At 64.4% G+C, this 57,671-nt stretch carries 51 protein-coding genes (1 of these 51 running past the window's edge); 39 read left to right on the forward strand and 12 right to left on the reverse strand.

What is annotated here, in order from left to right; genetic code table 11:
* Positions 1-318 precede the first annotated feature (318 nt).
* The 6 genes from H618_RS21635 to H618_RS0111790 form a co-directional block, all read right to left on the reverse strand.
* A complete protein-coding gene (locus H618_RS21635; protein ID WP_050577296.1) occupies positions 319-2,358 on the reverse strand; it encodes an HET-C-related protein in 2,040 nt (679 codons plus the stop codon).
* A 186-nt stretch (positions 2,359-2,544) separates the two neighbouring features.
* Positions 2,545-4,599 carry a PhoX family protein gene (locus H618_RS0111770; RefSeq protein WP_028695260.1) on the reverse strand — a complete coding sequence of 685 codons (2,055 nt, stop codon included), beginning with the start codon at positions 4,597-4,599 and terminating at the stop codon, positions 2,545-2,547.
* Between the two features lie 156 nt (positions 4,600-4,755).
* Positions 4,756-9,294, reverse strand: coding sequence for a hemagglutinin repeat-containing protein (locus H618_RS0111775; protein WP_028695261.1), 4,539 nt, complete (start codon positions 9,292-9,294; stop codon positions 4,756-4,758).
* A 25-nt stretch (positions 9,295-9,319) separates the two neighbouring features.
* Positions 9,320-10,966, reverse strand: coding sequence for a ShlB/FhaC/HecB family hemolysin secretion/activation protein (locus H618_RS0111780; RefSeq protein ID WP_161628448.1), 1,647 nt, complete (start codon positions 10,964-10,966; stop codon positions 9,320-9,322).
* Between the two features lie 241 nt (positions 10,967-11,207).
* Complete coding sequence (locus H618_RS0111785; protein WP_028695263.1) at positions 11,208-11,771, reverse strand: L,D-transpeptidase family protein; 564 nt, start codon at positions 11,769-11,771, stop codon at positions 11,208-11,210.
* A gap of 6 nt (positions 11,772-11,777) precedes the next feature.
* Positions 11,778-12,344 (reverse strand): NUDIX hydrolase, encoded by a 567-nt coding sequence (locus H618_RS0111790; RefSeq protein ID WP_028695264.1) that lies wholly within the window; start codon positions 12,342-12,344, stop codon positions 11,778-11,780.
* Between the two features lie 136 nt (positions 12,345-12,480).
* Between H618_RS0111790 and H618_RS0111795 the strand changes: the two genes are divergently transcribed.
* The 6 genes from H618_RS0111795 to H618_RS0111820 all read left to right on the forward strand — a co-directional run bounded on the left by H618_RS0111795 (position 12,481) and on the right by H618_RS0111820 (position 16,330).
* Positions 12,481-13,080, forward strand: coding sequence for a CoA pyrophosphatase (locus H618_RS0111795; RefSeq protein WP_028695265.1), 600 nt, complete (start codon positions 12,481-12,483; stop codon positions 13,078-13,080).
* A 43-nt stretch (positions 13,081-13,123) separates the two neighbouring features.
* Positions 13,124-13,648, forward strand: coding sequence for a gamma carbonic anhydrase family protein (locus H618_RS0111800; RefSeq protein WP_028695266.1), 525 nt, complete (start codon positions 13,124-13,126; stop codon positions 13,646-13,648).
* Positions 13,641-13,841 (forward strand): DUF1289 domain-containing protein, encoded by a 201-nt coding sequence (locus H618_RS0111805; RefSeq protein ID WP_028695267.1) that lies wholly within the window; start codon positions 13,641-13,643, stop codon positions 13,839-13,841. Before H618_RS0111800 ends, H618_RS0111805 begins: the two co-directional genes overlap by 8 nt.
* Positions 13,842-13,914: 73 nt before the next feature.
* A complete protein-coding gene (locus H618_RS0111810; RefSeq protein ID WP_028695268.1) occupies positions 13,915-14,382 on the forward strand; it encodes a VUT family protein in 468 nt (155 codons plus the stop codon).
* An 88-nt stretch (positions 14,383-14,470) separates the two neighbouring features.
* Positions 14,471-15,652: a formate-dependent phosphoribosylglycinamide formyltransferase gene (gene purT, locus H618_RS0111815; protein ID WP_028695269.1), complete on the forward strand. Its 1,182-nt coding sequence runs from the start codon at positions 14,471-14,473 to the stop codon at positions 15,650-15,652.
* 90 nt (positions 15,653-15,742) lie between these two features.
* On the forward strand, positions 15,743-16,330 hold the full coding sequence (locus H618_RS0111820) for a hypothetical protein (RefSeq protein ID WP_028695270.1): 588 nt from the start codon (positions 15,743-15,745) through the stop codon (positions 16,328-16,330).
* On the opposite strand, the gene H618_RS0111825 is transcribed toward H618_RS0111820, so the two are convergent.
* Together H618_RS0111825 and H618_RS0111830 are read right to left on the reverse strand one after the other, a co-directional pair.
* Positions 16,313-17,527: a transporter associated domain-containing protein gene (locus tag H618_RS0111825; RefSeq protein WP_028695271.1), complete on the reverse strand. Its 1,215-nt coding sequence runs from the start codon at positions 17,525-17,527 to the stop codon at positions 16,313-16,315. The two genes, H618_RS0111820 and H618_RS0111825, sit on opposite strands and share 18 nt — an antisense overlap.
* A gap of 9 nt (positions 17,528-17,536) precedes the next feature.
* Entirely contained in the window at positions 17,537-18,346 is an 810-nt protein-coding gene (locus tag H618_RS0111830; RefSeq protein ID WP_028695272.1) for a cytochrome C assembly family protein, read from the reverse strand.
* Positions 18,347-18,590: 244 nt separating this feature from the next.
* Between H618_RS0111830 and ffh the strand changes: the two genes are divergently transcribed.
* The 30 genes from ffh to H618_RS0111980 all read left to right on the forward strand — a co-directional run bounded on the left by ffh (position 18,591) and on the right by H618_RS0111980 (position 48,529).
* Positions 18,591-19,967, forward strand: coding sequence for a signal recognition particle protein (gene ffh / locus H618_RS0111835; protein WP_028695273.1), 1,377 nt, complete (start codon positions 18,591-18,593; stop codon positions 19,965-19,967).
* Positions 19,968-20,198: 231 nt separating this feature from the next.
* Positions 20,199-20,450 (forward strand): 30S ribosomal protein S16, encoded by a 252-nt coding sequence (gene rpsP / locus H618_RS0111840; RefSeq protein ID WP_028695274.1) that lies wholly within the window; start codon positions 20,199-20,201, stop codon positions 20,448-20,450.
* Between the two features lie 5 nt (positions 20,451-20,455).
* Positions 20,456-20,992, forward strand: coding sequence for a ribosome maturation factor RimM (gene rimM, locus H618_RS0111845; RefSeq protein WP_028695275.1), 537 nt, complete (start codon positions 20,456-20,458; stop codon positions 20,990-20,992).
* 3 nt (positions 20,993-20,995) lie between these two features.
* Complete coding sequence (trmD, locus tag H618_RS0111850; RefSeq protein WP_028695276.1) at positions 20,996-21,748, forward strand: tRNA (guanosine(37)-N1)-methyltransferase TrmD; 753 nt, start codon at positions 20,996-20,998, stop codon at positions 21,746-21,748.
* Positions 21,749-21,790: 42 nt separating this feature from the next.
* Positions 21,791-22,141 (forward strand): 50S ribosomal protein L19, encoded by a 351-nt coding sequence (gene rplS, locus H618_RS0111855; RefSeq protein WP_003252148.1) that lies wholly within the window; start codon positions 21,791-21,793, stop codon positions 22,139-22,141.
* A gap of 130 nt (positions 22,142-22,271) precedes the next feature.
* A complete protein-coding gene (locus H618_RS21640; protein WP_050577298.1) occupies positions 22,272-22,709 on the forward strand; it encodes an acyl-CoA thioesterase in 438 nt (145 codons plus the stop codon).
* Between the two features lie 27 nt (positions 22,710-22,736).
* Entirely contained in the window at positions 22,737-23,633 is an 897-nt protein-coding gene (xerD, locus tag H618_RS0111865) for a site-specific tyrosine recombinase XerD (RefSeq protein WP_028695277.1), read from the forward strand.
* Positions 23,634-23,786: 153 nt separating this feature from the next.
* On the forward strand, positions 23,787-24,530 hold the full coding sequence (locus tag H618_RS0111870; protein ID WP_028695278.1) for a DsbC family protein: 744 nt from the start codon (positions 23,787-23,789) through the stop codon (positions 24,528-24,530).
* A gap of 85 nt (positions 24,531-24,615) precedes the next feature.
* Positions 24,616-25,920 (forward strand): homoserine dehydrogenase, encoded by a 1,305-nt coding sequence (locus tag H618_RS0111875; RefSeq protein ID WP_028695279.1) that lies wholly within the window; start codon positions 24,616-24,618, stop codon positions 25,918-25,920.
* A gap of 168 nt (positions 25,921-26,088) precedes the next feature.
* Positions 26,089-27,498, forward strand: coding sequence for a threonine synthase (gene thrC, locus H618_RS0111880; RefSeq protein WP_028695280.1), 1,410 nt, complete (start codon positions 26,089-26,091; stop codon positions 27,496-27,498).
* Between the two features lie 202 nt (positions 27,499-27,700).
* Positions 27,701-28,135, forward strand: a complete 435-nt coding sequence (locus H618_RS21645; RefSeq protein ID WP_050577299.1) for an ANTAR domain-containing protein — start codon at positions 27,701-27,703, stop codon at positions 28,133-28,135.
* A 78-nt stretch (positions 28,136-28,213) separates the two neighbouring features.
* Positions 28,214-28,495, forward strand: coding sequence for a DUF3509 domain-containing protein (locus H618_RS0111890; RefSeq protein WP_028695281.1), 282 nt, complete (start codon positions 28,214-28,216; stop codon positions 28,493-28,495).
* A gap of 255 nt (positions 28,496-28,750) precedes the next feature.
* Positions 28,751-29,293, forward strand: coding sequence for a YaeQ family protein (locus H618_RS0111895; protein WP_028695282.1), 543 nt, complete (start codon positions 28,751-28,753; stop codon positions 29,291-29,293).
* A 31-nt stretch (positions 29,294-29,324) separates the two neighbouring features.
* Positions 29,325-31,034: a single-stranded-DNA-specific exonuclease RecJ gene (recJ, locus tag H618_RS0111900; protein WP_028695283.1), complete on the forward strand. Its 1,710-nt coding sequence runs from the start codon at positions 29,325-29,327 to the stop codon at positions 31,032-31,034.
* 165 nt (positions 31,035-31,199) lie between these two features.
* Positions 31,200-32,306: an NADH:flavin oxidoreductase/NADH oxidase gene (locus tag H618_RS0111905; protein ID WP_028695284.1), complete on the forward strand. Its 1,107-nt coding sequence runs from the start codon at positions 31,200-31,202 to the stop codon at positions 32,304-32,306.
* Positions 32,307-32,476: 170 nt separating this feature from the next.
* Positions 32,477-33,163: a tellurite resistance TerB family protein gene (locus H618_RS0111910; protein WP_028695285.1), complete on the forward strand. Its 687-nt coding sequence runs from the start codon at positions 32,477-32,479 to the stop codon at positions 33,161-33,163.
* A 209-nt stretch (positions 33,164-33,372) separates the two neighbouring features.
* Positions 33,373-34,935: a methyl-accepting chemotaxis protein gene (locus tag H618_RS0111915; protein ID WP_425414187.1), complete on the forward strand. Its 1,563-nt coding sequence runs from the start codon at positions 33,373-33,375 to the stop codon at positions 34,933-34,935.
* A gap of 7 nt (positions 34,936-34,942) precedes the next feature.
* Entirely contained in the window at positions 34,943-35,464 is a 522-nt protein-coding gene (locus H618_RS0111920) for a chemotaxis protein CheW (RefSeq protein ID WP_028695287.1), read from the forward strand.
* Positions 35,457-36,740, forward strand: coding sequence for a CheR family methyltransferase (locus H618_RS0111925; protein ID WP_028695288.1), 1,284 nt, complete (start codon positions 35,457-35,459; stop codon positions 36,738-36,740). The genes H618_RS0111920 and H618_RS0111925 overlap by 8 nt, the downstream gene beginning before the upstream one ends.
* The gene (locus H618_RS0111930) at positions 36,740-37,402 is read left to right on the forward strand and encodes a chemotaxis protein CheW (protein ID WP_028695289.1); all 663 of its coding nucleotides are present in this window, start codon (positions 36,740-36,742) and stop codon (positions 37,400-37,402) included. Before H618_RS0111925 ends, H618_RS0111930 begins: the two co-directional genes overlap by 1 nt.
* Positions 37,399-39,693: a hybrid sensor histidine kinase/response regulator gene (locus H618_RS0111935; RefSeq protein WP_028695290.1), complete on the forward strand. Its 2,295-nt coding sequence runs from the start codon at positions 37,399-37,401 to the stop codon at positions 39,691-39,693. The genes H618_RS0111930 and H618_RS0111935 overlap by 4 nt, the downstream gene beginning before the upstream one ends.
* A complete protein-coding gene (cheB, locus tag H618_RS0111940; RefSeq protein ID WP_028695291.1) occupies positions 39,690-40,703 on the forward strand; it encodes a chemotaxis response regulator protein-glutamate methylesterase in 1,014 nt (337 codons plus the stop codon). Before H618_RS0111935 ends, cheB begins: the two co-directional genes overlap by 4 nt.
* A gap of 48 nt (positions 40,704-40,751) precedes the next feature.
* Complete coding sequence (locus H618_RS0111945) at positions 40,752-41,756, forward strand: response regulator (RefSeq protein ID WP_028695292.1); 1,005 nt, start codon at positions 40,752-40,754, stop codon at positions 41,754-41,756.
* 132 nt (positions 41,757-41,888) lie between these two features.
* A protein-coding gene (gene prfB, locus H618_RS22770) for a peptide chain release factor 2 (protein ID WP_154660653.1) occupies positions 41,889-42,984 on the forward strand; the annotation gives its coding sequence in 2 pieces (ribosomal slippage) (positions 41,889-41,960 and positions 41,962-42,984; 1,095 coding nt in all).
* A gap of 92 nt (positions 42,985-43,076) precedes the next feature.
* Positions 43,077-44,579 carry a lysine--tRNA ligase gene (lysS, locus tag H618_RS0111955; protein WP_028695294.1) on the forward strand — a complete coding sequence of 501 codons (1,503 nt, stop codon included), beginning with the start codon at positions 43,077-43,079 and terminating at the stop codon, positions 44,577-44,579.
* A gap of 154 nt (positions 44,580-44,733) precedes the next feature.
* Entirely contained in the window at positions 44,734-45,450 is a 717-nt protein-coding gene (locus H618_RS0111960; protein ID WP_028695295.1) for a TetR/AcrR family transcriptional regulator, read from the forward strand.
* Positions 45,451-45,478: 28 nt separating this feature from the next.
* Complete coding sequence (locus H618_RS0111965; RefSeq protein WP_028695296.1) at positions 45,479-46,024, forward strand: hypothetical protein; 546 nt, start codon at positions 45,479-45,481, stop codon at positions 46,022-46,024.
* Positions 46,025-46,048: 24 nt separating this feature from the next.
* Positions 46,049-47,326 (forward strand): flavohemoglobin expression-modulating QEGLA motif protein, encoded by a 1,278-nt coding sequence (locus tag H618_RS0111970; RefSeq protein ID WP_028695297.1) that lies wholly within the window; start codon positions 46,049-46,051, stop codon positions 47,324-47,326.
* The gene (locus H618_RS0111975) at positions 47,298-48,221 is read left to right on the forward strand and encodes an alpha/beta hydrolase (protein ID WP_028695298.1); all 924 of its coding nucleotides are present in this window, start codon (positions 47,298-47,300) and stop codon (positions 48,219-48,221) included. Before H618_RS0111970 ends, H618_RS0111975 begins: the two co-directional genes overlap by 29 nt.
* Positions 48,218-48,529, forward strand: coding sequence for a PA3694 family proteiin (locus H618_RS0111980; RefSeq protein WP_028695299.1), 312 nt, complete (start codon positions 48,218-48,220; stop codon positions 48,527-48,529). The genes H618_RS0111975 and H618_RS0111980 overlap by 4 nt, the downstream gene beginning before the upstream one ends.
* A gap of 57 nt (positions 48,530-48,586) precedes the next feature.
* On the opposite strand, the gene H618_RS0111985 is transcribed toward H618_RS0111980, so the two are convergent.
* From H618_RS0111985 to H618_RS0112000, 4 genes are all read right to left on the reverse strand, one after another.
* Positions 48,587-51,763: a dermonecrotic toxin domain-containing protein gene (locus tag H618_RS0111985; protein WP_081673767.1), complete on the reverse strand. Its 3,177-nt coding sequence runs from the start codon at positions 51,761-51,763 to the stop codon at positions 48,587-48,589.
* Positions 51,764-51,925: 162 nt separating this feature from the next.
* A complete protein-coding gene (gene lptF, locus H618_RS0111990) occupies positions 51,926-52,708 on the reverse strand; it encodes a lipotoxin F family OmpA-related lipoprotein LptF (protein ID WP_028695301.1) in 783 nt (260 codons plus the stop codon).
* A gap of 50 nt (positions 52,709-52,758) precedes the next feature.
* A complete protein-coding gene (locus tag H618_RS0111995; protein ID WP_028695302.1) occupies positions 52,759-53,172 on the reverse strand; it encodes a DUF4398 domain-containing protein in 414 nt (137 codons plus the stop codon).
* 251 nt (positions 53,173-53,423) lie between these two features.
* Positions 53,424-53,768 carry a hypothetical protein gene (locus tag H618_RS0112000; protein ID WP_028695303.1) on the reverse strand — a complete coding sequence of 115 codons (345 nt, stop codon included), beginning with the start codon at positions 53,766-53,768 and terminating at the stop codon, positions 53,424-53,426.
* 143 nt (positions 53,769-53,911) lie between these two features.
* Between H618_RS0112000 and ppc the strand changes: the two genes are divergently transcribed.
* The 3 genes from ppc to tsaB form a co-directional block, all read left to right on the forward strand.
* Positions 53,912-56,539, forward strand: coding sequence for a phosphoenolpyruvate carboxylase (gene ppc / locus H618_RS0112005; RefSeq protein WP_028695304.1), 2,628 nt, complete (start codon positions 53,912-53,914; stop codon positions 56,537-56,539).
* Positions 56,540-56,796: 257 nt separating this feature from the next.
* Positions 56,797-57,444 carry an adenylate kinase gene (gene adk, locus H618_RS0112010; protein ID WP_028695305.1) on the forward strand — a complete coding sequence of 216 codons (648 nt, stop codon included), beginning with the start codon at positions 56,797-56,799 and terminating at the stop codon, positions 57,442-57,444.
* An 84-nt stretch (positions 57,445-57,528) separates the two neighbouring features.
* Positions 57,529-57,671 carry the 5' end (the start) of a tRNA (adenosine(37)-N6)-threonylcarbamoyltransferase complex dimerization subunit type 1 TsaB gene (gene tsaB, locus H618_RS0112015; RefSeq protein ID WP_028695306.1) on the forward strand. The gene runs 532 nt beyond the window's last position, so the window shows 143 of its 675 coding nt (coding positions 1-143); its start codon is at positions 57,529-57,531; its stop codon lies beyond the right edge, outside the window.

The raw sequence follows: 57,671 nt of genomic DNA on the forward strand, positions 1-57,671 counted from the left end.
CGGCCCGGGAACAGCTGTCGGGGAAGCTGTGGGAAGAGCGGATAGCAGAGAGATGATAGTACATGTGCAGACATCCCAGTCTTGACTAATCACTGTGGCAAAAGACCTCAGTGCGAAGAAACTAACAGCAGGGCTTTTAATGTGTCAACTCATTAGCTGCACGCTACAGTAAGCGCAGATGCGGTAGTCATCAGTGCAAGTATGATCGGGCAGGGAACTTATCACTGTTTTGCGTATAGCGCCTCGATCCGAGTCGTAGTGAGCCTATCGGTACTGTCGGGTCACCGCTACAGCCAGTGACCCGACGCCCGGTGCGCTTCAGCCAAGCATGCCACCGCCAAGGTCACTCAGGTCAATGATGTTGATTGAGTGTTTCTGGTCCATCTCCTTGAGCCGCTGTCGGCCTTTTTCACTGATCTCGCGGTGACGGCGTGTCAGCTCGTCGGCAGATTCGCCAGCGGTGATCGCGTCGGGATTGGCATCCGCCCAGGTCGATACGATCTCGTCTTGCCAGTCGTCGACTTCCGGGTGGCCGATGAAGCTCTTCGCCACGCTGGCCGGATCGCGGTCGCGGTTGCCCGCCCAAAACTCATGCATGGCCCTGCCCACTTGCTCCACCGCATAGCCGGCCAGCAGCGCCGCCAACTCATGGAAGGGATGAGTGTCGTGGTCCTTGGCAAGCTGCGAGTGAGTGGCGTGGGTTCCTGGTTCAACGTTCGGGTCGTTCTGCAGGAGGGTCTGCGCGTCGTCGATCTGATCGCCGGCCCAGATCAGCAGATTCTTCAGCACCAGATCCTTGGCAGATCCCAGCAATGCCATCGGCAGGTTCAGGTACCAACTGCTCAATTGAGTGAGTTTATACAGCGGGTTCGCCGCCAGCCTGTCGCGGGTTTCCAGCGCTGTTACCAGATCATCGCGCCAGTGCTGTTGCGGATGCTCCTTGAGCAGGATCAAGAGCATCTGTTCTTCATCGGTGCGTTCGCCAGGCTGGATGGGTTTGTAGATGTGGCCGTCAGCCGGGAACAGTGCCTTGGCGATGGGTTCGGCAATGCTCGCCAGCACATCGGTGCCGCCGAACAGGCCCGTTATCACCGGGTGTTCACGCCGGCTCTCGACCCCGCAAACCCAGGGCAGCACATTGCTGTGGCCTATCTTGCGCAGGCTCAGTTCTACGAAATTGGAGTGGGCGAAAAAGTCTTCAAGCGTGTGCAGGCCCGCACCGAATTCGCGCAGGCCCACTGGGGTAGGGCCTTCGTGCATGGCGTCGATGATCTTTCTGTACATGAAGTCGATGGCGTCATCGATGTGTCGGCGCATGGCGCGCTCCTCATCGATCTGGGTCTGAGGGCTATCGGCCAGCACCAAAGGCTCGAAATCGGGATCGATGGCCTGCGGGTCATCGGCGTCCGCGTCGAGGGTCAGCGGATTGTCGATGTGTTCGGACTGTCTGTAGACGCCGAGAATGTCGGGGGTGACCTTATAGAAACTGCGGCTGCCTTCGTCCTGCTGCAGGTGGTGGAACTCCTTGAGCGCCAGCAGATCGACCACCTCGGTGAGAACTTCCCTGGACAGCTTGGAGGGGAAATCCTTCGGTGCATGCTTGGCACGCACGATTTTTGGGTCGATCAATTGCGAATAGTCGCGCAGCCAGTTGCCGAAGTAGATCGCGTCGATCTGCTGCGAGCTGAAGCCGACGTTGCCCAGCGCCTTGGCAATACGTCCGTGGCCGAACGAATGAGTCCCGTTGCCTTGGCCTGCGCTGAACCGCGCGCCGGGACGAAACCCGGGCGGGGCGTCGACCACGTCCGGCGCGTCACTGGCACTGGGCATGGTCAGGGTCAAGGTGGCGTTGAACTCGGCACTGGCGTACTCGGCGAATGCGGCGCCGTCCTGCACCGCGGGGTCATGGAACAGCGCAAAAGCCACGTAGCGCTGACCCGCCGTGCTGGGCTGGGCAGTTTCGAACAGCGCGTCGACCTCGGCTGCATGCTCTACCTCACCGTCATGCAGGCCGGCATCCAGGTAATCGCCGAACGCCTCGATCAGGCTCAGCAACAACGGCGCGGTGGCGGCCGGGACTTGCACTGCCTGCTCGATGACGCCGCGTGGAACCTGAATGCAGCTGTCGGCAGGTGCGTAGAAGGCGCCGCTGGCATCGCTGTCAAGCACCTGCAACGCTGGGTTGGGCAATGCATCGGCGAGCAGGTCGGCGTGCAGTTTGAGGTATTGCTCGGCCGTAACGCGCCGGCCGAACACCGATACGCCCAGCGCCTCGAATGACTTGGCAGAATACTGCGCGGCAATACGCTGCAGTTGTTCAAGGGCGAAGCGGCTTTGGAAGGTGGGCATGTCTTGCATGATGAGCTCCTGGGTGAAGAGGACGCTCATCATGCAAAGCGCTGCCGGGCGCTGGAACGGGGGTTCGGCGAATCAGACAGATCCTTCGCCGGTCAGCGTCATCGGCTCACGGCCCGAAGGCAGTCTTCCCAGCCCGGCACGGCCAAGTTCAGCAGCCGCGCCGGGTTACCGGGGAAGCCTGTTCCATCACGCGGTACCGATTTCCCCGCCATCCTCGCGCTGGATCACCACGGTTGCCGACCGCGGCCTGACGTGCTGGCCTGGCCCTGTGACGTCGGTCGCCCGCTCGCTGCTGGGCCAGTTGGCCGGGTGCTGGATGTTGACGAACAGCGTCTTGTTGTCGGGGGTGAAGGCGATGCCGGTGACCTCGCAGCCGTTGGGGCCGACGAAGAAGCGGCGCAGGTCGGCCTGATTGCTGGCGTTGATCGGTACCTGCTTGCCGGCGCCATCGAGCAGCTGCGTCGGCACCACCGCCAGCAACTGGTCGTTGGTGTAGTCGGTCAGGGTGGTTTCACTGTTGTCGGTCTCGAACCACAGCACGCCGCGGCTATCGAAGCGCATGCCGTCGGGGCTGGCGAACTGGTTGAGTTCGCTCAGGCCCGAGCGGTTGATGTCGGCAGCGCCGCCGGCGTTGCCGCCGAAGACGAAGATGTCCCAGCTGAAACGCTGGTGATCGTCGCTGTCGTGCCAGCGCACGATGTGCCCATGACGGTTGGGCCCACGTGGATTGGCGGCGTTGACCGTGCCCGGGGTGCGCACGCTGTTGTTGGTCAGGGTCACGTAGCCATCGCCGTTGAGCGGGTTGACCGCGGTCCACTCCGGACGGTCCATGGGCGTTGCGCCGAGCGCATCGGCGGCGCCGCGGGTGTTGAGCACGATAGCGGCCAGGTCACCGAAGCGCGCGCCCAAGGTACTGCCGTCGGTGGTCGGGCTGGCGCTTTGCAACGCCAGCCAGACACCGCTGCCGTCGGCATCGAAGCGGGCAACGTAGAGCGTGCCGTGGTCGAGGTACTTGGCGCCGGTGGCGAGGCGGTCACCGGGTGTGGCATCGGCCGGGTCCCACAGCGCGCTTGAGACGAACTTGTACAGGTACTCGTTGTTGGAATCGTCGCCCATGTACCAGACCAGCGGTTTGCCCGCCACTGCCAGGCCCGGACAGCAGCCTTCGTGGCGGAAACGGCCCAGGGCGGTGCGCTTGGTCGCCAGCGCCTTGCCGTCGTAGGGGTCGATTTCGACGATGTAGCCGAAGGTACTGGCCTCGTTACGGTAGTCGTCGGCAGCGCTGGCGCCACGTGGGGTGATGTCGAAGCGGGCGAATTCGTCCTGCGCTTCGCTGGCGTCACCGGCTGCACTTTCCCAGCGGTACTGGCCGCTGGAGGTGGCGACGCCAAGGCGGGCCTGGTCGGCTGGCAGGGTGGCCTTGTTGACGAAGATGCCTGGCCAGTTCTCTTCGCAGGTCAGGTAGGTGCCCCAGGGCGTGTAGCCGTTGCCGCAGTTGTTGTTGGTCCCGCGGCAGTGGGTGCCGTCGGGTGAGTAGCGGGTCTTGACGTGCTCGCTGCCACGCAAGGGGCCGGCGATGAGCATGCGTGAGGCCGTGGTGAAGCGGCGGTTGAGTGGGTCGTTGTCGACCACCTGCCAGCGTCCGTTGCGCTTGCTCAGGCGCAGCACACCGGCGCCATGGGCGTTGATTTCCTTGCGCACTTCTTCGGCCGGGCGTTTGCCCTCGGCAGTGCTGGTCGGCCCCTGCGGGTGCAGGGCCGCCGGGTCGATGTACTCGAAGTTGATCGCCAGCAGGCCATCGTCGCTGCGGCCATCGAGGGGGAAGAAGTGCATGCCGTCGTGGTGCATGCCCATGGCGTTGGCCTGATCCTCGGCGCTGTTGCTGCCATCGGCTTGCCATGGCCGCGCCTGCCGGTTCAGCGGTGTGCCCCAGGGCGCCAGCACGTAAGCGCTGTAGCCGGCGGCCAGGCTGCAGCCGTCGGTGCGCGAGCCTGGGATCGAGGCGAAGTCCAGGCGCAGCGGCTTGCCGTTGGCGCTGGTCGGCCGCGTCGCGGCGAGCGCGGGGGATGCGGCCTGGGCCAACAGACTGCCGCCAAGGCCGGCACCGGCGATCATGGCGACCGCCGCCCCGAGGCTGCCGCGCAGCATGCTGCGCCGACTCAGGTGTGCCTGCATGACGTCGGCCATCGGTAGATTGGCGCTGCGGTTACGGTTGAGGTTGTCGCCGCTGTCTCGACTCATCGGGGGTCCTTTTTCCTGGGGCGGGTTGCGAGAACCGCGACTCTAGGCAGCCCCTGTGATGGTTCTGTGACGCTGCGGTTAAAGGCTGATGACAGAAACGGGCTCTTCCGAGGCCCTTGCCCATGACAGGACGCTGCCCTGGGCAAGGGCTGCGCCTTACTCGCTACGGCGCTGCTGGTTGATGCCGGCCTTCCATTCGTTGCTGGTGTTGTGGCCACTGGTACGGATCAGGCCGAAGTCCAGAGCGTTGTCGCCGTCCGCCGCGCCGCGGCTCTTGGTGATCTCGGCCACTGCCGTGCCCAGGTCGACCGCAGAGTTGGAGGCATCGAGGTTGACGTCGCGGCGGTAGTCCTGGCCGCGCAGGTTTTCCAGCGACAGGTTGCCGCCGCCCAGTTCCACCGCGCCCTGCGGCGCCTGCAGGCGCGCACCGACCAGGCGCGTATCGCCGCCTACGTCAAGGCTGATGCCCTGATTGCCCTTGATTGCGCTGGCATGGGCGACACCGTCGCTCTGCTGACGCTGCACGTCGACCTTGAGGGTCGGCGACCAGTTCGGGTCGAGGCTGGTCAGCGCGTCGCCGGCCTTGTCCTTGACCTTGCCTGCGGCGGGGCCGGCCAGGGAGGTTGCGGCATTGAGGTAGCCCTGGGGATTCTTCTCCTGGCTCAGACGGGCATCGACCTGCACCGAGGTGCTGTCGCGCGTGTCCTTGCGACTGGCAACCAGCAGGTCACCGCCGACGCTGCCGCGCACCTGGTCGGCATCGATGCGGGCGCCCTCGATGCTGACATCGCCGGCGCTGCTCAGGGTCACCTGATCGGCACGCAGGGCGCTGTCGTTGAAGGTGTGCTCATTGCGCTTGTCGACATCGACCTTGACCCGGCCATGCAGGGCGCGCACGTCATCGCTGGGCGCCTCGGCCTTGCTCAGGCTGAAGCCGGCACCGGCGGTGAGTTCCAGGTTGTCGCGGTGTTCCTGGTTGGCGGACGACTCGATGAGCATGCCGCCCTTGCTGGCCTCGAGCTCGAGGGTCTTGGCGCTGGCCTGCAAGCCTTGCAGGTGGATGGCCTGGTCTTCGCGGGCCTGGCTGGCGATGCGCAGGGTGCCACTGGTGTGGATGCTCGGGTCGAGGGCGGTGCTGCTCTGCTCGTCGATCTTGCCGTTGCTCAGGTGGCCGCCCAGGCCGCCGCCGCTCATCGCTCCCTGGCTGGCGGCAAGCTCTGCGCCACCGCCGAGGGTCTTGCCCGTGGCACTGTGCTCGTTGGCGCCGGCCAGTACCTGCACCACGCCGGCGCTTTCCAGAGTGGTCGCTGCCACTGGCGCCTGACGCGTACCAATGCGAACCCCTTCGAGGTTCAGCTCACTGCCGCCGCGCAAGGTGACTGCGCCGCTGGTGTCGATCTGCGCGCCATGGGCTGTGCGGTCCAGCGACTGGTAGGCGGTGTAGTCGGCGTAGCCACGCACGTCGACGCCGGTCTTGCCAGGGCGATTGCCGCCCTTGCTCCACAGGCTGCCATCGAACTGGGTGTGGTCCTTGCTCACGCTGTCCAGCGCGGTGCTGAACTGCAAGCCCTGGGTGGCTTCGACCAGCACCGGGCCGCTGCCGCCGTCGATGCGCGTGCCTTCATAGAGGCCGGCGCTGCCCAGTTGTATCTGCACGCCACTCTGGCCTTGCAGGCTGCCGACGCGGGCGGTCAGCTGTTCGGTTTGCGTGTCGCTCAGGCTCACGCCTGCGGTGATACGGCCGTTGATGTCTTCACCGGTGCTGGTGTCGACACGCAGGGTGCCGTCGATCTGCTGGATGTGCTCGCTATGGGTGCTGCGGTCGTAGGCGGCGAGCATCTGGTGCTCTTGCGCGTCGATCTGCAGCTGACCCTCATCGGCGCGGTAGTTGGTGCCGATATCGAGAATCTGCTCGGCCTTGACCTGCACCGCAGCGCCGCTCAGTTCAGTGACTTGTGCGGTGTGCTCGGTGTGCTCGATGTCCTTGCGCAGGTGCGCGAGGCCGGCGTCGGCACCCAGGCTCGGCGGGCTCATGGCGTCTTCGGTGGAGGCCTGCTGGAAGCGCGCCGCTTCACCGCCTTCGACCAGGCGCTCGATGGGCCGGGTCAGGTCGCGGTACTCCAGGCTGGCGCCCAGGCTAGCGCGCCAGTCGCGGGTGGTTTCCTTGCGGCTGTGGGTATCCTCGGCCGCGCGGTTTTCGACGCGCTCGGCGGTGGCCAGCAGGGTCTTGCCGGCTTCGATGCGTGCGCCTTCGTTGACCAGTTCCTTGCTGTCGAGGGTGATGTCGCCACTGGCGCGCAGTTCGCTGCGCTGGACCTTGCTGTCGTGCTCATCGACGCGGGTCTGCAAGCGATGGCCCTCGAACTGGCTACCGAGCTTGTCGATGCCGCCGGACACTTGCAGGCCGCCGCCGCTGCGCGTGGTGGTTTCTTCGTGCTCGGTTTCGTTGCGGGTGACGCCGGTCTCGATGCGCGGCGCCGACACCTTCAGGTCGCCCGCCTCGGCGGTGACCTTGGAGCCTTCCACGCGTAACGTTTCACCGCTGCTGAGCACAACGTTGGCGCCCTGCAACTGGCTGGCGGTCTGTTGCGTGCTGTGGGTGCGCTCGTCGACGCTGACCACCTCATAGCCAACGCCGGCCTCGAACTGGCGCGAGCCTGGCTTGTCGCCGTCGGCTTCGCGAGTCTGCCTGGCCGAGGCGCTCAACCCGCGCTCTTGCTGATGGCGTTCGCCGGTATGGGTGCTGGCGGCGCTGGTGATGGTCAGGTCGCCGGCGGCGCTCACTTCCAACTGCTCGGCAGCGGCGATCCGCGCGCCTTCGATCTTCATTTCACCGGCACTGGCCAAGCGCAGGTTGCTGGTGGAGTTGACGTCGCTGGTCAGCACCTGCTGATCGCTCTGCTGCGTTTGGCTGCTGCTGCCGAGCAGGTTGAACAATTTGCTGTCGCTTTGCGTGTCGCTGCGCTCGCTCTTGCTCAGCGCCGAGCCAATTTCCAGCAGGCCTTGTTCGCTGTACACCACGCCATCGCCCTTGCTGGTCACTTCGCTGCCGCGGATGGTCGCCTGCTGCGCGGTGACCTTGAGCGTACCCTCCGAGCGCAAGGTGCTGCCTACCGCGTTGCTGGCTTTGCTGTCGGTGCCTTCACGGTCGGCGAAGAAGGTGCCGGAGACCAGGTCGCCGCGGTAGTCCTTGACGGCCAGTTCATCGCGCACCTGGGTGTCTGCCACTTCGACATGCTGGCCTTTGAGTTCCATGTGCTGTTCGGCCTGCAGGCGGCTGCCCTTGATGTGCACATCGCCGCCTGCCTCGACCAGCACCTGATTGCCCTTGAGCAGGCTGGGGTCGGCGGTTTCCTGGTAGTGATCGGTGTCGTTGTCACCGCGCCACAGATTCTTGCGGTGGCGCACCTCGGTCTGGGTGCGGCGGCTGTCGAAAGCAGCCTCGATGTCGATGTCGCCGCCAGCCTTCACGCTCACCTGCTGGCCCGCTTCGGCAGTCGCGCCGGTCAGGCGCAGGTCGGTGCCGGCGCTGAGGTCGATATCGTCGCGGGCGCTGAGCATCACTCCGTGCTGGCTGCGCTCGGTTGTGGTGGTGTCGCTGCTGTAGGTTTCGTTGGTGACGAAGAGGAATGTGTTGCTCCACGCTTCGTTCTGCCGGGTGACCTTCTCGCGGGTCTTGCCATCGAGGGTGAGCTTCTTGCCGGCGCTGACGTTGATCTGATCGGCACTGCCGGTCACCGCGCTCATCGACAGATCGTCGGCGGCGCTGAGCTTGAGTTCACCGCGTTTGACCTGCAAGTGAGCCTTGCTCTGGTCGCTGCCTTCCACCGTCAGGCCACCGGCCGAGCTGACGCTCAGGCCTTCATCGGCCTCTATGTGCGAGGCGCCCAGGCGTACGCCGGCCCCTTCCCCGGTGGAGACGATACGGATACGCCCGGCGCGCATGGCGCCGAACAGGCTGGCGTCGATCGCGCCCAGCTCGCCTGGCAGGTGTTCGAGCACCTCCAGCGAACCCCCTTGCAGGCGGTTGCGCCCGGCGACGATGTTCAGCTCGCCCTCGTTGCGTATCGGGCCATGGCTGACCACCTTGGGCGCCACCAGGTCGAGCGCGCCGCCCGCCTGGCTGACGCCGCCTTCGAGCACCTGCAGCTGACCGCCGGCTTGCAGGGTGTCGAGCTGGATCTGCTGCGACTCGTCGAGCAGCGGCTTGCCGACCAGGAAGCCGGCGCGGGTGGTGTTGATGAAGCTTGCGCCATTGAGGCTGATGCCGTTGGGGTTGGCGAGGATGTAGTCGGCCGGGCGGCCGAAGATTTCCTGCGCGCCGGCGACCAGCGAGGCATTGCTGCTGATCACCTCGTTGATGATGGTCGAGGCGGCCTGGCCCTGGAACTGTGGGTTGGCCGCCAGCGCGCCGGCCAGCTGTGACTGACCCGCCTCCAGGGCGTTGTTCATCACCAGCCCCGCAGCGCCGACGTTGTAGTCGAGGAACTGGTTGTGCGACAGGCCACTGGCGTTGGGCGCGACGATATCGATCACCGGCACGCCATGCCCGGGGTTGATCAAAGGCGTGCCACCGGGGCCTGCGGCGGCCTCCAGGCCCGGGTTGGCGAAGCCGCTGGCGGGGGTGGCCAGGCACAGGAAGATGGTCCAGCGCAGGGTGTCTGCGCGCAGCGGGGGATGACGGAGGTCAGTCATGGTTTTCTCTCTTGTTGTGGGTGAATCAGAGACTCAGGTTCAGCTCGAACAGCCAGAAACCGGGTTCCAGTGCGCTGTGAGGTACGGCGCTGGCGTAGAGCGGCTGCTGGTATTCCAAGCGCAGGCTGTGCTTGGGCAGCAGCAGCTCGACACCGGCGCTGGCGCCGGCGAGGCGTTGGGAGTCGTGTTCGCTGGATAGGCGAAACGCGTTTTTGTGCTGCATGCTGCGGCTCCAGCCCAGGTCCAGGCCGATGAAGGGACGCAGTTGCAGGGCGGGGAGGGAAGAGGGGAGAGGTCGCAGCGGATGAAGGATGGTGTTACGCCATACTGCACCGTTGGTGTTGTTGACGCTGAGCTCGCGGAAGCCGCGTACCGCGAAATGGTTGGTTACTGCAAGCTGGTGCAAGGCCGGCAGCGGATCGGCGCTGTACTGCAGCGTCGCCTGGCTATGCCAGTACCACTTACGCCGGCCATCAGCGGGGCTCAGGTAGGTAAGTTCCGCGCGGTACTTGTCCATGCGAGTACTCGACGTGTGGTGGCGCTGGTCGCTCAGACGCTGGCGTATCTGGGCGACGCCGAGTGATGCCTTCCACAGCCCTTGCTCCAGCCATAGCAGGTGCAGGCTTGTGTCTACGCTGAACAGGTCCGGACTTTGCAGAGTGAGACGGTGACCTGCGAGGTGGTTGCGTAAACGGGCGTTGTCGAATTGCACGACGCCACTCAGCAAGCCGCGCTGACTGCGCCACAGGACCCTTTCGGCCATCACGGTGCTGGTCTGGCTACGGCTGCTGGTACTCAGCTTGAAGTTCCCGGACCTGCCCAACGGCAGATACGATGCGGAGCTGCTCACGCCTACCCCCAGCCGCCAGCGGCCATATGGCACGGCGTATTCCAAGGCGACGTTCTGCGACCGACCCGGAGCGTCGAAACGTGTGCCGGAAAGGTTCAGACGTAGTTCATCGTTCACTCCAAACGGGCTATCCACGCCCGCAGACAGGCCCATCTGATAGTGGCCGGTCGCATCGTTGCCGCGGTTGTTCAGTCGCACGTCCAGATACCAAGGGTCATCACGCCGCAGCGTCTTGACCACCACCCGCGTCCCTCCCTCTAGCTCGCCAGGCAGCAGATCGCTGCCCAGCTCGAAGGCGCGCAGGCGGTTGAGCTGGTCCAGCCCCTGTTCCACGTCGGGCAGGTGCAGAGGCTTACCGAGCAGATCGGGGAAGGCTCCGCGCAAAGACAATGGCAGGCTGTCATCGGCAAACTCGATCGACTCCACGAACCCTTCGACCACCACGATATCCAGCGGCGCGCCGTGTTGCGGCTGGCTGCGCAGTAGCGGGCGCGCCATGGGATAGCCCGCGTCGATATAGCGCTGGGTGATGGCGCGCAGCAGCTGATTGATAGCGCCAACGCCCATGCACGGGCGCAGATAAGGCTCGATGGTGCGCTGCAACTGGGCGTCGTCGAGTTGCCGATGGCCGCTCAGGCGTATGCCGCTGACCGCCTGACAAGGTTCATCGAGAGAAGGGCTGGCCGTTGCAGGGGCCGGCGGCTCGCTGCGATCGCGCTGCCAGCGTTGCAGGCGCTGCTGGGTCTGTTCGGCCTGCCGGGCATTGTGCTGCTCGCGCAACTGACGGCTGGCCAGGTCGTCTGCCATGGCCAGGGACTGCACGGCAAGGCTCAGCAGCAGGCCGGCGGTGTGAAGGCGTAGCGAACCAGCGCACCGCAGCGAACGGAGGGAGGGCGTCGACATCGAGGAATCCCGCAATCAGGTACCGGGTGGTACTTTTTTATTTGCGGCGATTGTAAAAATCCGGCGTCACGCCTGGCTGCGGTCCCGTACTGACCTAGGCGTCAGCCGAAAGTGGTAACACCGTAGGAATTTTCCTCTTGCACATATTCAGACCCATAGGTCATGGGCGAATTTCGATCATCGTGCCGTCCTTGACCAGGCTCCATACCTCGCGCATGTCGGCGTTGCGCATGGCGATGCAGCCCTCGGTCCAGTCCAGGGTGTGGAAGTACCACTCGGGGTAGTCGTCGTTGATCGGTGTGCCGTGAATCATGATCATGCTGCCGGCCGCCACGCCCTCACGCCGCGCGCGAGCGGCGTCGCTGACATTGGGGTAGGAGATGTGCATGGCTAGGTTGTAGCGGCTGCTGGCCTTGCGCCAGTCTATCCAGTAGAAACCTTCCGGCGTGCGTTTGTCGCCCTCGCGCTCCTTGGCGCCCTTGGGCTGCTTGCCAAGGGAGATGCGATAGGTCTTGAGCGGTTCGCCGCGACTGAGCAGTTGCAGGCGGCGTTCGGATTTGAGCACCAGGATCTTGTCCACCGACTGCACTGCCGTTGCCTTGCTCGCCGGGCCGGCAGGCGAGGTGACTACGCTGTCGAGCGGCTTGCGGATGATGGTCTCGGTGAAGCCGGCCTGGGCCAGCGGAGCCAGGCACAGGCAGATGACAGCAAGCAAGCAACGCATGGAACGCTATTCCCGGGGAAGAGGGTTGGAAGAGGCGAGGTTCATCGGCGCCACGTACTCATGGCCGACCGGGTAAGACTGCGCGAGGCGGTCGCGATAGTAGCATTGCAGGGTGCGCGCCACGGTACGGAATGCCAGGTGCTCCCAGGGAATTTCGTGTTCTTCGAACAGCCGCACTTCCAGGCTTTCCACGCCCACGGCGAAGTCCAGGTCGCTGAGTTCGGCGCGAAAGAACACATGCACCTGGTTGATGTGCGGCAGATCGAACAGCTGATACAAGCGTGCCTCGCCGACCCGCGCACAAGCTTCTTCGTCGGTTTCGCGGCGCGCCGCCTGCTCCAGGGTCTCGCTGTTTTCCATGAAGCCTGCCGGCAGCGTCCAGAAGCCCCGGCGCGGTTCGATGGCGCGCCGACACAGCAGCACCTGGCTGCCCCAGATCGGCAACACCCCGGCAACCATATTGGGGTTCTGGTAGTGAATGGTGTGACAGGACGGGCAGACGAAACGCAGCCGGCTATCGCCCTCGGGGATGCGCTGGATGACCGGGTTGCCGCAGGCGCTGCAGAATTTCATGCTGGGGTTCCTGTAATGAGTCGCTATCTTGGCGCGCGCGCGCCTGCCACCGCAAGCCGTCCCTGGCCTGGGGCTTGGGTGCCCTGCGGCTTTTGGTGCATGATGCTCGGCAGGCCTTTGAACCGAGAGTGTGCAGATGCTGGATGAGCTTGTTCGGCGGATGAGCAGCCATAGCCCTGTGTCCATGGACGTCGACCGGCGCTTCCCGGAAGCTGCCGTGCTGCTGCCGATCACCCGCTGTGAAGAGCCCGAGCTGGTCCTGACCCTGCGCGCCCAGGGGCTCTCGACCCACGGCGGCGAGGTGGCTTTCCCCGGCGGTCGGCGTGACCCGGAAGACCCCAGCCTGGTATTCACCGCCCTGCGTGAAGCGGAAGAAGAAATCGGCTTGCCGCCGGGTCTGGTGGAAGTGCTGGGGCCGTTGAGTCCGCTGATTTCCCTGCACGGGCTGAAGGTGACGCCATTCGTCGGGTTGATCCCCGATTATGTCGAATACCGCCCCAACGACGCAGAAATCGCTGCGGTGTTCAGTGTACCGCTGGCGTTCTTCCGCCAGGACCCGCGCGAACACACCCACCGCATCGACTATCAGGGGCGCAGTTGGTACGTGCCCAGTTACCGCTACGACGACTACAAGATCTGGGGCCTGTCGGCGATCATGATCGTCGAGCTGGTCAACCTGCTGTACGACGCCGGTATCAGCCTGCACCAGCCGCCGGAATGTTTCGTCCAACCGTGAACGGGGCCCACCCCGTCATCCGCATCAGCGTGAGGAACCTGCCATGAAATATCGCCTGGGCGACCAGCGTGTCGATGCCCACCCCAGCAGCTGGACTGCCCCCAATGCCACGCTGATCGGCAAGGTACGCCTGCAGGCTCGCGCCAACGTCTGGTTCGGCGCGGTGTTGCGCGGCGACAACGAACTGATCGACATCGGCGCCGACAGCAACGTCCAGGATGGCGCGGTGCTGCACACCGACATGGGCTCGCCGCTAACCCTCGGCACCGGCGTCACCGTAGGCCACAACGCCATGCTGCACGGCTGCAGCGTCGGCGATTACAGCCTGATCGGCATCAATGCCGTGGTGCTCAACGGTGCGCAGATCGGCAAGCATTGCATCATCGGCGCCAACGCACTGATAGCCGAAGGCAAGGTCATTCCCGACGGCTCGCTGGTGGTCGGCTCGCCGGGCAAGATCGCCCGTGAGCTGACCGAGGCGCAGAAGCGCATGCTCGAAGCCAGCGCTGCGCATTACGTGGCCAACGCCCAGCGCTATGCGCGCGAGCTGGTGGTCGACGATGAGTGAGGTGGCAACGCGTCCGGTGGCCTCGCCCTGCGTGAGTATCTGCGCGCTGGACGAGCAGGACATCTGCACCGGCTGTCAGCGCAGCGTCGAGGAAATCAGCCGCTGGTCGCGCATGAGCGACCAGCAGCGCCGTGAAGTGCTCACGCTGTGCCATCAGCGGGCAGTGGCGGCGGGGTTGATACTCGGCACCTAGGCACGTCGGCCGGTAGCTGTCAGGCGCATGGAAATCCAGTACCCTGTGCGGCTTGTCCGAAGGTCTCTCGTCCATGCTTTTTCTCATCGCCTACATCAGCAGCGTGGTGCTGATCAACTTCGCCTTTTCCAGCGCCCCACACCTGGACGTCATCTGGTCGGCCTGGGGCGGCCTGGTGTTCATCCTGCGCGACATGGTGCAGACCCGCTACGGTCACGGTGCCCTGTTGGCGATGCTGGTCGCGCTGGTGCTGTCGTACATCACCTCCGAGCCTGCCATCGCGCTCGCCAGCGCCACGGCGTTCTTCCTCTCCGAGCTGATCGACTGGCTGGTGTTCAGCATCACCCGCCGGCCCTTGCGTGATCGCCTCTGGCTCAGCTCGGCGCTGAGCATCCCGGTCGATACCTTCATCTTCTTCGGCATGATCGGCGCACTCACCCCTGCCGTGGTCGGCACCGCCATGGCCTCGAAATTCGCCGGGGTCAGCGCGGTGTGGCTGGCGATGAGCTGGCGCGCACGGCGGGCGACGCAGCCCGGCTGACCACGACCGGTGATGGTGTAGAATGGCGCTCCTTTTTCCCCGGGCAGCGCTTCCTGCACGCGATCCCGACCGTCTCAGAGGACCTCTAATGACCCGTATCGGAACCCCTTTGTCGCCGAGCGCGACCCGTGTACTGCTCTGTGGCTGCGGCGAGCTGGGCAAGGAAGTGGTGATCGAACTGCAACGCCTGGGGGTCGAGGTGATCGCCGTCGATCGCTACGCCAACGCGCCGGCCATGCAGGTGGCGCATCGCAGCCACGTGGTCAACATGCTCGATGGCGCAGCCCTGCGCGCTGTGATCGAAGCCGAGCGGCCGCACTACATCGTTCCGGAAATCGAAGCCATCGCCACCGCTACGCTGGTCGAGCTGGAGCACGAAGGCTTCACCGTGGTTCCCACGGCCCGCGCCACCCAGCTGACCATGAACCGCGAAGGCATCCGCCGTCTGGCCGCCGAAGACCTCGACTTGCCGACCTCGCCGTACCACTTCGCCGATACCTACGAAGACTATGCCAAGGGCGTCGCCGACGTCGGCTACCCGTGTGTGGTCAAGCCGGTGATGAGCTCGTCCGGCAAGGGGCAGAGCCTGCTGCGCAGCGACGCCGACCTGCAGAGCGCCTGGACCTACGCCCAGGAAGGTGGGCGCGCCGGGGGCGGGCGGGTGATCGTCGAGGGCTTCATCGATTTCGACTATGAAATAACCCTGCTGACCGTGCGCCATGTCGGCGGCACCACCTTCCTCGACCCGGTCGGTCACCGTCAGGAGAAAGGCGACTATCAGGAGTCCTGGCAGCCGCAGGCGATGAGCGCCAAGGCCCTGGCCGAATCGCAACGGGTGGCCAAGGCGGTCACCGACGCCCTGGGCGGGCGCGGCCTGTTCGGCGTCGAGCTGTTCGTCAAGGGTGATCAGGTGTGGTTCAGCGAAGTCTCGCCACGCCCGCACGACACTGGGCTGGTGACCTTGATCTCCCAGGACCTCTCGCAGTTCGCCCTGCATGCGCGGGCGATTCTCGGCCTGCCGATTCCTTCGGTACGCCAGTTCGGCCCATCGGCCTCGGCGGTGATCCTGCCCCAGGGCACCTCGACCCAGACCGCCTTCGCCAACCTGGGCGCCGCGCTGAGCGAGCCTGACACCGCGCTGCGTCTGTTCGGCAAGCCGCAGATCGACGGTCAGCGGCGCATGGGGGTGTGTCTGGCTCGCGATGAATCCATCGAAGCGGCGCGGGCCAAGGCCAGCCGCGCAGCCCAGGCAGTCAGCGTCGAGTTCTGATGGCCTGAGCCCGCCGCGCGACACCGCGGCGGGCATCCGCTACATTTTCCTTCAGCGCTGCAACGGCGCCTCGAACAAGAAGGAAACGCCATGCGCCACGAATTCAGCGACGTGCTCAACGACCTGATCGACTACTTCCTGCTCGCCGATATCCAACGGCTCAAGCGTTTCCAGGACGACCACGAACTGCCCGATGACCTGGCCCACGCCTTCACCCACGGCGACAGTGGCGACCGTGCGGTGCTCGAAGGGGTGGTGTTGCCGCTGGCAGGGGTGGAAAACCTGCCGTATCGCATCATCTTCACCCTCGATGGGCAGTCGCCAGCGTTGCTCGAAGCGGGCAGCAACCTGCGCCATCGCCGCGCCGGCTATATCCTTGAAGTGCAAAGCGGCGCGGTGATGCTGTTTACCTGGCGCCTGCTGCAGCACTTCACCAACAAGACGCTGGGCGATCTGCTGGCACGTTACCAGGCGCCCGAGCGGCCGATCATCGAGCTGGAAAATGGCTGGTACGAGGTGGAGGTACTGGCCGGCGCGGTGCTGCGCGACGAGCTGTACGAACCGGCGTTCGAGTTCGTTCTGCGCAAGACCTGGAGCCGGCCACGCGCAGGCGATATCGATGTCGGCTATCGCTATACGCTCAAGGGTGAGCTGCTCGAGTCAGCGCCGCGGCGCTAGCGCCGGGCTGACGCTCCAGGCCAGCACCTTGCTCGCGCAGTTGTCCTGGGTTTCGAGGATCTCCAGGCGGTAGCGGCCGATGCGCAGGCATACCGCGGTTTCCGGAATGCTTTCCAGGGCTTCGATGACCAGGCCATTGAGGGTCTTCGGCGCGCCGTCGCAGGGCAGGTGCCAGCCCAGGCAACGGTTGATTTCCCGCAGCGTGGTGGCGCCGTCGATGATGAAGCGGCCATCGTCCTGGGCCTGGATATGCGGGTTGTTGAGGTTCTGCGCTTGCTCGAACTCGCCGACGATTTCTTCGAGCAAGTCTTCCAGCGTGACGATGCCCAGCACCTCACCGTATTCATCGACCACCATCGCCATGCGCCGCTGCTGCTTGTGAAAGTTCAGCAGTTGTAACTGCAAGGGCGTGGTTTCCGGAATGAAGTAGGGCGGATGGCAGGCGGCAAGCAGCGCATCGCGGGTCAGTTCGTCCGCGCTCAGCAGGTGCTGGACCAGCTTGATGTTCAGCACCGCCTCGACCTGATTGATATCGGCATGGAACACCGGCAGGCGCGTGTGCCGGCTGCTACGCAGCTGTGCGCTGATCTGCTCGATGGGATCGTCGAGGTTGATGCCATCGACCTCGTTGCGCGGCACCAGGATGTCATTCACGGTGACCTGCTCCAGTGCCTGTACGCCGTGGGAAATGCCGGGGCGCAGGGGCGTGGGAGTGGCGTCATGCTCGAACGGGTCGTCGCTGGCGCCCACTGCGCGGGCCTGGGCTGCTTGCCGGCGCAGCGGTCGCAGCAGCAGGCGCGCGCAGCCGTCGAGCAGGCAGGCCAGTGGTTGCAGCAGCCACAGCGACGCGCGCAGTTGCCGGCCCAGGTTCAGGCAGCCCTGCGGGTAGCGCCGGGCGAGGCGTCGCGGCAGGTAGTCGGCCAGCACCAGCAGCGTCAGCGCAGCGCCCAGGCCGGCCAGCCAGAAGCCGTGCTCGCTGTCGTGGCGCCAGCCTTCCAGGCACGCCAGGCCCAGCACCAGCAGCTTGCCCAGACTGGCCCCGAGCACCAGGGCCTGGCCAGGCAGGGCCGGGGTGAGGTCGTCATCTGCGTCGGCGCGCGGTCGTTGTGCGGCGGCGTCCACCGTGCTCAGCAGCACCGACCAGAGCAGCGCCAGGGCCAGGGTTGCGAGCAGGGTGGCATGCGGCAGGGTGAACATGGGTGATGGTCAGATGTGCAGGATGAATTCGCGTACCAGCTTGCTGCCGAAGTAGGCCAGCATCAGCAGGCAGAAGCCGGCCAGGGTCCAGCGGATCGCCTTGTGCCCGCGCCAGCCAAGGCGCGTGCGACCCCACAGCAGGACGCCGAACACCACCCAGGCCAGGCAGGCCAGCGAGGTCTTGTGCACCAGGTGCTGGGCGAACAGGTTGTCGAGGAACAGCCAGCCCGACACCAGCGAGGCGCTGAGCAGCGCCCAGCCCGCCCAGAGAAAGCCGAACAGCAGGCTTTCCATGGTCTGCAAAGGCGGGAAGTTGCGGATCAGCCCTGAGGGGTGCTTGTGCTTGAGCTGGTGATCCTGCAGCAACAGCAGCAACGACTGGAACACTGCGATGGTGAACAGGCCATAGGCGAGGATCGATAGCAGGATGTGCGCCAGGATGCCAGGTTCTTCATTGATCAGCGGTACCGTGCCGGCGGGGGCGAACTGCGCCAGCAGCGCGGTCACCGCGCCCAGCGGGAACAGCAGCACCAGCAGGTTTTCCACCGGGATGCTCAGGCAGGCGAGCAGGGTCAGGGCAATTACGGCCACGGCGATCAGGCTGGCCGCGCTGAAGAAGTCCAGACTAAGGCCCAGCGGGGTGATCAGCTGGAAGAACAGCGCGCCACCTTGGGCCAGCACGGCCAGGCCGCCGAGCAGGCCGAGCAGGCGTTTGTCGGCGCGCGAACCCTGGCGAATGCGCATGGCTTGGTGCAGCGTCGCCAGCAGGTAGAGGCCGGCAGCGAGCAGATTGGGAACGAGGCTGGGTGAAGAGAGCATAAGTCCTGGCAGGCAAGCCCTTAAAGAAGCGGAGTGTGGCATAGAAGGAGGCGAGCAAGGAAGTCTGTAGCGGCGCGCCCGGCGCGGTGCCGGCATAGATCAGCAAAGCGTGCGTCCGTCAGCGCCGAGGTGTGCGTAATCGGCGCGCTGCGCTATAATCGCCGGCTTGCTGTGCCCTGGGTCTTTTCATCGAGTACCAGGTTGCCTGACCACCCTCGGCTTTACTGGGCCTGAAAGGATCACCATGTTCGAAAACCTGACCGACCGCCTGTCACAGACGCTGCGCCACGTTACCGGCAAGGCCAAGCTGACCGAAGACAACATCAAGGACACCCTGCGCGAAGTGCGCATGGCGCTGCTTGAGGCCGACGTGGCCCTGCCGGTGGTCAAGGATTTCGTCAACAGCGTCAAGGAACGTGCGGTCGGCACCGAAGTGTCGCGCAGCCTGACCCCGGGTCAGGCGTTCGTGAAGATCGTCCAGGCCGAACTCGAAGGCCTGATGGGCGCGGCCAACGAAGAGCTGGCGCTCAACGCTGCGCCCCCTGCCGTGGTGCTGATGGCCGGTTTGCAGGGTGCGGGCAAGACCACCACCGCTGGCAAGCTGGCGCGCCACCTCAAGGAGCGCAAAAAGAAGAGCGTGATGGTGGTGTCGGCCGACGTCTACCGTCCTGCCGCGATCAAACAGCTGGAAACCCTGGCCAACGATATCGGCGTGACCTTCTTCCCGTCCGACATCAGCCAGAAGCCGGTAGCTATCGCCGAAGCGGCGATTCGCGAAGCCAAACTCAAGTACATCGACGTGGTGATCGTCGACACCGCCGGCCGTCTGCACATCGACGCCGACATGATGGACGAGATCAAGTCCCTGCACGCCGCGGTCAAGCCGGTGGAAACCCTGTTCGTGGTCGACGCCATGACCGGCCAGGACGCGGCCAACACCGCCAAGGCCTTCGGTGAGGCGCTGCCGCTGACCGGTGTGATCCTCACCAAGGTCGATGGCGATGCCCGCGGCGGTGCCGCGCTGTCGGTGCGCGCCATCACCGGCAAGCCGATCAAGTTCCTCGGCATGGGCGAGAAGAGCGATGCCCTCGAGCCATTCCACCCTGATCGGATCGCCTCGCGCATTCTCGGCATGGGCGATGTGCTCAGCCTGATCGAACAGGCCGAGCAGACCATCGACAAGGCCAAGGCCGACAAGCTCGCCAAGAAGCTGAAGAAGGGCAAGGGCTTCGACCTCGAAGACTTCCGCGACCAGCTCCTGCAAATGAAGAACATGGGCGGCCTCGGTGGCCTGATGGACAAGCTGCCGAGCATCGGTGGCGTCAACCTGTCGCAGATGGGCAATGCTCAGGGCGCTGCCGAGAAGCAGTTCAAGCAGATGGAAGCGATCATCAACTCGATGACCCCGGCCGAGCGCCGCGACCCTGAACTGCTCAGTGGTTCGCGCAAGCGCCGTATCGCCCTGGGTTCCGGCACCCAGGTGCAGGACGTCGGGCGGCTGATCAAGCAGCACAAGCAGATGCAGAAAATGATGAAGAAATTCTCCAGCAAAGGCGGCATGTCGAAGATGATGCGCGGGCTGGGCGGCATGTTGCCAGGCGGCGGCATGCCGAAGATGTAACCCATTCAGGGCTCGGGCGTGTTCGCCTGGGTCCGGGATCCCCGCTGCGGCGGGGTCAACGCTGTCCGCTTCGGCAGGCAGTCAATCGTGCAGATCGACCGGCAGGCCTTTGTTCAACTGAAAAAGGCATTTGCAAAAGTCCGTACATTCCTTGAGAATATGCGGCCTTTCGGGTACCCGTGTGCCCGCAGGGATCATGATTTGCAGCACCGACTACAGGAACGATGTTCAATGCTAACCATCCGTCTTGCCCGTGGCGGCTCCAAAAAGCGCCCATTCTACCAACTGACCGTAACCGACTCGCGCAACCCGCGTGACGGCTCCCACATCGAGCAGGTTGGCTTCTTCAACCCCGTCGCTCGTGGTCAGGAAGTTCGCCTGTCCGTTAAAGAAGATCGCGTCGCTCACTGGTTGAGCGTTGGCGCACAGCCGTCTGAGCGCGTTGCTCAGCTGCTGAAGGAAGCGGCCAAGGCTGCAGCCTGAACCGTATGAACGCGACGCCAGAAAAGCCTGACGACCTCATCGTCGTTGGCAAGATTTTTTCGGTTCACGGCGTTCGCGGCGAGGTGAAGGTCTTTTCCTTTACCGATCCGATTGAAAACCTGTTGGATTACCGTCACTGGACGCTTCGGCGTGAAGGGTCGGTCAAACAGGTCGAGCTGGTGAGTGGCCGTTCCACGCAAAAGGATCTGGTCGCGAAACTCAAAGGGCTAGACGATCGTGACGAAGCGCGTCTTCTGAGCGGTTACGAGATCTGTATCTCACGCAGCCTTTTGCCCAACTTGAGCGAAGACGAATACTACTGGCATCAGCTGGTAGGTCTGAGCGTCATCAACCAGGACGAACATCTGTTCGGCAAGGTCGATCACCTGTTGGAAACCGGCGCCAATGATGTAGTAGTGGTCAAGCCTTGCGCAGGCAGCCTGGATGATCGTGAGCGCCTGTTGCCGTATACCCGGCAATGCGTGCTGGCAATCGATCTGGAAGCCGGTGTGATGCGGGTCGAATGGGATGCGGATTTCTGACAGATGGGCAACCTTCGAGTAGAAGTCGTCACGCTGTTCCCTGAGATGTTTTCGGCCATTACCGAGTACGGCATTACCAGCCGCGCGGTGAAGCAGGGTCTGTTGCAACTGACCTGCTGGAATCCGCGGGACTACACCACTGATCGCCACCATACGGTGGATGATCGGCCTTTTGGCGGTGGTCCGGGGATGGTGATGAAGATCAAGCCTCTGGAAGACGCCCTGGCCAGTGCCAGGCAAGCGACCGGAGCATCGGCGAAGGTGATCTACCTCTCGCCACAAGGCCGCACGCTGACTCAGCAAGCGGTCAAAGGCCTGGCTGAACAGGAGTCGTTGATCCTGATCGCCGGTCGTTACGAAGGCATCGACGAGCGTTTTATCGAAGCTCACGTCGATGAAGAGTGGTCGATTGGCGACTATGTGCTGTCCGGTGGCGAGCTGCCGGCCATGGTGTTGATCGATGCGGTTACACGGCTGCTGCCCGGAGCTTTGGGGCATGTGGGTTCGGCGGAGGAAGACTCCTTCACCGATGGCCTGCTTGACTGCCCGCATTACACCCGACCTGAGGTGTATGCGGATCAGCGTGTACCCGACGTGTTGCTCAGTGGCAACCATGCACACATCCGGCAATGGCGGTTGAAGCAGTCCTTAGGCAGGACCTTCCAGCGCCGCGCCGATCTTCTGGAAAGTCGCTCACTTTCTGGAGAAGAGAAGAAGCTGCTCGAGGAATACCTCCGAGAGCGGAACGATAGTTAACGTATCGATGGTGGATCACAGCATCCATCTTAGGAGCACAGCATGACCAACAAAATCATCCAGCAGCTCGAAGCAGAGCAGATGAGCAAGGAAATCCCGACCTTCGCACCGGGCGACACCGTTGTCGTTCAGGTTAAAGTGAAGGAAGGTGAGCGTTCCCGTCTGCAGGCGTTCGAAGGCGTCGTCATCGCCAAGCGCAACCGCGGTCTGAACAGCGCCTTCACCGTGCGCAAGATCTCCAGCGGCGTCGGCGTAGAGCGTACCTTCCAGACCTACAGCCCGCAGATCGACAGCCTGGCCGTGAAACGTCGTGGTGACGTGCGTAAAGCCAAGCTGTACTACCTGCGTGACCTGTCCGGTAAAGCAGCTCGCATCAAGGAAAAACTGTCCTGAGTGCAGTTTGACCGGCAGCCCAGGCTGCCATGCGAAAGAAAAAGCAGCCTTCGGGCTGCTTTTTTGTGGGCGTGGGTTTTTCCGCGTATAACACCCTCTGCCGCGTAAACCCTTGCGATGGGAGCAATCGATGACGCCGCGTGACCAGCAAATCCAGCGCCGTACCGAGTTGTCTGTCACCCGTGTGACCAAAACGGTATTCCCCAACACCACCAACCATCACAACACTTTGTTCGGCGGCACCGCCCTGGCCTGGATGGACGAAGTGTCGTTCATCGCCGCCACGCGTTTCTGCCGGTTGCCGCTGGTGACAGTGTCTACCGACCGTATCGACTTCAAGCACCCGATTCCGGCCGGCACCATCGTCGAGCTGGTCGGCACTGTGATCAAGGTGGGCAACACCAGCCTGCAGGTGCAGGTCGATGTGTTCGTCGAAAACATGTACCTCGATGGCCGCGAGCGCGCCATCCACGGCGTATTCAGCTTCGTCGCCATCGATGAGGACAAGCGTCCGGTGCCGGTACTGCCGGACTTGGGCTGCGAAGTCGCCGCCTCCAAATCACTCTGATTCGCCCCACCGAGTAACCTTGCCTGTATGCCTGCTCTGGACCACCCGTTGATCGACCCCTTTCTCGATGCGCTCTGGCTCGAAAAAGGCCTGTCCGCCAATACCCGTGTCTCGTACAAGAGCGACCTGACCCTGTTCAACGGCTGGCTGGACGAGCGCGGTGTCGACTTGGCGCAGGCGGGGCGCGACTCGATTCTCGACCATCTCGCCTGGCGTCTGGATCAAGGCTACAAGCCGCGGTCGACGGCGCGTTTCATTTCGGGGGTGCGGGGCTTTTATCGCTATTTGCTGCGCGAGAAGCTGATCGCGGTCGACCCGACGCTGCTGGTGGAGATGCCGCAGTTGGGGCGGCCACTGCCCAAGTCGCTGTCCGAAGCCGATGTCGAAGCGCTGTTGCAGGCGCCGGATCTTGCCGAGGCGATCGGCCAGCGCGACCGCGCCATGCTGGAGGTGCTGTACGCCTGCGGCCTGCGGGTGACCGAGCTGATCAGCCTGACCCTCGATCAGATCAACCTGCGCCAGGGGGTGTTACGGGTGATGGGCAAGGGCAGCAAGGAACGCCTGGTGCCGATGGGCGAGGAGGCTGTGCTGTGGCTGGAGCGCTATCTGCGCCATGGCCGCGCCGAGCTGCTCAACGAGCGGCCGAGCGATGTGCTGTTTCCCAGCCTGCGGGGTGAGCAGATGACCCGCCAGACGTTCTGGCACCGCATCAAGCACCACGCCAAGGTTGCCGGGATCGACAAGGCGTTGTCGCCGCACACCTTGCGCCATGCCTTTGCCACCCACCTGCTCAACCACGGCGCCGACTTGCGCGTGGTGCAGATGCTGCTGGGCCACAGCGATCTGTCGACCACGCAGATCTACACCCATGTGGCCAAGGCCCGGCTGCAGCAACTGCACGCGCAGCACCATCCGCGCGGATGAATGGAATTCATGTTCTGCCAGGTGGCGTGTGCAACGACAGTCAGCGCCAGCCTGTTGTGGTAGTCTTGGCCGGTTTGTAGCAGGGGCCGTCTGGTCGTCGCGCCGTGGGCGCAGGCCACACCCTCGAGCCCCCGCCCGCCTTCAGGAGTTCCCATGCGCGTGACCCGGATTTTCGCAGCCGCCGCCCTGGCGCTGTGCAGCACCCTTGCCGCCGCTGCGGCGACCGACGCCAACACTGGCGCCGAACAGGCAATTCGCAAGACCCTGCAAAGCCTTGAACTGGACGTGCCGGTGGAAAGTGTTTCCAGCAGTCCGGTCGGCGGCCTGTATGAAGTCAAGCTGCAAGGCGGCCGCGTGTTGTACGCAAGCCCCGATGGGCAGTTCGTCATGCAGGGCTACCTGTACCAGATCCAGGATGGCAAGCCGGTGAACCTCACGGAAAAGACCGAGCGCCTGGGCGTCGCCAAGCTCATCAACGGCATTCCGGCTGCGGAAATGGTGGTTTATCCTGCCAAGGGTGAGACCAAGTCGCACATCACCGTCTTCACCGACACCACCTGCCCGTATTGCCACAAGCTGCACGCCGAAGTGCCCGAGCTCAACCGCCGCGGTATCGAAGTGCGCTACCTGGCCTTCCCGCGCCAGGGTATCGGCTCGGACGGTGATCAGCAGTTGCAGGCGGTGTGGTGCTCCAGTGACCGCCGTGCGGCAATGGACAAGATGGTCGACGGCAAAGACATCAAGGCCGCCAAGTGCGCCAACCCGGTCGGCAAGCAGTTCGAGCTGGGCCAGTCGATCGGCGTCAATGGCACGCCGGCCATCGTTCTGGAAAGCGGCCAGGTGATTCCGGGTTACCAGCCGGCGCCGCAGGTGGCCAAGCTGGCTCTGGCCAAGTAATCGATTTTCAGCACGCCGTCGCTATGGGGTGACGGCACGTTTCACGGTCGGCCAAGGTGGTCGGCCGTTCTATGGGGAGTTCACAGTGAAACCGGTCAAAGTAGGCATCTGTGGGTTGGGGACCGTCGGTGGCGGAACCTTCAATGTGCTTCAGCGTAACGCCGAGGAGATCGCCCGCCGTGCCGGGCGCGGTATTGAAGTGGCACAGATTGCCATGCGCTCGCCCAACCCGAACTGCCAGATTACCGGTACCCCCATTACCGCCGATGTGTTCGAGGTCGCCAGCAACCCGGAAATCGACATTGTCATCGAGTTGATCGGTGGCTACACCATCGCCCGTGATCTGGTGCTCAAGGCCATCGACAATGGCAAGCACGTGGTGACCGCGAACAAGGCGCTGATCGCCGTGCATGGCAACGAAATCTTCGCCCGCGCCCGCGACAAGGGCGTGATCGTCGCCTTCGAAGCGGCCGTGGCCGGTGGCATTCCAGTGATCAAGGCCATTCGCGAAGGCCTCTCGGCCAACCGCATCAACTGGCTGGCCGGCATCATCAACGGCACCGGCAACTTCATCCTCACCGAAATGCGCGAGAAGGGCCGCACCTTCCCGGACGTGCTGGCCGAAGCCCAGGCGCTGGGCTATGCCGAAGCCGATCCTACCTTCGACGTAGAAGGCATCGATGCCGCGCACAAGCTGACCATTCTCGCCTCCATCGCCTTCGGCATCCCGCTGCAGTTCGAAAAGGCCTACACCGAAGGCATTACCCAGCTGACCACGGCCGACGTCAATTACGCCGAAGCGCTGGGCTATCGCATCAAGCACCTGGGCGTAGCGCGCAGCACCTCGGCCGGTATCGAGCTGCGCGTCCACCCGACCCTGATCCCCAGCGACCGCCTGATCGCCAACGTCAATGGCGTGATGAACGCTGTGATGGTCAACGGCGATGCCGCAGGATCGACCCTGTACTACGGCGCTGGCGCAGGCATGGAACCGACCGCCTCTTCGGTGGTGGCCGACCTGGTCGATGTGGTGCGTGCCATGACCTCGGACCCGGAAAACCGCGTGCCGCACCTGGCCTTCCAGCCCGATTCGCTGTCGTCTCACCCGATCCTGCCGATCGAAGCCTGCGAGAGCGCCTACTACCTGCGTATCCAGGCCAAGGACCACCCCGGCGTGCTGGCCCAGGTGGCGAGCATTCTTTCCGAGCGTGGCATCAACATAGAGTCGATCATGCAGAAAGAAGCCGAGGAGCAGGACGGCCTGGTGCCGATGATCCTGCTGACTCACCGGGTCATCGAGAAAGGTATCAACGATGCCATCGTCGCCCTGGAAGCGCTGCAGGATGTGGTTGGCAAAGTCGTGCGCATTCGCGTCGAACAGCTGAACTGAAGCTGCAAGCTTGGAGCTGCAAGCTGCAAGAAACAGCAGCGCAGCGTTGAGGTTGAAAGATTAATTACGTGGCGACGCCTGAGTGCAGCTCGCGGGAAAACGCCGATCGGCTTTTACTTGCAGCTTGCAGCTACAAGCTCGCCACTCAAACCAAAGGTTTGCCCCCCCATGCGCTATATCAGTACCCGCGGCCAGGCGCCGGCCCTGAACTTCGAAGATGTCTTGCTGGCGGGCCTTGCCAGTGATGGCGGCCTCTACGTGCCAGAGAACCTGCCGCGCTTCACCCAGGAAGAGATCGCCTCCTGGGCCGGCCTGCCGTACCACGAGCTGGCCTTCCGGGTGATGCGCCCGTTCGTTGCCGGCAGCATCGCCGATGCCGATTTCAAGCAGATTCTCGAGCAGACCTACGGCGCCTTCGCCCACGCGGCCGTGGCGCCGCTGCGCCAGCTCAATGGCAATGAATGGGTCATGGAGCTGTTCCATGGTCCGACCCTGGCGTTCAAGGACTTCGCCCTGCAACTGCTCGGCCGCCTGCTCGACCATGTGCTGGCCAAGCGCAACGAGCGTGTGGTGATCGTCGGCGCCACCAGTGGTGACACCGGTTCTGCCGCTATCGAAGGCTGCCGCCAGTGCGACAACGTCGACATATTCATCCTTCACCCGCATCAGCGTGTGTCTGAGGTGCAGCGCCGGCAGATGACGACCATCCTCGGCGAAAACATTCACAACATCGCCATCGAAGGCAACTTCGACGACTGCCAGGAGATGGTCAAGGCCAGCTTCGCCGACCAGTCGTTCCTCAAGGGCACGCGCCTGGTGGCGGTCAACTCGATCAACTGGGCGCGGATCATGGCCCAGATCGTCTACTACTTCCACGCCGCCCTGCAGCTCGGTGGCCCGGCGCGTTCGGTGGCGTTCTCGGTGCCGACCGGCAACTTCGGCGACATCTTCGCCGGCTACCTGGCGCGCAACATGGGCCTGCCGATCAGCCAACTGGTGGTGGCGACCAACCGCAACGACATCCTGCACCGCTTCATGAGCGGCAACCAGTACGTCAAGGAAACCCTGCACGCCACCCTGTCGCCGTCGATGGACATCATGGTCTCGTCCAACTTCGAGCGCCTGCTGTTCGACCTGCACGGTCGCAACGGTGCAGCGATTGCCGGGCTGATGGACACCTTCCGTCAGGGCGGTGGCTTCAGCGTCGACGACGATCGCTGGAGCGAGGCGCGCAAGCTGTTCGACTCGCTGGCGGTCAGCGATGAGCAAACCTGCGAAACCATCGCCGAGGTCTTCGCCAGCACCGGTGAAGTCCTCGATCCGCACACCGCCATTGGCGTGCGCGCGGCCCGCGAATGCCGCCGCAGCCTGGACACGCCGATGGTGGTGCTGGGCACCGCGCATCCGGTCAAGTTCCCGGAAGCGGTGGAGAAGGCTGGCGTCGGCAAGGCGCTGGAACTGCCACCTCACCTGAGCGATCTGTTCAGCCGTGAAGAGCGTTGCACGGTGTTGGCCAATGACCTGAAAGCCGTTCAGGCGTTCGTCAGCCAGCACGGTAACCGCGGCAAGCCGCTGTAACTCGATAGGCCGCAATGGGGAGCGCCGCCAGGTGCTGCCCATTGCGTCTGCACAGCGTAGCGTGCCGCAGGTTGATGGCTGTATCGACATTCGCTTCAGACGCATCGCCGCATCATTTCGCCGTTTTCCTATATAGAACCGTTGCCTGCTTGCCTAGAGTGTCGGGTCTTTCCGGCTGCCCCACGGCATCGAGGCGCGACTCATGAAACGGCTGACCGTCCTGATCCACCAACAGCATTCCTTTCACCAGATCACCCTGCACCAGGCCTGCAACGCCCAAGGCGTATTCGATGTGCGCCTGTGCGACGACCTGCGCGCGATACCCGAGCGTTTCGAGGCGGGCAGGGCGCCAGACCTGCTGATGCTCGACCAGCGCATGCCAGCGCGGGCCGGCAAGGCCCTGCTGGAGCGACTGGGTGGAACGCGGCGCACACCGGCGTTGTTGTTCGTCGGGCAGCCCGACAGTGCCTGCCAGGACTTCGCCCATCTGGCGCGTCAACAAGGCTTGTGGGTGGTGGGTGAGCTGGACTGGCCGCTGTCGGCCAATGGCCTGCGCATGGCTTTGCAGCGGCTCGACGGCATCGCCCGGCCTTTGCCGCTGCACAGCCGTCCCGTGGCCGTCGAATACGCCCGCTGATGAGCGCCCAGCGCCGAACTTTCCGCTTCGCTTGCAGGTCAGTACGACTGTATCCAACACAACAAGCGAGTACGCCGGATGGAAAGAATCTGCAGACTGCTCAACGATGCGCTGTCCCCCTACCACACTCGCCTCAGTGACGAAGATGCCAGCGGCCAGCGCCTGCTGACCGTATTCAACCGCCAGGGTGCGGAAACCTTGAAATGCCAGGTCAGCCTGCGCCAGCTGGAAGATCGCCGCCTGCTGGTCGATCTGGTCGACGGCCTGCACCGTGACCTGCAAATCGCCGAAGGGCGCCTGCAACCGTGCGTCATCGCCGCCTTGCAGCATCAGAAACTGCCGCAAGGAACCTTCGCCTGACGCAAGCGTCAGATACATCATTGGCACCCGTCTCGATGCTTTGCTCCGGTAGCGAGACGCTGCCACGGGAAGCCCAGATGGCTTCTTGCTTGAACCCCGGTCGACTACCCCAGCGGCCGGGGTTTCTTTTTTCCCCTGGCAGCGCGGGGCCGGACACGCGCAAGCGCAGCCCTACGCGCACGCGACAGACGAACGCTGCGGGGGCGGATCGGTTAGACTGGCGTACTTTTTTTCGCGAGCACGAAGCCCCTTCCTATGGCCCAGCCGTCCACCACCTACAAATTCGAACTCAACCTCACCGACCTTGACCGTGGCGTGTACGAAAATGTGCGCCAGACCATCGCCCGGCACCCTTCGGAAACCGAAGAGCGCATGGCGGTACGCTTGTTGGCCTACGCGCTCTGGTACAACGAGCAGTTGTCGTTCGGTCGCGGTCTGTCAGACGTCGATGAAGCTGCGCTGTGGGAAAAGAGCCTGGATGACCGCATTCTGCATTGGATCGAGGTGGGCCAGCCGGACGCCGAACGCCTGACCTGGTGTTCGCGGCGCACCGAACGCACCAGCCTGCTGGCCTATGGCAGCTTGCGTGTGTGGGAAGGCAAGGTGGTGCCGGCGGTGAAGTCGCTGAAGAACCTGAACATCGCCGCCGTCCCGCAAGAGGTGCTGGAAACCCTCGCCAACAACATGCCGCGCACCATCAAGTGGGACGTGATGATCAGCGAGGGCACCGTGTTCGTCACCGACGACCACGGCCAGCACGAAGTGCAGCTGCAATGGCTGCTCGGCGAACGCGGCTGAACCGACTCACAAGGAAACACCTGAAGACCCCATGCGTATCGAACCCCGTGCACTGCCTTCACCGTTGCCATCACTTGGCAATCTGCCGCCGCTGCTGACTCGCCTGTACGCCGCCCGTGGCGTGCAGAGCGAAGCCGAACTGGATAAAACCTTCAAGCATCTGCTGTCGTACGAGCGGCTCAAAGGCATCGATGCCGCGGTGCAATTGCTGGTCGAGGCCATCGACCAGCGCCAGCGCATCCTCATCGTCGGGGATTTCGACGCCGATGGCGCCACCGCCAGCACGGTCGGGGTACTGGGCCTGCGCATGTTGGGCGCCGCCGAGGTCGACTACCTGGTGCCGAACCGCTTCGAGTACGGCTACGGCCTGACCCCGGAGATCGTCGAAGTCGCCCTGCAGCGTCAGCCGCAGTTGCTGATGACGGTCGACAACGGCATCTCCAGCGTCGAAGGCGTGGCCGCGGCCAAGGCGGCGGGGCTCAAGGTGCTGGTCACCGACCACCACTTGCCAGGCCCGCAACTGCCCGCCGCCGACGCCATCGTCAACCCCAACCAGCCCGGTTGCGAGTTCCCCAGCAAGGCCCTGGCCGGCGTCGGGGTGATCTTCTACGTGCTGATGGCGTTGCGGGCGCAGTTGCGCACGCTGGGTCGCTACGGCGAGCAGGCGCAACCAGACCTGCGCGAACTGCTCGACCTGGTGGCGTTGGGCAGCGTGGCCGACGTGGTGCCGCTGGATGCAAACAATCGGATTCTGGTCCATCAGGGTCTGCAACGCATTCGTGAGGGGCGCGCGCGGCCGGGCATCAAGGCGATTCTCGAAGTGGCGCGGCGTGAGCCTGGGCGCATCACCTCCACCGACCTGGGCTTCATCCTCGGCCCACGGCTGAACGCTGCCGGACGCCTGGACGACATGAGCCTGGGCATCGAGTGCCTGCTGTGCGATGACCCGGGCCTGGCCCTGGATATGGCCCAGCAACTGGACGGCCTCAACCAGGACCGCAAGTCGATCGAGCAGGGCATGCAGCGCGAAGCCCTGGCCCAGCTCAAGGACCTGCCGCTGGAGGACATGCCCTACGGCCTGTGCCTGTTCGAGGCCGAATGGCACCAGGGGGTGATCGGCATCCTCGCCTCGCGACTGAAAGAGCGTTACCACCGGCCGACCATCGCCTTCGCCGACGCTGGCGAGGGCATGCTCAAGGGGTCGGCGCGCTCGATTCCGGGGTTGCATATCCGTGACGCGCTGGATGCGGTGGCCGCCCGCCATCCGGCGCTGATCAGCAAGTTCGGCGGGCATGCCATGGCCGCGGGCCTGTCGCTGCCCAGCGAGCACTTCACTGATTTTGCCAAGGCCTTCGATGCCGAGGTGCGCCGACAATTGGTGGAGGACGACCTGACCGGTCGATTGCTCTCCGATGGCACCTTGGCGGTGGAGGAATTTCACCTTGACCTGGCCCGTGCGCTGCGCAATGCCGGGCCGTGGGGGCAGCATTTCCCCGAGCCGCTGTTCCATGGCGTGTTCCAGCTGGTCGAGCAGCGCATCGTCGGTGAGCGCCATCTGAAGGTGGTGCTCAAGAGCGAATGCGGCTCGCTGCGCCTGGACGGCATCGCCTTTGGCGTCGATCGTGAAGTGTGGCCCAACCCCAGCGTGCGCTGGGTCGAGCTGGCCTACAAGCTGGACGTCAACGAGTTTCGCGGCAATGAAAGCGTGCAACTGCTGATCGCCCATATCGAACCGCGCTGAGCCCAGGCACCTGGCCGGTCTCGGCCCGCGCAGGCCGAGGCTGGGCAAATCCGCGGGAACCATTGGCCGGGGCAAACTGGTCTAGTCTCACAGGAGCGGCACCGGATCGAGGGGATTGACGAGTGTCCGGGTCGCATTTCTTCTTGGAGTCATGGGAGGTCTTTCATGAGCCTGCTGCTAGAGCCCTACACCCTGCGTCAGCTGACCCTGCCCAACCGCATTGCCGTATCACCGATGTGCCAGTACTCGGCGCTCGATGGCCTGGCCAACGACTGGCACCTGGTGCATCTGGGCAGCCGCGCGGTCGGGGGCGCGGGACTGGTCATCGCCGAAGCCACGGCGGTGACGGCCGATGGTCGTATCACCGCAGAAGACCTTGGCCTGTGGAACGACGAACAGATCGCGCCGCTGCAACGGGTCACCCGTTTCATCACCGCGCAAGGCAGTATCCCCGGCGTGCAACTGGCCCATGCCGGGCGCAAGGCCAGCACCCATCGGCCGTGGCTGGGCAAGCATGGCAGCCTCAGCGCAGAGGAGGGCGGCTGGCAGCCGGTCGGTCCTTCGCCGATTGCCTTCGACCCTGAACATGCCGCGCCGCGCGAGTTGAGCGAGCACGACATTGCCGAGGTCGTGCAGGCCTTTACCGACGCTGCGCGCCGCGCCCTGGCCGCAGGCTTCAAGGTGGTCGAGGTGCATGCCGCGCACGGCTACCTGCTGCACCAATTCCTGTCGCCGCTGAGCAACCAGCGCCGCGACCAATACGGCAGCTGCTTCGAAAATCGCATCCGCCTGACCCTTGAAGTGACCCAGGCCGTACGTGACGTCTGGCCAGCCGAGCTGCCGTTGTTCGTGCGCGTGTCGGCTACCGATTGGGTGGAGGACGGCTGGAACCCTGATGAAACCGTGGAACTTGCCAGGCGCCTGCGCGCCATCGGTGTCGACCTGATCGACGTCTCCTCGGGCGGCACCTCGGTCAACGCCGAGATTCCCACCGGCCCGGGTTACCAGACTCGCTTCGCCGAGCGGGTGCGCAAGGAGTCGGAAATCGCCACCGGCACCGTTGGCATGATCACCGAGCCGGCCCAGGCCGAACACATCCTGCGCACCGGCCAGGCCGATCTGATCTTCCTTGCCCGCGAGCTGCTGCGCGACCCTTACTGGCCGCTGCATGCTGATGATGACTTGGGCGGACACAAGGCCACCTGGCCCGCGCAGTACCAGCGTGCCACCAGTCGTTCCAGCCCGATCCACGAGTCAGACCTGCGCGACTGACCTGTCGCGGCCCACGCCGTTGTCAGCGGCACGTTCCTGATGGAGCGTGCCGGCGCCACGGCAACATCCAGACGCACATCTCGCCACCCGCCCGGCGCTCGCCAGAGAACCGGGTGCGGGTCTGCCTGTCCGATCCTGAGCATGATTCCCTTGTCCATGGAGACGCTGGCATGAATACGCGTGGCTTGCTCGATCAACTGCTCAAATCCGGTCAGGACCTGCTTCAACAGCACACTGGCAAAGGCTCAGGCTCGGGCTCCGGATTGGGTTCCGGGCTGGGTGGTCTGTTGTCGGGTGTCGGAGGCAAGGCACTGGGCGCCGGAGCGCTCGGTGCACTGCTGGGCAACAAGAAGACCCGCAAGCTCGGTGGCAAGGTCATCACCTACGGCGGCCTGGCCGCGCTGGGTGTACTGGCCTACAAGGCCTACGGCAATTGGCAGGCCAAACAGGCCGGCGCGCCTCAGCGCGAGCCGCAGACCGTCGACCGCCTGCCAGCCGCTGAAGCCGAACAGCACAGCCAGGCCGTGTTGCGCGCGCTGGTGGCTGCAGCCAAGGCCGATGGCCATGTCGATGAGCGCGAACGCGAGCTGATCGAGGGCGAATTCACCCGCCTGGACAGCGACGCCGAGCTGCGCCAGTGGTTGCACACCGAACTGAACAAGCCGCTGGACCCGGCGGACGTGGCACTCGCTGCACAAACCCCGGAAATGGCCGCCGAGATGTACCTTGCCAGCCTGATGATGGTCGATCAGGAAAACTTCATGGAGCGCGCCTACCTGGACGAGCTGGCCAGGCAACTGCGCCTCGACCCGGACCTGCGCCAGGAACTGGAAGCGCAGCGTCAGTTGGCGGGGTGATCGTGGGTGGGGCAGGGCTGGGCTGCGGTTGACCTGTTTTGTAGGAGCCAATCCCTTCAAACCGGGAATTTCTCCCGGAATTACGTAGGAACCCTGGGCTATACTCTGGCGATTTTTCCCCGCTCGTAGAGTATTTCCGAGGGCTGACTGTGAAGAACTGGACCATGCGCCAACGGATCCTGGCGAGTTTCGCCGTGATCATCGCCATCATGTTGCTGATGATCGTGGCGGCCTATTCGCGCCTGGTGGCCATCGAAGCCAGTGAAGAGGCGGTCGGCTCGGACAGCATTCCCGGGGTCTACTACAGCTCGATGATCCGCAGCGCCTGGGTCGACAGCTATGTCAGCAGTCAGCAACTGGTGGGCCTGTCGCGTCATCGCGAGATCAGCAACGCCGACGTCGAGATGTTCAAGAGCTTCGAAGAGCGCTTGCGCCAGTCGATGGCCAGCTACCAACGCACCATCCGCAGCAGCGAAGACCAGGTCAGCTATGAAGCCTTCGTGGCCATGGAGCAGCAGTACGTCGGCCTGGTCAATCAGGTGCTGCAAGCCTACCGCGAGCAGAACTACGTGGAAGCCGAACGGCTGATCATCGAAGTGCTGACGCCGGTCTGGGTGGAGGGGCGGCGGCACCTGAACGAAGTCATCGAGCGCAACCGCGACCGCGCCAACCAGGCCACCAGCGACATCGTCGCTGCGGTAGCCACGGCCAAGGTGAGCATGATGGTGTCGCTGGCCCTGGCCATTCTCGCTGCGGGCATCTGTGGCCTGCTGCTGATGCGGGCGATCTTCGACCCGATGCACAAGATCGTCCAGGCCCTCGACCGGCTGCGCTCGGGCGACCTGAGCATGCGCCTGAACCTATCGCGCAAGGACGAATTCGGCGCCATCGAAACCGGTTTCAACGAAATGGCCGAGGCGCTCGCCAGCCTGGTGTCACAGGCTCAGCGCTCGTCGGTGCAGGTGACCACCTCGGTAACCGAAATCGCTGCCACCTCCAAGCAGCAGCAGGCCACGGCCACCGAAACCGCCGCGACCACCACCGAAATCGGCGCCACCTCGCGCGAGATCGCCGCCACCTCGCGTGACCTGGTGCGCACCATGAGCGAAGTCACCGGGGCCGCCGACCAGGCCTCGAGCCTGGCCGGTGCCGGCCAGCAGGGCCTGGCGCGCATGGAAGACACCATGCATCAGGTAATGGGCGCCGCCGAGCTGGTCAACGCCAAGCTGGGCATCCTCAACGAGAAGGCCGGCAACATCAATCAGGTGGTGGTGACCATCGTCAAGGTCGCCGACCAGACCAACCTGCTCTCGCTCAACGCCGCCATCGAGGCCGAAAAGGCCGGCGAGTACGGCCGCGGTTTCGCCGTGGTCGCCACCGAAGTGCGTCGCCTGGCCGACCAGACTGCGGTCGCCACCTACGACATCGAGCAAATGGTGCGCGAGATCCAGTCGGCGGTATCGGCGGGGGTGATGGGCATGGACAAGTTCTCCGAGGAGGTGCGCCGCGGCATGTTCGAAGTGACCCAGGTCGGTGAGCAACTGACGCAGATCATCCATCAGGTCCAGGCCCTGGCCCCGCGGGTGCTGATGGTCAACGAAGGCATGCAGGCCCAGGCCACCGGTGCCGAGCAGATCAACCAGGCGCTGGCCCAGCTCAGCGATGCCAGCACGCAGACGGTCGAGTCGCTGCGCCAGGCCAGCTTCGCCATCGACGAGCTGAGCCAGGTGGCCGCGGGCCTGCGCGGCGGCGTGTCGCGCTTCAAAGTCTGAGCAGGCCATGAGCGAACCCCGGGGTGCAGTGGTCGAGGCGGGCGCACGTCAGAGTGCGTTGTACCTGCTGTTTCGGCTTGGCCGAGAACGCTTCGCGCTGGATGTGCGCGAGGTCGTCGAGGTGCTTCACCACCGCCCGCTCAAGCCGATTGCCCAGGCGCCTGCCTGGGTCGCCGGGGTGCTCGCCCATCGCGGCCTGTTGCTGCCGGTGATCGACCTGGCGCAACTGACTTTCGCCGTGCCTTCGCGTCAGCGCACCAGCACGCGCCTGGTGCTGGTGCACTATCGACCCCGCGACGGCCGTGACCTGCAACTGGGGCTGATCCTGGAGCAGGCCAGCCAGACCCTGCGCTGCGCCCCGGATGAGTTTCAGCCCTATGGCCTGGACAACCGTGAGGCGCCGTACCTGGGCCCGGTGCGCCAGGACGCTGAAGGCCTGCTGCAACGCATCCAGGTCGATGAGCTGCTGCCTGAAGCCGTGCGCCTGCAGCTGTATCCCCTCGGCAACGAGCAGCTAGCCCATGAGTGACAACCGCTTTCACCGTTTTCTGCAACAGCGTATCGGCCTCGATGTCGAGTCGGTCGGCGCGGCAATGGTCGAGCGTGCCCTGCGCCAGCGCAGCGGCGCGGTGCAGGCGCGCGATCTGGACGACTACTGGCTGCACTTGCAGCAGTCGGCGACCGAGCAGCAGGCATTGATCGAGGCGGTGATCGTTCCGGAAACCTGGTTCTTCCGCTATCCCGAATCCTTCGCCGCGCTGGCCAGCCTGGCACACAAGCGCCAGGGCGAACTGGCCGGCGCCCGGCCGCTGCGTCTTCTGAGCCTGCCCTGTTCGACCGGCGAAGAGCCCTATTCGATTGCCATGGCGCTGCTCGACAGCGGTCTTGCCGCGGGCAGCTTCAGTGTCGAGGCAATGGACATCAGCCCGCTGTCGATCGCCAGGGCGCAACAGGCCGTGTATGGCCGCAACTCGTTCCGCGGCAGCGAACTGGCGTTCCGTGAACGGCATTTCGATGTGGGCGAGGAGGGTTACCGGCTCAGCGAGCGGGTGCGCGAGCAGGTCAGGCTGCAGGTCGGCAATGTGCTCGACCCGGCGCTGCGCGGCCGCGAAGGGCTGTACGACTTCGTGTTCTGCCGCAACCTGCTGATCTATTTCGATGTGCCGACCCAGCAGCGGGTGTTCGAAGTGCTCAAACAACTGATGCACGCCAGCGGCGTGTTGTTCATCGGCCCGGCCGAGGGCAGCCTGCTGGCGCGCCTGGGCATGCGTCCGCTGGGCATCGCCCAATCGTTCGCCTACGTGCGCCACAGCCAGCCGCCGGTGGTTGCCGCAGCGCTGCCCAGCGCCCCGGCCAAGCCTGTCGCTAGCTGGGCGGCAGCGCCTGCCGCGCCGGCACCTGCGACACCTGCGCCACCTGCGCCACGTGCGCTGCATCGCGCGCGGCCGGCGCCGCTGGTCGAGCCAGCTCCCGCCCCGGCGCCGGTCGGCGAGGCGGCGCTGCTGGCGCAGATCACCCGTCAGGCCAATGCCGGCGAGAGCCGTGAAGCGCAGGCCAGTTGCCTACGCTACTTGCAGCAATTCGCCCCGCACGCCCAGGTGTATTACTGGCTCGGCCTGCTCAGCGATACCCAGGGCGATGCCGCCCAGGCCATCGGCCATTACCGCAAGGCGCTGTACCTGCAGCCGCAGCACCCCGAGGCGCTGATGCACCTGGCGACTTTGCTCGCGGCCCAGGGTGATGCGGTCGGTGCGCGGCGCCTGCAGGAACGTGCGGCACGGGCCGGACGGGAGCCTGAACGATGATCGATAGCGATTCGGCTGGGGTGCTGGCGCAGGGCGATGAAGCCATTGACGATTGCTGGAACCGCATCGGCGTGCGCGGCGACAAGCAGTGCCCGCTGCTGGCGCGACACATTCACTGCCGCAACTGCGAGGTGTATGCCGCAGCGGCTACACGGCTGCTCGACCGCTACGCCCTGATGACCGACGAGCAAGCGCCGGCTCCGGCCGAGGTGGCCAGCGCAACGGGCCGCTCGATGCTGCTGCTGCGCCTGGGCGAGGAATGGTTGGCGTTGGCCACCGCAAGCCTTGCCGAGATCGCCCCGACGCAGACCGTGCACGCCTTGCCGCACCAGCGTTCGCGGGCCTTGCAAGGGGTGGTCAATGTGCGCGGTGCGCTGGTGCCATGCCTGTCGCTGGCGCAACTGCTGGAGATCGATGCCAGCGCAGCGCCCGAGCGTGCTACACGCAGCCTGCCGCGCATGTTGATCCTCGCCGCCGACGGCGGCCCGGTGGTGCTGCCGGTGGATGAGGTGGATGGCATCCACCGCCTCGACCCGACGCGCCTGTCGACAGACCCTTCATCGGCAGCGTTCACCTTGGCCGTATTGCACTGGCGCGGACGCAGCGTGCGGGTGCTGGATGAGCGTCAGCTAATGGCGGCAGTCAAGCGGAGCCTGTCATGACCCCCGAGCAAATGCGCGATGCCTCGTTGCTCGAACTGTTCAGCCTGGAAGCCGAGGCGCAGACCCAGGTGCTCAATGCCGGCCTGATGGCGCTGGAGCGCAGTCCGACCCAGGCCGATCAGCTCGAAGCGTGCATGCGCGCTGCCCACTCGCTCAAGGGCGCGGCGCGCATCGTTGGCATCGATGCCGGGGTCAGCGTCGCCCATGTCATGGAAGATTGCCTGGTGGCGGCGCAGGAAGGGCGGCTGCGGCTGAGCCCGGAACACATCGATGCGCTGCTGCAAGGCACTGACCTGCTGATGCGCATCGCCACCCCGGCCGATAGCACCAGCGGCGCTGGCGTGGCGCCGTTTCTGGCGCAGATGGCGGCGCTGCTCGACCCGGGCAGCCTTGCCGGGGCCGCGTGGCCTGCGCCGGCGGTGGCCAGTGCGCCTGTAGCGAACACCTCGCCGCCCGCACCCGTCGCGCCCGCTCCTGCACCTGGCGAGCTTTCCGATGTACCGGTGTCGGCGACGCCGCGCCGCACTGGCGCAGGCGAGGGCGGTGAGCGGGTGTTGCGGGTCACCGCCGATCGGCTCAACAGCCTGCTCGATCTGTCGAGCAAGTCGCTGGTGGAAACCCAGCGTCTGAAACCCTATCTGGCGACCTTGCAACGCCTCAAGCGCATGCACGGGCAGGGCATGCGCGCCCTCGATGGCCTGCGTGCGCAGCTCGAACTGGGCGGGCAAAGCCCGGAAGTGCTCGAAGCGCTGGCGCAGACCCAGCGCATGCTCGGCGAAACCCAGGACATCCTCGCCCAGCAGGCGGCCGACCTCGACGAATTCGGCTGGCAGGCCAGCCAGCGCGCGCAACTGCTCTACGACACGGCGCTGGCCTGTCGCATGCGCCCGTTCGCCGATGTCCTCAGCGGGCAGAGCCGCATGGTTCGCGACCTGGGCCGCTCGCTGGGCAAGCAGGTGACGCTGCACATCGACGGCGACAAGACCCAGGTCGACCGCGACGTGCTGGAAAAACTCGAAGCGCCGCTGACCCACCTGCTGCGCAACGCCGTCGACCATGGCATCGAATTGCCCGAGCGGCGCCTGCTGGCCGGCAAGCCCGCTGCCGGCGAAATCCGTCTGCGCGCCTCGCACCAAGCCGGGCAACTGGTGCTGGAACTCACTGACGACGGCGCCGGCATCGACCTGCAGCGCTTGCGCCAGAGCATCATCGAGCGCGCGCTGTCGCCGGCCGAAACAGTGACGCAGATGAGCGAGGCCGAACTGCTGACCTTCCTCTTCCTGCCCGGATTCAGTCTGCGCGACACCGTCACCGAAGTCTCGGGGCGGGGCGTTGGACTGGATGCGGTGCAGCACATGGTGCGCAACCTGCGCGGCGCCATCGAGCTGACCCAACAGCCGGGCCACGGCTGTTGCTTCCATATCCAGGTGCCATTGACCCTGTCGGTGGTGCGCAGCTTGGTGGTCGACGTCGGCGGTGAAGCCTATGCCTTCCCGCTGGCGCACATCGAACGCACCCTCGATGTGGCCGCCGAAGACATCGTGCAGATCGAAGGGCGTCAGCACTTCTGGCATGAGGGCCGGCACATCGGTTTGGTCGCTGCCAGCCAGTTGCTCAATCGCCCTCCCACCCAGGGCGAGCGCAGCAGTCTGCGCGTGGTGGTGATCCGCGAGCGCGAGCAACTGTATGGCGTGGCCGTGGAGCGCCTGGTGGGTGAACGGGTGCTGGTGGTGATGCCGCTCGATGCGCGCCTGGGCAAGGTTCAGGATATTTCCTCCGGGGCGCTGCTCGACGACGGCTCGGTGGTGCTGATCATCGACGTCGAAGACCTCCTGCGCTCGGTCGAGAAGCTGCTCAGCACCGGCCGACTCGAGCGCATCGAACGCAGTCCGCAGGGCGGCCGCGGGCTGGTGCGCAAGCGCGTGCTGGTGGTCGATGACTCGCTGACGGTGCGTGAGCTGCAGCGCAAGCTGCTGGGCAACCGCGGCTATGACGTGGCCGTGGCGGTGGATGGCATGGATGGCTGGAACGCCTTGCGCAGCGAGGACTTCGACCTGTTGATCACCGACATCGACATGCCGCGCATGGACGGTATCGAGCTGGTGACCTTGGTGCGGCGCGACAATCGGTTGCAGTCATTGCCGGTGATGGTGGTGTCCTACAAGGACCGCGAGGAAGACCGCCGCCGCGGGTTGGATGCTGGCGCCGACTATTATCTGGCCAAGGCCAGCTTCCATGATGACGCGCTGCTGGATGCGGTGGTCGAGCTGATTGGAGGGGCGCAAGGATGAAAATCGCCATCGTCAATGACATGCCCATGGCCGTGGAGGCACTGCGCCGGGCCATCGCCTTCGAGCCCGCGCATGAGGTGATCTGGGTCGCCGGCAACGGCGCCGAGGCCGTCGCGCGCTGCCGCGAGCAGATCCCGGACCTGATTCTGATGGACCTGATCATGCCGGTGATGGACGGCGTCGAGGCGACCCGGCAGATCATGGCCGACACCCCGTGCGCCATCGTCATCGTCACCGTCGACCGCAAGCAGAACGTGCACCGGGTGTTCGAGGCCATGGGCCATGGCGCCCTGGATGTGGTCGACACCCCGTCGCTGGGCGCAGGTGATGCCCGCGAGGCAGCGGCGCCACTGTTGCGCAAGATTTTCAACATTGGCTGGCTGATCGGCCAGCAGCGGCCCAGCGCGCCGCGAGCGATGCCCTCGACGCAGCGCCACGACGTGCAGCGCCGCGCGCTGGTGGCGATTGGCTCATCGGCCGGCGGCCCGGCCGCGCTCGAGGTACTGCTCAAGGCCCTGCCCAAGGATTTTCCGGCCGCCATCGTGCTGGTGCAGCATGTCGACCAGGTGTTCGCCGCCGGCATGGCCGAGTGGCTCAGCGGGGTCTCCGGGTTGCCGGTGCGCCTGGCCCGCGAGGGCGAGCCGCCGCAGGCTGGGCACGTATTACTGGCCGGCACCAATCATCACATCCGTCTGCTGCACAATGGCCAGCTGGCCTATACCCCGGAGCCTGTGAATGAAATCTACCGGCCCTCGATCGATGTGTTCTTCGAGAGCGTGGCGCGCTACTGGAACGGCGAGGCGGTGGGCGTGTTGCTGACCGGCATGGGCCGGGACGGCGCCCAGGGCCTGAAACTGATGCGCGAGCAGGGCTTTCTGACCATCGCCCAGGACCAGCTCAGCAGTGCGGTGTACGGCATGCCCAAGGCTGCCGCGGCGATCGACGCCGCGGTGGAAATCCGCCCGCTGGAGCGTATCGCCGGGCGACTTACGGAAGTCTTTTCGAAATGACGATATTTGAGTCGTGCCGCATGACCGGCAATGACCTGGTGAATAGGCATGAATGATCTACTGCTCGAGGGTTTCAACGCCAGCAACGAGAATTCGGCGATGGTCTTGCTGGTCGACGATCAGGCGATGATCGGCGAGGCGGTGCGCCGCGGTCTGGCCAACGAGGAAAACATCGATTTCCACTTCTGCGCCGACCCGCACCAGGCGGTGGCCCAGGCCATTCGCATCAAGCCGACGGTGATCCTGCAGGACTTGATCATGCCGGGCCTGGATGGCCTGACGCTGGTGCGCGAGTACCGCAACAACCCGGCGACCCAGGACATTCCGATCATCGTCCTGTCGACCAAGGAAGACCCGCTGGTCAAGAGCGCGGCGTTCGCTGCCGGGGCCAACGATTACCTGGTCAAGCTGCCCGACACCATCGAACTGGTAGCGCGCATCCGCTATCACTCGCGCTCGTACCTGACCCTGCTGCAACGCGATGAAGCCTACCGCGCGCTGCGCGTGAGCCAGCAGCAGTTGCTCGACACCAACCTGATGCTGCAGCGGCTGATGAACTCCGACGGCCTCACCGGGTTATCCAACCGCCGTCACTTCGATGAATACCTGGAACTGGAATGGCGCCGCGCCATGCGCGAGCAGAATCAGCTGTCGCTGCTGATGATCGATGTCGACTACTTCAAGTCGTTCAACGACACCTTTGGCCACCTGGCCGGCGACGAAGCCCTGCGCCAGGTGGCCGATGCCATCCGCCGTTCCTGCGCCCGTCCAAGCGACCTGCCGGCGCGCTATGGCGGTGAGGAGTTCGCCCTGGTACTGCCCAACACCTCGCCGGGTGGCGCGCGCCTGGTGGCCGAGAAACTGCGCCAGACCGTGCTGGCGCTGGACATCCCGCATACCACCCCAGCGGCCGATTCGCGCCTGACTGTGAGCATTGGTCTTGCCACCCAGACCCCGGAAATCGGCAGCCTGTGCCGGCAATTGATTTCGGCGGCCGACAAGGGGCTGTATCAGGCGAAGAAGGAAGGGCGTAACCGCGTCGGGGTGGCCTGAAGCGCATCACGAACGGGCCGGCGGCCGAGGTGCCTGGCGTGCTACCGAGCGCCCGATGGGCCTGCCGCGATAGTGCAGACTGGTTTATACTCTGCGGCTTTTCACCGAATCCTGCGAGAGAGTCCGCCGCCCATGGAAATCCAACCGATCCTCAATACCATCAAGGACCTCAACGAGCGGTCCCAGTCGATTCGGGGGTATCTTTGACTACGATCAAAAGCATGACCGCCTGATCGAAGTCAATCGCGAGCTGGAAGACCCGGCCGTGTGGAACAAGCCTGAATACGCCCAGACCCTGGGCCGCGAGCGCGCCATGCTGGCGCAGGTGGTCGAGACCCTCGACAAGATGGCCAACGGCCTTGCCGACTGCAAGGACCTGCTCGACATGGCCGTCGAAGAAGACGACGAGGGCACCGTCAGCGACGTCGAAAGCGAACTGCAGAGCCTGGAAGAAGCCCTGGCCCAGCTCGAATTCCGCCGTATGTTCAGCGGCGAGATGGACATGAACAACGCCTACCTGGACATCCAGGCCGGCTCCGGCGGCACCGAGGCCCAGGACTGGGCCAACATCCTCTTGCGCATGTACCTGCGCTGGGCCGACAAGCGCGGCTTCGACGCCACCATCATCGAACTCTCCGAAGGCGAAGTGGCCGGCATCAAGGGCGCCACGGTGCACATCAAGGGCGAATACGTGTTCGGCTGGCTGCGCACCGAAATCGGCGTGCACCGTCTGGTGCGTAAAAGTCCGTTCGACTCCGGTGCGCGTCGCCACACCTCGTTCTCGGCGGTGTTCGTCTCGCCCGAGATCGATGACAAGGTCGAGATCGACATCAATCCGTCCGACCTGCGCATCGACACCTACCGCTCCTCGGGCGCCGGTGGTCAGCACGTCAACACCACCGACTCTGCGGTGCGTATCACCCACGTGCCGACCAATACCGTGGTCGCGTGCCAGAACGAACGCTCACAGCACGCCAACAAGGACACCGCCATGAAAATGCTGCGGGCCAAGTTGTACGAGCTGGAAATGCAGAAACGCAATGCCGCCTCCCAGGCCCTGGAAGACAGCAAGTCCGACATCGGCTGGGGCCACCAGATTCGCTCCTACGTGCTGGACGACTCGCGGATCAAGGATCTGCGCACCGGCGTCGAGCGCAGCGACTGCCAGAAGGTCCTCGATGGCGACCTCGACCAGTACCTGGAGGCCAGCCTCAAGCAGGGGCTGTAAGCCGCACACCACCGCCGCGCAGGCCGGTCGCCCCCGGCCTCGCGCGCCTCGCCCGCCAAGGGCCACGAATACCTGATGGAAAGACTGACGACATGAGCGACCAGAACACCGCAACCCCCGACCTGCAGCAGGAAGAAAACGCCCTGATCGCCCTGCGCAAGAGCAAGCTTGCCGCCGAGCGCGCCAAGGGCAACGCCTTCCCCAACGACTTCCGCCGCGACAGCTACTGCAATGACCTGCAGCAGCAATACGTCGACCAGACCAAGGAAGCCCTGGAAGCTGCAGCGATTCCGGTCAAGGTTGCCGGTCGTATCATGCTCAACCGCGGCTCGTTCATGGTCATTCAGGACATGACCGGGCGCATCCAGGTCTACGTCAACCGCAAGACCCTGCCGGCCGAAACCCTGGCCGAGGTGAAAACCTGGGACCTGGGCGACATCATCAGCGCCGAAGGCACCCTGGCCCGTTCCGGCAAGGGCGACCTGTACGTCGAGATGACCCAGGTGCGCCTGCTGACCAAATCGCTGCGCCCGCTGCCCGACAAGCACCACGGCCTGACCGATACCGAGCAGCGCTACCGCCAGCGCTACGTCGACCTGATGGTCAACGAAGAAACCCGCCACACCTTCCGCGTGCGCTCGCAGGTGATCTCGCACATTCGCAGCTTCCTGGCCAAGCGCGACTTCCTCGAAGTCGAGACACCGATGCTGCAGACCATCCCTGGCGGCGCGGCGGCCAAGCCGTTCGAAACCCACCACAATGCCCTGGACATGGCCATGTTCCTGCGCATCGCGCCTGAGCTTTACCTCAAGCGCCTGGTGGTCGGTGGCTTCGAGAAGGTCTTCGAGATCAACCGCAACTTCCGCAACGAAGGCGTCTCGACCCGGCACAACCCCGAGTTCACCATGCTCGAGTTCTACCAGGCCTACGCCGATTACCGCGACAACATGGACCTCACCGAGGAACTGTTCCGCGAGCTGGCCGAACTGGTGCTGGGCAGCACCGACGTGCCTTACGGCGACAAGGTGTTCCACTTCGGCGAACCGTTCGCCCGCCTGAGCGTGTTCGACTCGATCCTCAAGTACAACCCGGAACTGACCGCAGCTGACCTGCAGGATGTCGACAAGGCGCGCGCCATCGCCAAGCAGGCCGGTGCCAAGGTGCTCGGCCACGAAGGCCTGGGCAAGTTGCAGGTGATGATTTTCGAAGAGCTGGTCGAGCACAAGCTCGAGCAGCCGCACTTCATCACCGAGTACCCGTTCGAAGTCTCGCCGCTGGCCCGTCGCAACGACGACAACCCGGCCGTGACCGACCGCTTCGAGTTGTTCATCGGCGGCCGCGAGATCGCCAACGCCTACTCCGAGCTCAACGATGCCGAAGACCAGGCTGAGCGCTTCCTGGCCCAAGTGGCCGAGAAGGACGCCGGTGACGACGAAGCCATGCACTTCGACGCCGATTTCGTCCAGGCGCTGGAATACGGCATGCCGCCAACGGCGGGCGAGGGCATCGGCATCGACCGCCTGGTGATGCTGCTGACCAACTCGCCGTCGATCCGCGACGTGATCCTGTTCCCGCACATGCGTCCCCAGGCCTGAGTGAGAAGCCGCCCCTACGGGCGGCTTTTTTTAGCTGCGAGCTGCAAGCTTTAAGCTACAAGCCAAAGCCAAATGCGTACCGGCTTTTGCTTGCGCTTGCGCTTGCAGCTTGCAGCTCGCCGCTCGCCGCTAGCCACTCCACTGAGGTTGAGCCGTGTCCCCTTCACTTGTCTCCCAGGGCGCCGCCGGTATCGCCAGCGCCGTCGCTGAAAACGTGCAGTACCAGGGTCGCAAGACCGCCCGGCAGGGCAGCGAGCAGCGCCGGCAGAAGATTCTCGATGCGGCGATGCGCGTTGTCGTGCGTGATGGCGTGCGCGGGGTGCGGCATCGGGCGGTGGCGGCCGAGGCGCAGGTGCCGCTGTCGGCCACGACCTACTACTTCAAGGACATCGAAGACCTGCTCACCGATACCTTCGCCCAGTACGTCGCGCGCAGCGCCGATTACATGGCCAAGTTGTGGGCGACCACCGAAGGCGTGCTGCGTGAGCTGATCGCCCAGGGCGACGGTAGCCCGGCTGCGCGGGCACGGCTGGCTGACGAGATCGCGCAGATGACCGCCGACTACGTCAGTCGCCAGTTGCTCAACCGGCGTGATTTTCTCATCGCCGAGCAGGCGTTTCGCCAGGAGGCGCTGCTCTGCCCGCGCCTGGCCGAGCTGGTGCGCGCCCATGAGCAGATCCTCTTGCACGGTGCGCGGCAGATGCTCGAGGTGATTGGCTCGGCGCAGCCCGAGCAGGACGCCCTGGTGTTGACGGCGATGATCGAGCAGATGGAGTATCAGGGCCTGCTGCGCCGGGCCGATACGCCTGACGATGGGCAAATGCTCGCGATCCTCAGCCGTTACCTGCACCTGGTGCTGGCAGCGGGGTAAGGCGCGACCCTTTTTTCTGGAGAAGCCGATGAACCCCTGGCGTGCGCTGTTGGCCTTGTCATTCCTGCTGTTGGGCGGTTGTCTGGTGACCTTCGATGAACCCTTGCCGGGCGCCGGCAGCGCGCCCAAGGCGCTGCTCGGGCAGTGGCGCAGCCAGGACGCCTGGGGCGAGCCACTGACCCTGAGCATCGGCCGCGACAAGGCCGGCGTCTATACCGCGACCGCCCAGGCCCAGGGCAAGCCGGCGCAGCGCTATCGGTTCACTGTGCTGCAGCGAGGCCATCGCTGGTATGCCTCGGCAGCGGTCCCGGCTGCCTTCGGTTCTGGCTTTACCGTCGCAGGCTTCGACCTGGTAGGGCGTCGTGAGCTGGTCATCTACAGTCTGGATGTCGAGCAGGTCAGGCAGGCGGTCGAGGCCGGTGAGCTCGAAGGCCATGCCGTCGACGTAGCGGCAGACGACGGCCCGGGCATGCGCATCGACACTCCGCCTTCCCAGCTCCAGGCCTACCTGGATGATCCGGCCAACAGCGACCTGTTCGTCGAGGCCGCCCGTTTCCAGCGCATGGAGCAGTGATTCCAGCGCTTCAAGGAGTCCTCGATGGACGAATACCAGCAGACCATTCGCGCGCTGTCCGACCGCATCGTCGCCGCGCAGACACCGATTCGCGTGCTCGATGCGGTGAAATGGGACGACAGCATCAAGCAGGCCTTCCTCGACGCCAAGGGCAAGGCAGCGCCTGCGGTCGATCGCGCCTATTACCAGAACCGCCCGCTGGGCTTCGATTCCAGCGCGGTGAAAGCTGAATTCCAGGCCATCGAGCGTGACATTACCCGACGCCTGGGCCAGTTCAACCCGGTCGGGCAGATCATGCGGCGCATGTGCAAGGAATACCGCATGGTGGTGCGCATGCTCGAAGCGCGCGGCACCGAAGACTTCGGCCTGATTTCCCAGGAGCTCTACGGCGCTGCATCCGATGCGTTCCACGCCGGTGATCCGACCCTGGCGGACCTGGGGTTGATGCTGTCGAACTACCTGGACAACATCGACGGGCGCGGTGATCTGAAGGACGAAGCCAAGGATCTGAGCGCCAAGCAGGCGGTGGAGATTCTCCAGCGGCGCCTGAACACGGTGTTCGGTGAGGCCGAGGGCACCATCCGCGTGTTCGAATCCGACGGTATCGTCGCAGACGCCGCGGCGGGTGCCGACTATATCAAGGTGCGCGCCGATGCCCGCTTCAACAGCCGCGACGTGCGCGCGCTGGAGGTCCACGAAGGGTTGGTGCACGTCGGCACCACCCTCAACGGCCTCAGTCAGCCGATCTGCACTTTCCTGGCCAAGGGCCCGCCTTCTTCGACGGTGACCCAGGAAGGCCTGGCCATTCTGATGGAAGTCATCGCCTTCGCGTCCTACCCCAGCCGCCTGCGCAAGCTGACCAACCGCACCCGCGCCATCCACATGGTCGAGGAGGGCGCCGACTTCATGCAGGTGTATGCCTTCTTCCGCGAGCAGGGCTTCGACCTGGGCAACAGCTACAGCAATGCCAGCCGGGTGTTCCGCGGTTCGGTGCCCAATGGCCTGCCGTTTACCAAGGACTTGTCCTACCTCAAGGGTTTCATCATGGTTTACAACTACATTCAGTTGGCCGTGAAGAAGGGCAAGCTGGAACAGATACCGCTGCTGTTCTGCGGCAAGACCACCCTGGAAGACATGCGCACGCTGCGCCAGCTGGTCGAAGAGGGCTTGGTCGAGCCACCCAAGTACCTGCCCGAGCAATTCCGCGACCTCAATGCGTTGTCGGCCTGGATGTGCTTCTCCAACTTCCTCAACCACCTGAGCCTCGACCGCATTGAAGCCGACTACGCGAACATTCTCTAAGCGCCTGCGCGGTCTGCTCGTCGCCGGTGCCCTGCTGCTTTCGGCCGGATGCAGCAGCCTGCTGTTCTACCCAGAGCCAGGCCAGCCATTCACCCCCGAGCGGGCCGGCATCGCCTGGCGTGATGTGACCCTGACCACCGCCGATGGCGTGAAGCTGCACGGCTGGTGGCTGCCGTCAAAACAGGGGGTTGCGCTCAAGGGTACGGTGCTGCACCTGCATGGCAATGGCGGCAACCTGGCCGGCCATCTGGGCGGCAGCTACTGGCTGCCCGAGCAGGGCTATCAGGTGCTGATGCTCGACTACCGTGGCTATGGCCTGTCGCAGGGCACACCGAGCCTGCCGGCGGTGTACCAGGACTTGGCTGCGGCATTCGATTGGCTCGACCAGGCCCCTGAAGTGCGCGGCACACCGCGTTACTTGCTGGGGCAAAGCCTGGGCGGTGCCCTGGCGATTCATTACCTGGCGCAACACCCCGAGCAGCGCAAGCGCTTTACGGCGCTGATTTTCGATGGGGTGCCGGCCAGTTACCGAGATGTCGGCCGCTATGCTCTGGGCACCTCCTGGCTGACCTGGCCGTTGCAGGTGCCGCTGGCCTGGCTGGTGCCCGACGGCGACAGCGCGATCCGTTCCATCGAACGCCTCGACAGCCCGCCCAAACTGTTCTTCCACAGCATCGACGACAACCTGGTGCCGTTGGACAACGGCATCCGCCTGTACCAGCACGCGCCCCCGCCCAGGGTGCTGCAACTGACCCGTGGCGGCCATGTGCAGACCTTCGCCGATCCCAACTGGCGGCAGGTGATGCTGCGTTTCATGGACGACCCCACGCATTTCAACGGCCTACGGCGTCTTGCCGAAGTGCCCAACTACCCCGACGAGAAAGCCCCGCAATGAGCGAAGAACGCAACGCCATCCCGCTGATCCTGACTGGCCTGGCGAGCATCTTCGTCACCGTCGGTGCGCTCTGGTACTACGGCTACCTGCATTTCGCCAAACCCGAAGATGCCTTGCTGTTGCAGGACTACACCATGCTCAAGACCGTACCCGGCGAGGACTACAAAGTTTCGCTGGCGCCGGCTGAACAGGTCGCCCATTGCATCGATGGCGTGCTGGTGCTGTTCGATACCCAGCAAAAGGGCCTGACCGGCGTGCTGGTGGACAATCGCAAGCGCGCCGTGCGCTGTGTGCAAGACGCCCCGTGAAGCGAGCGCCATGGCAAGGCTTCTGTGCCCGCCATGGCGTTCTTCGCAACGACCCGGTCAGTGGCTGATCCACGAGTGAGCGCTGCCCGGCATGATTGGCGCCGGACCGCTGAGCCTGAACGGGAAGTAGTGATCCAAGGCCTCACGGTGCAGAGCGTCGTAGGTGGCTGAGCGCACCGCCGCACGCCCTTCGACATAATCCAGAAGCGGCAGGTAATCGGGCCGCACGCTGGACAACACCTGGTGGAAGGCATCCGGCCCTGCCAGTGTCGAAATCACCTGCATGTGCGCGTTCAGAGCTGGCCCCTCCTGGACCGGCCGCGCTGTGCTGAGGAACGACTCCGGCAACTGCTGGAATCGCTCGTTGGCCGTTTGCAGTAGGTGCCTGAGCACTGGATTGCCAGGGTGGCTGGCGAAGTGCGAATTGCCCACCCGTACCCTACCGCTCCACGGCATCTTGTAACTGCCGCCCAGCAGTACATCATGCGGCGCCGCGTGCAAGGGCGTTGTCGGCAGCGTGAGCAGCTCGTCGTCGACGTCCATGTACAAACCGCCATATTCCTCGATCAGGCGATAACGAAGAAAATCCGCCGCCGCTGCGTAGTTGCGCGCAGGGCTGTGCGGATTACGGAAATAACGGTAGGCCTGACCCTCGGCATTTTCATTGAAGCGCGTGAAGAAATCCTGCTCGCGCAGGTCTTGCACTTCGATGCCCAGAGACTCGAACAGCGCTCGATTGGCGTCGAACACGCTCGGCTCGTTATCGAGGTGGATGATGAAGCGATAGCCGCCCTTGTCGAGGTTCTTGCGCAGCTTCCAGGCGATTTTGTGTGGCACAGGCTTGTCGCCGATCCAGATCATGTGCACCTCGCGGGAAATCGGTTCGGCGGACTGCGGTAGCTGGGGCAGATCGGGGAAGCGGTAGTCGGCGAACAGCGTTTCAGCCGGCAGGTGGTGACGTACGCGTTCATATTGCTCGGCGCTGCCCGCCTTCCAGCGAACCTTGTCGCGAAACGGCAGCTTTTCGCGCCACAGGTACAAGTCCTGGAAGTACATGCGCCAGGCTGCGGCGTCGGCGTCGTACCACACGGGCATCTGCACGCTTCGCTCATCGATTTCCAGCGCCTGCGCCTGGCGCCGCGACAGTTGCACGTCGGCGATGTAGCCATCGCTCTGCTCGCTGATGTCGTCAAGCGCCAAGGTGGTTTCGATCCGCGGCAGCAAGGGCTGGCGCTGTATACCGTCGACGCTCTGTATTGGCAGTCGCTGCACGGGCAACTGCCGTGCCGAGTCACCGCCGCGCAGGCCAAAGCGCAGCTGAATATCCCAATAGCCGTCCTCCAGCGCGGTGAGGAACGGTCCAGGGGATGCAGGATCGTTCTCGGCACAGATACGCAATTGCTGCTCGTGTTCGAGCCATTGCACCCGGTACACATCCTTGCGCAGGTTGATGTACATCTTGCCATCGTCGATGAACACCCCTTTACCACCGCCGCTGACGTGTACCTCGCGCGTCACCCTCAGCTCTGCGAGACCTGCCCGCAGCTCAGGGGCGAGACTGTCCAGTACCGGACGCTGAACCTGAAATTCTGCCAGCAGCGGCCAGTGCGCGCCGGTGTCGGCTTGGGGGGACACTTCGCTTGCCTGGATCAGTTCCCGTCGCTGGGCGGCCTCGGCGACGTCGAGTGCCTCCAGTGCCGCTCCCTGCAGGGACTCTCTGGCAACCAGCAGTTGACTGGCCTTGCCGACCAGCGGCAGCGCATTGAGCAAACCGAAGGCCAGACGTTGCCCGCCCTGGACTGCTTCGGTCGCGTCCTTGGCGGCGATCATCTCTCCTGCGCCTGCCGCGAGCAGTGCCACACCCAGCGCTGCGGCAACGGTATCCAGGGCCGGCACTGCCAGGGCGATGGCGCCGACGACGTTGGTCGCAGTCTCAAGGCCATATGCCACCTGCTTGCGCTGATAGTCGGCCTGAGTGCTGATGTCGTAGTCGGCGTCGCTGTAAAAACGTGCCTTGATGGCGTCGCATAGGCACGAGAACGTGTGAGGGTAGAGCGGTGCTGCGAAGCGAATGGTACTGCTGAGCGACCATAGCCCGGTACTGTCGTCGAGCCGCTTGGGATAAGCACCCAGGCCGCGTAGCGCGGTGTCCACACCACTGTAGAAGACCCCGTCGCGGCGATCCTTGCGACTGAAGTGGCTGGCCAGCACGGCGCGCCTGCGCGGGTCGCGGCAGGTGTGACCGATCCACTCCCGCAGCTCCTTGAGGGAAGCGAAGCCGTGCAGTGGGGAGGCATTGCCAGGGATGTACAGCACCACATCGTCCTCACCCTGCTTTTGAAAGCTGACGATGTCGGTGGCCACATAGCGATGAATCAGCAGGGGCCTGACCTGATGCCGCTCAGACATCGGGTTGTCGGCGAAGTAGCGCATCGAGGTGCCTGACCAACTGGTGTTGCTGTGCAGCATCATGCTGTTGAGGACCAATTCGGCGTGGGCCTGGCTGAGACTGCCCTCGTCGCGCTGGAGCAGGGCGGCACGCACGACATTGCCCTTGAGCATCAGAGGATAGTTGCTTTCGTGCTGACTCCAGAAACGTTGCAGATAACCGATGTACTTGCTTTGCAGGTCGGCGTCCCATACCGCCCGCTGGAAGGTCGCAGGATCGAGCGCGATCTGGTTGTCCGGCCCATAGACTTGCGGCGAGGTGCGCCGATACACCGCGTCGTAGGCTTCGCTATTGGCCAGCTCGGCAGGCTCCAGCGTGCCCAGCTCGCTGATCGCGTAACCATCCGTGCGCCAGGCCAGCGGATGCCCCAGGTGGTCGAGTGAGTCACCGCTGCCGCGTTGTTGCCAATTGCCGAGCATCGCCTGTGGCAGGGTCATGGCATGGGCCAGTTGCGCCTTCCACGGGCCTTGCTCGATGTGCACCTGGTCGATGTACAGCGTGGCCAGAATCAGGTCATCGGCGCTATCGTCGATAGCGTGCTGATCGAGCAATGTACGCAGGGTCTGGGCGGCGAAGTCGTGGGGCGTTTGCAGCACGATGTGCTCGCGTGCGAAAGACTGCTCGATCGATGGCAGGATCTCCTCGTCTTGTTCAGGCGCGGCTGGAATGATCGACAGCAGGTTATGCTCGCCGCGCGGCAATACCCGTTCAGGATGACTGGCCGGCTCTGGGGAGAAAGGCTCGCCGGGTGCAGGGTATTCGGGGTATTTCGGATGGTAATCCATGGGCGTGTTCCGTGATGGCTGAAAACCGCACGTTGCGCCATCGTGGAAAAGCAGCTGCGATAGAGATGTGGCACCTCTGGCGTCGCCCTTGCGCCAACTGTGTTTAAGCCAGAACGAAAAACCCCGCCACGAAGGCGGGGTTTTAGCTTTCAACCTACGCGGTTAGCGGATGGTCGAACGCGGTGCGACAGGCTGGTTGTCGTTGGAAATGGTGACTTCCACACGACGGTTCTGCGCACGGCCCGAGTTGCTGGTGTTGTCAGCCACTGGGTATTGCTTGCCGTAGCCCTGCGAGACGATGCGCGATGGGTCGACACCGGCACGCACCAGGGCAGTGCTCACGGCACCGGCGCGGCGGTCGGACAGCGACAGGTTGTAGCTGTCGGAACCGACGCTGTCGGTGTAACCCTCGACGATGACTTTACGTTCTGGATTCTCGCTCAGGAACTGCGCCAGCTTGGTGATGTTCGGCAGGGCGCTGCTTTTCAGCTCGGCCTTGTTGAAGTCGAACAGCACGTCGCCGAAGGTCACCAGGGTGCCGCGGTCGGTCTGCTTGGCGTTCAGCTCGTTCTGCAGTTTCTTGATCTGCGCGTCACGGGCGTCCAGGCGGGCCTTGGCGCGCTCGGCGGCTGCACCCTTGAGCTCGCCTTCGGCGGTGCGCAGGGCGATGGTCTGCTTGGCGACTTCAACACGTTGGTTGGTCAGGTAGGCCAACTGGTCGACCTTCTTGTCGTCTTCGCGGTCCATGTAGGCTTTGTCAGCCTTGTTCAGCCAGTCTTGTGCGTCCTTGGTTTCCAGGGCCGCGACCTTGCTCGACTGTGGATCGCTTTGCAGCGCCGAGAAGTTGCTGCGGGCCGATTCCAGGTTAGGGTTCGGGTCGTGCGAGCAAGCAGCGAGACCGACGCTCAGGGCCAGAAGGGCAGGGATCATTACGTGTTTGCGCATGGTGTTCATCCTTTGATCGTTAACGAAGGCTTAGGGTCTGGAAACGCGGCTTATTCAGCAGCGCGCATACCTTCCTCACGCACTTCCTGAACCCCTTGACGGGCGTCCTGTACGGCCTTCTGGGCCTTGGCAGCCTGGGCTTTACGCTCGGCTACGCGGGCGTCCCACTCGGCTTGCTCGGCCAGAATTCTGGCGTCTTCGTACTTCTTGTCGTGCATGGCGATTTCAGCTTTCTTGAACTTGTCCTGGGCTGCCTTCATCTCGACCGCCGCGAACTCGGTGCCGCCAGCGCTGACCGCCGAGTTGACCGCCGATTGGGTCACGGCGTACTGCTCGGTCGGGGGCTTGCCAGCACAACCGGCCAGCACCAGGCTGCTGCCCAAGGCCAGTGCGGCCAGCTTGAGCCCGCGCATGTTGAAGGAAGAAGGTTTTGCGATGCGGGTCTTCATGGTGGTCAACTCCATTGGTCACTCCTGATAACGACGATGTCCGCAGTGGATCCATCGCTGTTTCCCTGATGCTCCCGAGCGCCGCAACGCCCGCATTTACAGGGTTTTGCCGTGATGGCTACCGTTTGTGACCGAGGCATTTTTTGAATAGTTCCGATAAATTCGCGCGCTAACGATTTTTTTCCCTGACTGATTGGTCAGGCGTTTTTGCACTGAACTTACCGCTTGCCAAACGGTATGCCGGCGCCAACAGCGGGCGTTGGACGTCACTGTTTGTCGTCGTCGGATTCACGGTCCAGGCTGTGCAGATGCTGCTTGGACAACGCCAGAAAGCGTGGTGTGGAGCCAACGTCCTCATACAGCGGGTCGCCTTCCTCGTCGGTGGCGATCACCTGCTGGCCCCTGACGTAGGGGAAGCTTTCCTCCAGTTCTTCGAGTGCCGCCCCGACCAGTTCACCGAGCAGTTCCTGTGCGGTGCGCTTGGGGTACATGTCGATCAGCGCGGCCAGGCGCGCCTCGGCCTCGAGGTCCAGGTGCAGGACATGGCTGGTCGGGCTCAGGCGGCCCTTGGCGTTCTGTTCCCAATGCTGGGCAAGTTCGCGGATTTTCACGGTGACCTCCAGGGCTGTGTCATGACATTGCTTGTGAGCATGCGCGCGGCGGGTTAGTTGCGCCGGGTTCGCTCGGCTTGCCTTGAGCACGATGGCATGGGCACTCTTGACGCCACGCGGTTTCCTCGAATGGAGAAGGGCTGATGACCGATATCGATGTGCGCTTGCGCGAAGACGTCCACCTGCTGGGTGAACTGTTGGGTGAAACGATTCGTCAGCAGCACGGCGAGGCGTTCCTGCAGAAGATCGAAGACATTCGCCACAGTGCCAAGGCCGATCGCAGCGGTGCCGGCGAGCGACTGAGCAGCACCCTCGACAGCCTCGCTGACGATGAACTGCTGCCGGTGGCAAGGGCGTTCAACCAGTTCCTCAACTTGGCCAACATCGCCGAGCAGTATCAATTGATTCATCGGCGCGGCGACGACCAGCCACTGCCGTTCGAAGCCCGCGTGCTGCCCGAGTTGCTCGAGCGCCTCAAGCAGGACGGGCACGCTGAGCAGTCATTGGCCGAGCAACTGGCGCAACTGCAGATCGAGTTGGTGCTCACTGCACACCCCACCGAAGTGGCCAGGCGCACGTTGATCCAGAAGTACGACGCCATCGCCGCACAGCTGGCCGCGCAGGACCACCGCGACCTCACCGAGGCCGAGCGCCAGCAGGTGCGCGAGCGTTTGCAACGGCTGATCGCCGAGGCCTGGCACACCGAGGAGATTCGCCGTAGCCGGCCAACCCCGGTGGACGAGGCGAAGTGGGGTTTCGCGGTGATCGAGCATTCGCTGTGGCAGGCCATTCCAAATCACCTGCGCAAGGTCGATGCGGCCCTGCAGGCTGCCACCGGGCAGCGCTTGCCGCTCGACGCCGCGCCGATCCGCTTTGCCTCGTGGATGGGCGGCGACCGTGATGGCAACCCCAATGTCACCGCGACGGTTACGCGTGAGGTGCTGCTGCTGGCGCGCTGGATGGCGGCCGATCTGTTCCTGCGCGACGTCGACGCGCTGGCTGGCGAGCTGTCGATGCAGCAGGCCAGCGCGGCCCTGCGCGAGCAGGTCGGCGACAGCCGCGAACCGTACCGGGCTGTGCTCAAGCAACTGCGCGAGCGCCTGCGAGCCACCCGCGCCTGGGCCCATGCCAGCCTCAGTGCAGCGCAGCCGGCCGGGCCGGAGGTGCTGGTCGACAATCAGCAGCTGATCGCACCCTTGCAGCTGTGCCATGCCTCGCTGCATGCCTGTGGCATGGGGGGGATCGCCGACGGCCCGTTGCTCGACTGCCTGCGCCGCGCGGTCACCTTCGGCCTGTTTCTGGTACGCCTGGACGTGCGCCAGGACGCAGCCCGGCACCGCGATGCGCTGTCGGAAATCACCGCGTACCTGGGCCTTGGCCACTACGCCGAGTGGAGCGAGGCGCAGCGCATGGACTTCCTGCAGACCGAGCTGAACAACCCCAGGCCGCTGTTGCCGGCGCACTTCCAGGCCGAAGACGACACCGCCGAGGTGCTCGCCACCTGCCGGGAAGTGGCGTCGGCGCCTGCCGCTTCACTGGGCTCTTATGTGATTTCCATGGCCGGTGCAGCCTCCGATGTGCTGGCCGTGCAACTGCTGCTCAAGGAGGCCGGGCTGACCCGGCCGATGCGCGTGGTGCCGTTGTTCGAGACCCTGGCCGACCTCGACAACGCAGGCCCTGTGATCGAGCGACTGCTGCAGTTGCCTGATTACCGCGCCAGCCTGCAAGGCCCGCAGGAAGTGATGATCGGCTACTCCGACTCGGCCAAGGACGCCGGCACCACCGCGGCTGCCTGGGCGCAGTACCGCGCCCAGGAAAGCTTGGTGAACATCTGCCGCGAACACGATGTCGAGCTGCTGCTGTTCCACGGCCGTGGCGGCACGGTGGGGCGCGGCGGTGGACCGGCACATGCGGCGATCCTGTCGCAGCCGCCAGGGTCGGTGGCCGGGCGCTTCCGTACCACCGAGCAGGGCGAGATGATCCGCTTCAAGTTCGGCTTGCCGGGCATCGCCGAGCAGAACCTCAACCTCTACCTGGCCGCAGTGCTGGAGGCGACGTTACTTCCACCGCCCTTGCCGCAACCGGCCTGGCGCCAGGTCATGGACCAGCTCGCCAGCGATGGGGTCAACGCCTACCGCCAGGTGGTGCGGGAAAACCCTGATTTTGTCGAGTACTTCCGCCAGTCGACCCCTGAACAGGAGCTTGGCCGTCTGCCATTGGGCAGTCGTCCGGCCAAACGCCGTGCCGGCGGGATCGAGAGCCTGCGGGCGATTCCGTGGATTTTCGGCTGGACGCAAACGCGCCTGATGCTGCCGGCCTGGCTTGGCTGGGAGACGGCGTTGGACAATGCGCTGGCGCGTGGTGACGGCGAACTGCTGGGGCAGATGCGTGAACAGTGGCCGTTTTTCCGCACCCGCATCGATATGCTGGAGATGGTTCTGGCCAAGGCTGACGCACAAATCGCCGAGGCCTACGACCAACGTCTGGTGCAACCGCACCTGCTGGGGTTAGGCAGTCATCTGCGCGACCTATTGTCGCAGTCTTGCGAGGTGGTATTAGGCCTTACCGGGCAATCGGTGCTACTGGCCCACAGCCCCGACACCCTGGAGTTCATCCGCCTGCGCAATACCTACCTCGACCCCTTGCACCGCTTGCAGGCCGAACTGCTGGCGCGCACCCGAGGCCGCGAAGCCGCTCTGGACAGCCCGCTGGAGCAGGCCTTGCTGGTGACCGTGGCAGGCATCGCTGCGGGCTTGCGTAATACTGGCTGAGGCCTCGCGCGGCTGCGCAAAGCGCTTCCTGGGTCGGTCGCCAGTGGCCGGCCCGCGCGAGGGTGGCACAAGGCGCAACCCCTGCGACGCTGGGTCGCAAGGGGGGCATTCCTGCCACTTTGGGATGCTTGTCTGCCTGACAGGCGCTGTGTATCTTGAGCAGCCTTTTGACCGATTTTCCGGTCGAGACCGTTTTTCCGGAGTTGGCCCGTTCAGCCGAATCCATTGATTTACATAAAAATTATGAGGAGCACGAGATGCGCGTAATTCTGCTGGGAGCTCCCGGGGCCGGTAAAGGTACTCAGGCAAAGTTCATCACCGAAAAGTTCGGTATCCCTCAGATCTCCACCGGCGACATGCTGCGCGCCGCGGTCAAGGCCGGTACGCCGCTGGGCCTGGAGCTGAAGAAAGTCATGGATGCCGGCCAACTGGTGTCGGACGAGCTGATCATCAGCCTGGTCAAGGAGCGCATCGCCCAGCCTGATTGCGCCAATGGCTGCCTGTTCGATGGCTTCCCGCGCACCATTCCTCAGGCCGAAGCCATGCAGCAGGCCGGTGTGGCGATCGACAACGTCATCGAAATTGCCGTCGACGACGAAGAAATCGTCGGGCGCATGGCCGGTCGCCGCGTGCACCTGGCCTCCGGTCGCACCTACCACATCCAGTACAACCCGCCGAAGGTCGAGGGCAAGGACGACGTCACGGGCGAAGAGCTGATCCAGCGTGACGACGACCGCGAAGAAACCGTGCGTCATCGCCTGTCGGTCTACCACACCCAGACCAAGCCGCTGGTGGACTTCTACCAGAAGCTCGCCGCTGCCGAAGGCAAGCCCAAGTACAGCCACATCGAAGGCGTCGGTTCGGTCGATTCGATCACCGCCAAGGTGCTCGCAGCGCTCCGCTGAGCCCAGCGTCCATCGCACCACGGCCCGCTTGCGGGCCGTTGTCGTTTATACTGCCGCTCTTTTTTTGCCTGGATACCCTGTTCGATGACCACCCTGCTGGCCCTGGATACCGCCACCGAAGCCTGTTCCGTTGCCCTGTTGCAAGGCGGCGAGGTGATCAGCCACCACGAGGTGATTCCGCGCCAGCATGCGCAGAAGCTGCTGCCGATGATCAAGCAGCTGATGGC

It is taken from the genome of Pseudomonas cremoricolorata DSM 17059 = NBRC 16634, from assembly GCF_000425745.1.
In the GTDB taxonomy this organism is placed as follows: Bacteria; Pseudomonadota; Gammaproteobacteria; order Pseudomonadales; family Pseudomonadaceae; genus Aquipseudomonas; species Aquipseudomonas cremoricolorata.

Bases quoted from the DNA above. Each gene is read 5' to 3' on its own strand.
- H618_RS21635 (WP_050577296.1), bottom strand. From the start codon at position 2,358: ATGCAAGACATGCCCACCTTCCAAAGCCGCTTCGCCCTTGAACAACTG.
- H618_RS0111770 (WP_028695260.1), bottom strand. From the start codon at position 4,599: ATGAGTCGAGACAGCGGCGACAACCTCAACCGTAACCGCAGCGCCAAT.
- H618_RS0111775 (WP_028695261.1), bottom strand. From the start codon at position 9,294: ATGACTGACCTCCGTCATCCCCCGCTGCGCGCAGACACCCTGCGCTGG.
- H618_RS0111785 (WP_028695263.1), bottom strand. From the start codon at position 11,771: ATGCGTTGCTTGCTTGCTGTCATCTGCCTGTGCCTGGCTCCGCTGGCC.
- H618_RS0111790 (WP_028695264.1), bottom strand. From the start codon at position 12,344: ATGAAATTCTGCAGCGCCTGCGGCAACCCGGTCATCCAGCGCATCCCC.
- H618_RS0111795 (WP_028695265.1), top strand. From the start codon at position 12,481: ATGCTGGATGAGCTTGTTCGGCGGATGAGCAGCCATAGCCCTGTGTCC.
- H618_RS0111800 (WP_028695266.1), top strand. From the start codon at position 13,124: ATGAAATATCGCCTGGGCGACCAGCGTGTCGATGCCCACCCCAGCAGC.
- H618_RS0111805 (WP_028695267.1), top strand. From the start codon at position 13,641: ATGAGTGAGGTGGCAACGCGTCCGGTGGCCTCGCCCTGCGTGAGTATC.
- H618_RS0111810 (WP_028695268.1), top strand. From the start codon at position 13,915: ATGCTTTTTCTCATCGCCTACATCAGCAGCGTGGTGCTGATCAACTTC.
- purT (WP_028695269.1), top strand. From the start codon at position 14,471: ATGACCCGTATCGGAACCCCTTTGTCGCCGAGCGCGACCCGTGTACTG.
- H618_RS0111820 (WP_028695270.1), top strand. From the start codon at position 15,743: ATGCGCCACGAATTCAGCGACGTGCTCAACGACCTGATCGACTACTTC.
- H618_RS0111825 (WP_028695271.1), bottom strand. From the start codon at position 17,527: ATGTTCACCCTGCCGCATGCCACCCTGCTCGCAACCCTGGCCCTGGCG.
- H618_RS0111830 (WP_028695272.1), bottom strand. From the start codon at position 18,346: ATGCTCTCTTCACCCAGCCTCGTTCCCAATCTGCTCGCTGCCGGCCTC.
- ffh (WP_028695273.1), top strand. From the start codon at position 18,591: ATGTTCGAAAACCTGACCGACCGCCTGTCACAGACGCTGCGCCACGTT.
- rpsP (WP_028695274.1), top strand. From the start codon at position 20,199: ATGCTAACCATCCGTCTTGCCCGTGGCGGCTCCAAAAAGCGCCCATTC.
- rimM (WP_028695275.1), top strand. From the start codon at position 20,456: ATGAACGCGACGCCAGAAAAGCCTGACGACCTCATCGTCGTTGGCAAG.
- trmD (WP_028695276.1), top strand. From the start codon at position 20,996: ATGGGCAACCTTCGAGTAGAAGTCGTCACGCTGTTCCCTGAGATGTTT.
- rplS (WP_003252148.1), top strand. From the start codon at position 21,791: ATGACCAACAAAATCATCCAGCAGCTCGAAGCAGAGCAGATGAGCAAG.
- H618_RS21640 (WP_050577298.1), top strand. From the start codon at position 22,272: ATGACGCCGCGTGACCAGCAAATCCAGCGCCGTACCGAGTTGTCTGTC.
- xerD (WP_028695277.1), top strand. From the start codon at position 22,737: ATGCCTGCTCTGGACCACCCGTTGATCGACCCCTTTCTCGATGCGCTC.
- H618_RS0111870 (WP_028695278.1), top strand. From the start codon at position 23,787: ATGCGCGTGACCCGGATTTTCGCAGCCGCCGCCCTGGCGCTGTGCAGC.
- thrC (WP_028695280.1), top strand. From the start codon at position 26,089: ATGCGCTATATCAGTACCCGCGGCCAGGCGCCGGCCCTGAACTTCGAA.
- H618_RS21645 (WP_050577299.1), top strand. From the start codon at position 27,701: ATGAAACGGCTGACCGTCCTGATCCACCAACAGCATTCCTTTCACCAG.
- H618_RS0111890 (WP_028695281.1), top strand. From the start codon at position 28,214: ATGGAAAGAATCTGCAGACTGCTCAACGATGCGCTGTCCCCCTACCAC.
- H618_RS0111895 (WP_028695282.1), top strand. From the start codon at position 28,751: ATGGCCCAGCCGTCCACCACCTACAAATTCGAACTCAACCTCACCGAC.
- recJ (WP_028695283.1), top strand. From the start codon at position 29,325: ATGCGTATCGAACCCCGTGCACTGCCTTCACCGTTGCCATCACTTGGC.
- H618_RS0111905 (WP_028695284.1), top strand. From the start codon at position 31,200: ATGAGCCTGCTGCTAGAGCCCTACACCCTGCGTCAGCTGACCCTGCCC.
- H618_RS0111910 (WP_028695285.1), top strand. From the start codon at position 32,477: ATGAATACGCGTGGCTTGCTCGATCAACTGCTCAAATCCGGTCAGGAC.
- H618_RS0111915 (WP_425414187.1), top strand. From the start codon at position 33,373: ATGTTGCTGATGATCGTGGCGGCCTATTCGCGCCTGGTGGCCATCGAA.
- H618_RS0111920 (WP_028695287.1), top strand. From the start codon at position 34,943: ATGAGCGAACCCCGGGGTGCAGTGGTCGAGGCGGGCGCACGTCAGAGT.
- H618_RS0111925 (WP_028695288.1), top strand. From the start codon at position 35,457: ATGAGTGACAACCGCTTTCACCGTTTTCTGCAACAGCGTATCGGCCTC.
- H618_RS0111935 (WP_028695290.1), top strand. From the start codon at position 37,399: ATGACCCCCGAGCAAATGCGCGATGCCTCGTTGCTCGAACTGTTCAGC.
- cheB (WP_028695291.1), top strand. From the start codon at position 39,690: ATGAAAATCGCCATCGTCAATGACATGCCCATGGCCGTGGAGGCACTG.
- H618_RS0111945 (WP_028695292.1), top strand. From the start codon at position 40,752: ATGAATGATCTACTGCTCGAGGGTTTCAACGCCAGCAACGAGAATTCG.
- lysS (WP_028695294.1), top strand. From the start codon at position 43,077: ATGAGCGACCAGAACACCGCAACCCCCGACCTGCAGCAGGAAGAAAAC.
- H618_RS0111965 (WP_028695296.1), top strand. From the start codon at position 45,479: ATGAACCCCTGGCGTGCGCTGTTGGCCTTGTCATTCCTGCTGTTGGGC.
- H618_RS0111970 (WP_028695297.1), top strand. From the start codon at position 46,049: ATGGACGAATACCAGCAGACCATTCGCGCGCTGTCCGACCGCATCGTC.
- H618_RS0111980 (WP_028695299.1), top strand. From the start codon at position 48,218: ATGAGCGAAGAACGCAACGCCATCCCGCTGATCCTGACTGGCCTGGCG.
- H618_RS0111985 (WP_081673767.1), bottom strand. From the start codon at position 51,763: ATGGATTACCATCCGAAATACCCCGAATACCCTGCACCCGGCGAGCCT.
- lptF (WP_028695301.1), bottom strand. From the start codon at position 52,708: ATGCGCAAACACGTAATGATCCCTGCCCTTCTGGCCCTGAGCGTCGGT.
- H618_RS0111995 (WP_028695302.1), bottom strand. From the start codon at position 53,172: ATGGAGTTGACCACCATGAAGACCCGCATCGCAAAACCTTCTTCCTTC.
- ppc (WP_028695304.1), top strand. From the start codon at position 53,912: ATGACCGATATCGATGTGCGCTTGCGCGAAGACGTCCACCTGCTGGGT.
- adk (WP_028695305.1), top strand. From the start codon at position 56,797: ATGCGCGTAATTCTGCTGGGAGCTCCCGGGGCCGGTAAAGGTACTCAG.